Consider the following 56,146-nt stretch of genomic DNA (forward strand, 5'->3'; position numbering starts at 1 on the left):
CCGTCGGCTTCCTCGAAGCGTCCGGCGCGGGTGCGCGTCGCGCCGGTGAAGGCGCCCGCCTCGTGCCCGAACAACTCCGATTCGATCAGCGTCTCGGGCATCGCGGCGCAGTTCATGATCACATAGGGCTTGTCCCACCGCGTCGACAGCCGGTGGAGGCGTTCGGCGATCAGTTCCTTGCCGGTACCGCGCTCGCCGATCACCAGCACCGGGCGGTCGAGCGACGCGGCGAGGCTGGCGCGCTCGACCGAGTCCTGAAAGGCCGCCGACTGGCCGATGAATTGGCTTTCGCGTTCCATTCCCAATGATTGGCAAAATTTCCCGCTGATTGGCAAGTCAAATCGGCGCGAAAGGGCATTTCAGTGTGAAGTTGGGCTGTTTTGCGCCTTTCGCCGCAATTGGCACGCTCTCTGCATTACATCATACGAACCGGCGCAACTCGCACCGGTGCAGCGAAAAAGGGACTGACGATCATGAAGCCGATTTTTGCCCAAACCGCCACCTTCGCGCTCAGCGCGCTCGGCGCTCTGGCGATCCTCGTCGGCGTGATCGACCAGCCCCAAGTCGCTTTCGGCATCGCCGCTTCCCCGGGCGGGATGGCGATCGCGGCCGCTGCAGCAACCCCGGCGGTCAGCCAGATGGCTTGACCGGCACTGGTGCCGGGGCACTCTCCCCCCTTGCCCCGCCCCGGCACCAGCATTTTTAAACACGCAAGACGTTTCGATCAGGAGTTTAGTCACATGGGTATTTTTTCACGCACCCGCGACATCATCGCCGCCAACGTCACCGACCTGCTCGACCGCGCGGAGGATCCCGAAAAGATGATCCGCCAGATCATCTTCGAGATGAACGAGACGCTCGTCGAAGTCCGCGCTTCCGCCGCCCGCACCATCGCGGACCAAAAGGAAATGCGCCGCCACATCACCAAGCTCGAAAGCCTGCAGGACAGCTGGAAGGAAAAGGCCGAACTCGCGCTGTCGAAGGACCGCGAAGACCTCGCCACCGCCGCGCTCGTCGAAAAGCAGAAGGCCGGCGACATGGCCGAGCGGCTGAAGAGCGAAATTTCGGTGCTCGACGACGCGCTCAAGGGTTATGAGAACGACATCGCCAAGCTGCAGAAGAAGCTCAGCGAAGCGCGTGCGCGCCAGTCGAACGTCTCGACCCGCCTCGAAAGCGCCGAGAATCGCTACAAGCTGCGCGAGATGACCAACGGCGACCGGGTCGAAGACGCCTTCTCGCGCTTCGAGATCCTCGAACGCCGCGTCGACGAGGCCGAAGGCCGTGCCGATGCGCTGGGTCTGGGCTACAAGAAGTCGCTCGACGAAGAGATCGCCGAACTCCAGGCCGCCGACAAGGTCGCCGACGAGCTCGCCGCGCTCAAGGCGGCCCAGGCCAGCAAGAACTAAGGAGCCGGACCGATGGAAGAAGTGATTATCGTCCCGATCGTCATCGGCACTCTCTTCCTCGGTCTGCCCTGGCTGATCCTCCACTATGTGACCAAGTGGAAGCAGGCCAAGACGCTGACCGGAGAAGATGAGCAGCTGCTCGACGAACTCTACGACACCGCCCGCCGGCTCGAAAACCGGCTCCACACCGTCGAACGCATCATCAGCGCCGACCATCCCGATTTCCGCCCCGCGGTTCGCAGCGATGAAGATCTGGCGCAACTCGAAAACCCGACCAGGAGGAACTGAGATGTCTGCCAGCCGCACCAAATTCTACCTCGACAAGCAGAACGCCAAATGGAGCGGTGTGTGTTCGGGGATCGCCGATTACAGCGGGGTCGATGTGCTCTGGGTCCGCGTCGGTGCCGTCCTCCTCACCCTGATGGGCGGCTTCCCCTGGACGCTGATCGCCTACTGGATGGTCGCCTGGATGGGCACGCCGAAACCCTTCGCGCTCTATGGCTCGAACGAGGAAGCGAAGTTCTGGCAGGGCGTGCGCTCGAACCCGACCGCGTCGACCCGCGACATCCGCTCGCGCTTCCGCGACATCGATCGCCGGCTCGCCGACATCGAACTCTACTACACCAGCCACAACCGTCGGCTCGCCGACGAGATCGACAGCCTGCGCTGAGCGCGATTGTCGGCAACAGGGAGAAGACAGATGAATTTCGGTGGTACCGGTTTCGTCCTCGCCATCATCGCCTTGTCGATCGGCGGCTGGATGTTCACCACCTGGACCCGCGCCAAGCACGGCTATCCGGTTGAAAATGAATGGGGTGGCACGGTTCATCGAACCGACCCCGACGCTGATCGAAAAATCGCGCTGCTCGAAGGCGACAATGCCAAGCTCGCCGAGAAGATCGTCCGGCTCGAAGACCGGATCTCGGTCCTCGAACGGATCGCAACCGAAACCAATGGTCAGTCGGCGCAACTCGCCGATCAGATCGACCGGCTGCGCTGAGGGGAAAAATCATGAATCTCGATGTACTCAACGCCATCGCCCCCGTCGCCGCCATCATCGGCATCACGACGGTCGGCGGCTGGGTCTTCACCACCTGGCTCCGCGTCAAGAACGGTTATCCGCTCGAAAACAGCTGGGGCAAGGCGGTCTATCCCAGGACCGGCGACGAGGCGATGGAACGCATCAAACTGGTCAGCCAGGAAAATGCCCAGCTCCGCGCCGAACTGGGTTCGGTCAAGGACCGGCTCGCGGTGATCGAGCGCATCGTCACCGACGAGAGCGGCCGGCTGGCGAGCGAGATCGAGGCGCTGCGGCGCCCCGCGAATTGAGGAGTTGAACGATGAGCGGCGGATTTGTCCTCGGTTTCTTTTTCATAGTCGTCGGGCTGCCGGTGATCTTCGGGATCGGTTTTGCCGCCTATGAGCGCCACCTGAAGTTCAAGGAACGCCAGCTCCAGGCGATCACCAGCGAGACGGCCGAAAAGGCGGCACAATATGCCGCGCACACCGAACGGCTGGAACAGCGGGTTCGCGTCCTCGAACGCATCGTCACCGACAAGGGCGTCGATGTCTCGGACGAAATCGAAAAGCTACGCGACGCGCCGCTCAACTAAAAAATATTCGAAAGGATCCCCCCATGAACCCCTTTGAAATGGTTATCGGCATCGTCCTCATCGTGACGATCGGCAGCATCATTCGCGCCAAGCACGGCATTCGCCGCGACAACCGGGGCAATGAATATTTCGTTGGCGCCCCCGCCAAGGACGATGCCGAGACCAAGGCGCTGCAGGCCGAGATTCGCACCCTCAAGGACCGCATCCAGGTGCTCGAACGCATCGCCACCGATAACAATCGCGCCGCCACCCTCGACGAGGAAATCGAACGGCTGCGCGACCGCTCGCAAATCTGATCGCCAGAACACCGATCACCGATAAAGGAGCCAAGCTCATGGCCTTCATCACCCCCGACCTCACCGCTGCGGCGGTTGCGCTCACCGCCCTGACCATCGTCAGCATCGTGGCGCTGCGCGGCTGGCGCGACTGGATCCAGCTCAAGCGCGAGGAACTCGCCGCCGGCCACGCTCCTATGGCGCAGGACGCGCATGTCCCGCACGCCGGATCGCGGATCGAGATCGCCGACCTCAAGGAACGGCTGCGCAAGCTCGAAGCGATCGCGGCGGGCGTCGACCTCTAAGGCCCGTCGCCCCTGCGCGGGGCAGCGGCGCGGGGCTGGCGCTCCCCCTCTTTTCACCAGGCGCCAAATCTGTCAGGGCCGCCGCCATGCGCAGCCTCGACGATATTTTCGAAGAATATGACTTTCTCGACGGCGACGATCGCTATCGCCTGCTGATCGACCTCGGCCGCATGCTCGAGGCGATGCCCGATGCGCTCAAGGCCGACGCCACGCTGGTGCGCGGCTGCTCGGCAAGCGTCTGGGTCTACCCCGTGCCCTCCGACGACGGCCGCCTCCACTTCCTTGCCGACAGCAATGCCGCGATCACGAAGGGCATCGTCGCGCTTGTCCTTGCCGCGGTGCAGGACCGGCCGGCGAGCGAGGTCGCCGCGATGGACGTCACCGCCGCGCTCGCCCCCTTCGACCTGACGCGCCAGCTGTCGTCGAATCGTACCCAGGGCGTCCCCAACATGATCGCGCTCGTCCAGGACACCGCCCGGCGCCTCGCCGGCGCCTGAGCGAGCCGTAGCGGGCGAGGGTAGACCTATCCGACCCGTTCTCCGGCGAAGGCCGGGGTCCAGGGCGTGATAATGCAACGCCGCCTTTCCACCGCTCTGGGCCCCGGCCTTCGCCGGGGAACGGAAATGGCCGATCGGCCTCTCCCCACCGCAAAGCACCCAAAGAAAAGGGCGCGGGAGTTTCCTCCCGCGCCCCGATCTTTTCCCGTTGGTCGTACGATTAGAATTCGTACGACACGCCAACCTTCAGGCGCCACACCGACGACGACACGTTGATGCCGTTGTCGTTGTTGAAGTCGGCCAGCCCGTTGACGTTCGAGATCACGTAACGGCCCTGATTGTCGACCGCAGCAACAGCCGGGTTGGCAGCGCCGGCAGCTCCGCGCCCAGCAGTTGCGATGTCCTGAAGCCCCGCAAAGTTGCGGCGACGCTGGACGTTCCAGTCCTGGTCGAGGAAGTTCAGGAAATTGTCCATCGTGGCATAGAGCTTGATCTTGTCATTCTTCCCGAACAGGCGGCCGGGACCCGGGATTTCCTGCGAGAAGCTGAGGTCGATGTCGAAATACCAGTCGTTAAGGCAGGTGTTGCGATCGATCGTCCGGCCACGATATTTCTGCGCGCATCCGATGCTCGAGATCACGCTGTTATAATCGTCGCGGTTCTGCGCCGCGGTGCGGAGGATCGCACCGGCCGAGCTCAGCGTGTCGAGGAATACAACGTTCGGATCGTTCGGACCGGTCGGAATATAAGCCAGCGCGTTGTCGCTGCCCGAAGCGTCGTCGTTGAACTGGGCCGAACCCTGGAAGGTCAGGCTGTACGGACGACCCGAACGGGCGACGAAGGTGACCGCGAAGCGCGTCGACAGGTCCTCAAAGAACTCCTCGCGGAAGGCGAGGCGCGACGAGATATTGTGGCGGCTTTCATAAAAACCGCGCGTCGCGGCCGGATTGTTGCGGTCGAACGCGGCAACGAGGTCATAGTTGGACCCCGCCGTCGAGTTGTACATGCTCCGGCGATCCTGCGAGTCGGTGTAGGCGTAGCCGATGTTGAAATCGACGCTGCCATTTTCGGTGAACAGTCCGCCGTTGAAATTCTTCGACAGGATGATTGACGCGTTGTGGCTCCGGAAACCGGCGCTGTTGGTCAGCTGCAGTTCGTCGTCGCGGCTGGTGTTGAAGCAGACCGCGTTGACGTTCTGGTACACCGGACCCGGGTTCAGGCCGACCAGCTTCGCCGTACAGCCAACAACATTCGGATCGATCGAGCGATAGATCGGGCGACCGTCGACCGTATAGCCGTTGAGGCCGAGCGCCGGGTTCACCGTCTGCGACAGGTCGACGATCGTCAGCGGATTCTTATACTTGCTGTAGATATAGTCGAGGTTGAGGTTCCAGCCGCTGAAGAAGCCTGAGGGGGCGAAGTTAAGTTCCGAATTGAAACCAATATTGGCGCGCAGCACCGTCGGCATCTTGATGTTCGGGCTGATCGACTGGGTGTCGCCAAGACCGCGGGCCGCGTTGGCCGACGCCGACTGCTGGAAGCAGGCCGGGACGCCGGTGAACTGACCGTTGACGACAACGTCGATCTGGCCGCCGGGGCCGACGAGGCCGGCGCAGGCCGCGTCGCGAGACGTGCCGGTGGCAAAGCCGCGGCCGTCATTCTGGAAGGCGTTGCCGAACCACACGACCGGATCGCCGCCCGAGAAGATGCCGACGCCCGTCGTCAGCTTCGGCCGGCCGAACACGGCGAAATCGTCCATGTCATAGGTCAGCGCGAGGCGCGGCATGATCACCGGCGCCAGGTTGCTGAAGCTGGTGTTGTTGGGAATGCCGTAGCGCTGCTGGAACACGGAGTTCAGCGCCGGGCGACCGCCATCATACCAGTCGGCGCGCACACCGATTACCGCGTTTAGGCGATCGGTAACTTCCCAGTCGTCCTGCGCGAAGATCGAGTAGATGCTGCGCTTGAAGGCCGCTGCGGCGTCGTTAACGTCGCCGGTCGCCGAGAAGTTGCCGAACGCGCCGACGGTCGTGCCGTTGACGACGTTGTTCGGGGTGGTGCTCGTCGAGTTGGCGGTGGTGCCGGGCGACAACAGGCCGGCGCGAAGGTCGTCGATATTCTTGAATACCAGCGTGCCGGTGGCATTTTGGACGAACAGGTTGAACAGGTTGGCTTGGTTCAGTTCAAAACCGACCTTCAGTTCATGACGGCCCGCGACGAGCTTCGCGACGGCGCGATACTGGTCGATATCGGTGCGCAGGTCGTTCGCCGAGCGCGAGTTGCCCGGACCGGCGAGAACCGCGCCATTGGGCGTGCCCGACGCATTCTGGATGCCGACGATGATACGCGGGATCGGGTTCGCCGACTGGGCTTCACCGCCGCCGATCGGATCTTGGCGGTCACGCACTTCCGAGCGCGAATAGCGCAGTTCGGTCGAGAAATTGTCGGTCCACTGCGAATAGAGGCGTCCCGAATAATAGTCCGACTTTGTACCGCTGGTGTAGAAGGTATTGAGGCCGATCGCCTGCGGCGAGGTGCCGGTGAACAGGTCGTCCGGGCGGGTCGACCCTTCCTCGAGACGCTGATAGGTCAGCTCGAGACGATGGTCGTCGTTGACCTGCCAGTCGAGGCGACCGAAGTAGCGATCGTTCGAGAAGGGACGGCTCTTGACCAGCGGGCCGGTCTCGACGCCATAGACGCTGCTCAGCACGTCCGAGATTTCCTGGAACTGCGCCGCAGTGATGCCGCGCTGCTCGTTCGGATAACCGGCGCCGACCGGGCCGTCGTCCTGCGACTGACCGGCTTCCTGATGCTCATAGGCGCCGAAGATGAACAGGCGGTCCTTGATGAGCGGACCGCCGGCCCACACGCCCCAACGCTTTTCGGGCTGGATCGGAGCGACCGACAGGCCGCGGACGCTATCGCCGCGCATGCCGTTGTCGGCATATTCGAAGAAACCGCCGAACTTGTAGTCGTTGGTACCACCCTTGGTCACGACGTTGATGGCACAGCCGGTGAACTGGCCATAGTCGACGTCGAACGGCGCGAACTGGATCTGCGTTTCGCGGACGGCGTCATAGGGAATCGGGGTCGACGAACGCGACGAGAAGCCGGTGTCGTTCAGACCGTAGATGTCGCCTTGGCTGATGCCGTCGACGGTGAAGGCGTTGCCGCGGTCGTTACCGCCGAGGCACGAGATGCGGTCCTGGCCCGAGCCGCCGTCATCGCGGTCGAGGCTGACGCGCGGATCGAGGCGGATGATGTCGCGGATGTCGCGGTTGAACGACGGCGCGCTTGCCAGCACCTCGGCGGTGAAGCTGGTGCCCGGGCCGACTTCGAGCTGCGTGACGCGGACGCGGGTGCCGGTGACGACGATCTCGCCGCCGCCCGATGCCAGCTGGAACCGAAGGTCGGTGTTGCCCTGCAGGGTGGTATAGATTTCGCTCAGCGACTGGCCTTCAAAGCCATCGGCATTGGCCGAAACCGAGTAAGGTCCGCCGGTGACGAGGCCGCTTGCGGTGAAGCGGCCGTCCGAACCGGCGACGATGGTGCGCGCGGCGCCGGTGCGGGTGTCGGTGATGACGACCGTCGCGCCGCTGACCGGCGCGCCGTTGTCGTCGCTGACCTGGCCCTGGATGCCGGTCGTGATCTGCTGCGCCTGCGCAGGCGCGGCGACGACGGTCGCCACGCTGATAGCCATCAGGCTAGCGGCGATCGAATAACGAAGTTTCATGAAAGTCCCCTTTGGTGTGCATTCGGCAGGCGCACGATCTTGGGGCGCGCCTCAACCTGCGAGCGCCCCTGAAGCCCGCATGTGGCACGATTGTGACAGCAAATGTGACAGTGCAAGCCGCGCGCGGCGGGCCGCGGGGCGTGGCAACGAAAAAGCGCGAATTTGCGTCGCGCCCTCCGACTTATCCACAAGCCGCGGTGCGTTTTTCCGGGTGACTGTTGCTGCAATGCAACATCGTCGGCGCGCGCCGATCCGGCGCGCGCCGCGACTCAGGCGGCGTCGCCGGCCTCTTTCGCCTTGTCGGCATAGACGCGCACGGGGTCCTTGCGGCCCTCGACGACATCCTTGTCGACGACGATCTCGACCACGTCGGTCAGGTCGGGCAGGTCGAACATCGTGTCGAGCAGGATCGCCTCGACGATCGAGCGCAGCCCGCGCGCGCCGGTCTTGCGTTCGATCGCCTTTTTGGCGACCGCGACCAGCGCGTCGTCGGTGAAGGTCAGCACGACCTCTTCGAGGTCGAACAGCTTGCGATACTGCTTCACCAGCGCATTCTTGGGCTCGCCCAGAATCTTGACCAGCGCGTCGATGTCGAGATCCTCGAGCGTCGCGATGACGGGCAGGCGGCCGACGAACTCGGGGATTAGGCCGAATTTCAGCAGATCCTCGGGTTCGATATTCTTCAGCACTTCGCCCATGCGGCGCTCGTCGGGGCCGGCGACATGCGCGCCGAAACCGATCGACTTGCCCTGCAGGCGGTCGCCGATGATCTTTTCAAGCCCGCTGAACGCGCCGCCCGCGATGAACAAGATGTTCGTCGTGTCGACCTGCAGGAATTCCTGCTGCGGATGCTTGCGTCCGCCCTGCGGCGGCACGCTCGCGGTCGTGCCTTCCATCAGTTTGAGCAGCGCCTGCTGCACGCCTTCGCCCGACACGTCGCGGGTGATCGAGGGATTCTCGGCCTTGCGGCTGATCTTGTCGATCTCGTCGATATAGACGATGCCGCGCTGCGCCTTTTCGACATTATAGTCGGACGACTGGAGCAGCTTGAGGATGATGTTCTCGACATCCTCGCCGACATAGCCGGCCTCGGTCAACGTCGTCGCGTCGGCCATGGTGAAGGGCACGTCGAGGAAGCGCGCGAGCGTCTGCGCGAGCAGGGTCTTGCCGCTGCCGGTCGGACCGACGAGCAGGATATTCGACTTCGCCAGTTCGACCTCGTCGCCGCGGCCCGAATTGGCGAGGCGCTTGTAGTGATTGTGCACCGCGACCGACAGCACGCGCTTGGCGGTGTTCTGGCCGATGACATAATTGTCGAGATGCTGACAGATTTCGAGCGGGGTCGGCACCGCGCCGTCCTTGCGCGCGGCGACACCGCCCTTGATCTCCTCGCGGATGATGTCGTTGCACAGCTCGACGCATTCGTCGCAGATGAAGACGGTCGGCCCGGCGATCAGCTTGCGCACTTCATGCTGCGATTTGCCGCAGAAGGAGCAATAGAGGGTGCTCTTGCTGTCGGAGCCAGAGAGCTTGGTCATAAAATTCCTTTTGGGGCCGTGCGAACGCCGCAAAACCCATGCTGGCGCCGCCCCCGCTGGAGGCGCCGCCGATCATCCTAGCCCCCGCCAACCCAATTACAATATGGCAATTGGGTGACATTGGCACAATGTCCCGGCTAGCGACTGGCGGCGAACGGGGCGTCAAGAAACGCGGTTACCACGTCCTTGCCGCCCGTTCGCCTGTGTCATTTCAGGGCGTCGGCCCTTCGCTCACTTCCTTGGGCGCGTCGTCGCCCGGGGCGCCGGGACGGCGGTCGAACACCTGATCGACGAGGCCGAATTCCTTGGCCTCTTCGGCCTCGAGGAACGTGTCGCGGTCCATCGCCTTTTCAATGTCTTTCAAAGACTTGCCGGTGTACTTCACATACAGGTCGTTCATCCGCTTGCGGATGCGCAGGATCTCGCGGGCCTGAATCTCGATGTCCGACGCCATGCCGCGTGCCCCGCCCGAAGGCTGGTGGATCATGACGCGGGCGTTGGTCAGCGCGACGCGCATGCCGGGTTCGCCCGCGGCGAGCAGAAAGCTGCCCATCGATGCGGCCTGACCGACGCACACGGTGCCGACACGCGGCCGAATATATTGCATCGTGTCGTGAATCGCCATGCCCGCCGTGACCACGCCACCCGGCGAGTTGATGTACATATAGATGTCCTTCTTCGGATTTTCCGATTCGAGGAACAACAGCTGGGCGGTGATCAGCGAGGCCATCTGGTCCTCGACCTCGCCGGTGACGAAGATGATCCGTTCGCGCAGCAGGCGCGAGAAAATGTCGAAGCTGCGTTCGCCGCGGCTCGTCTGCTCGACGACGACGGGAACCAGGGCGGCGAGCGGGTCGATCATGGAAAATTCGTCCTTCGTTATTCGGGATGCCGCGTCAGGAATCGACGGGCTGGCCCCTCCGCTGCCTTACATCGGCGCCAAGCAGGACGGTTTCAAGGGGGCAAAAGGGGCGGACATCGTGCCGCCCCGGATCGCAATCAGTCGCCTTCGCCGGGTTCGGCGGAGAATAGCTTCTCGAACTTGCCTTCGACGCCCTTATACTCGTCGGCGTCGGCGGGGCTGTCCTTCTTGACCGTGATGTTCGGCCATTCGGCGCTGAACTTGGTGTTGATTTCCAGCCATTTTTCCAGCCCGCTCTCGGTGTCGGGCAGGATCGCTTCGGCGGGGCATTCGGGTTCGCACACGCCGCAGTCGATGCACTCGTTCGGGTTGATGACGAGCATATTCTCGCCTTCATAGAAGCAGTCGACGGGGCACACCTCGACGCAGTCCATATATTTGCACCGGATGCAGGCGTCGGTGACGACATAGGTCATGGGTTGGCTCCCTCGGTCGGCGGCATCGCGCCGCCTGTTTGTTGCGATTCCCCGCCTCCTATGCCGCGCGGCGGCGACGCGTCAACGCTTTCGGGTAGTTGCGAATCACTCTCACTCGATAGGCGCGCCGCCGCCGTTTGACGGCACAGCTTTTCTGGTCGCGTCGATAGATTAGTTGCCGATGGCCGACGTGTCGCTGCCCAGCCGCACATAGCAGGCTTGCGCCTCGGATGCGGGGCCGCGGCGGTCGGGGAGGGCGAGCAGGCGGACCACCTCGATCCGCTCGCCGACCGGCAGCACCAGGACCTGCCCCGCGTGGACCGGGCACGAGGCGCGCGTCACGCGCCGCCCGTCGAGCCGTATATGCCCCGCCGCGACGATCGCTTGCGCCAGACTGCGTGAACGCGCCAGGCGCAGATACCAGAGCAGCTTGTCGAGCCGGATGCTCCCCGTGGCGCTCGGGTGGGTCATTCAATCCTTCCGCGCATCCGCCAGCATCGCGGCGAGGCCCGCGAAGGGGCTGTGCGGTGACGGTCCGCGTCGTGCCGGGCGGTCGGGGCGATCCGGCCGTGGCGGCGGGGGCGGCGGCGCGCCGACCGGTTTGCCCGTCTTGTGCCGCTTGTCCTTGCGCGGCTTGGCGGGCGCCACGACGGGCTGGCCGGTCTTCGCCGCCGCGTCGGGCCGCGCCGGGTGCGGGCGCCGGCCTTGCTTGCGGCGCGGCTTCTTGTCGCGGCCGCGATGTCCCGACCAGCGCCAGCGGTCGAGTTCGGGCTCGCCGACACTGCGAAAGCCGAAGGCCTGGAGCAGCCCGCGCCGCGCGCCGGTGTCGAGTCCCAGCGAGGTCGCCAGCGCCGGGTCGATCGCGAAGCCGGCGGGCGGCGGGGCCGACGCGACCTCGTGTCCGCCATGATTCTCGTCATGCTCGTCGCCACCGGCGATCGGTGCCGGCGGCTTGGCCTCGGCCTGCAATCGCGCCGCGTGCGCCTGGCGCGCCAGCCGCTCGGCCATGTCGATGCGCAGCCAGCCTTCGCCGCAGCGGCGGAACCCCGCGATGCCGAGCCCGACGACGGGGCCGTCCTTCTGCCACACCGCGCCATGCGGCGGCAGCACGGGCAGGCGCCCACCCTGCTGCGCGGCGAGCAAGGCGGCGCGCCAGCGCACCGCCTCGGGTTTCAGCAGCAAGGGGTGGAACAGATCGAGCGAGCCGATCGTCAGCCCGATCTTGCGCAGCAACGGGCGTTCCTCGGTGCTCATCGCGGCGAGTTGCTCGTCGACGCCCGTGCGCGCAACAAAGCCGCCACCATCCACAAGCGCCGCCAACAGCGCGCGCGTGCGCGGCGGGGTGAACAGGTCGCCGGCGGCTTCGCCCATCGCCGCAAGCGGGCCGGCGTGGCGTGCGAGCTGCGCCGCGACGAAGCGCTGCAATCGCTCGACGATCGCCTGCACCTGCGGCACTTCGAGCCGGCGCAACGCCGGTTCGATCAGGATCGCCGGCTGGACCAAAGTCGGCCCCTTGGCGAGCGTCGCGACGACATCGCCGTGCCAGGCGATTCGCGGCGTCTCGCCCGCCACGCTGACCAGCGCCAGCGCCGCATCCTCGCCCTCGGCGAGCGCGGTCGCCCGCCGCGCCATCTCGGCGCGCAGATGCTTTTCCGCCGCCGCGAGCAGCAGCCGATGGTCGCTCGCACGCGCCTGCGCATCGACCTTGAACTGAAACCCTTTCAGTGTCCCGATCGCCTCGCCGTCGACCGCAACGGTGCCGTCGGCGCCGACCGCGACCGGCAGCGCGGCGTGGCGCTGCCCCGCGTCGCGGATCAACAGCGCCAACCGCCGGTCGACGAAGCGCTGCGCGAGCGCGGCGTGCAGCGCGTCGGACAGCCGCGTCTCGAGCACTTGCGTCTGCGCGGTCCAGCCCGCCGCATCGGCGATCCAGTCGCCGCGCTGGGCGATGAAACAGAGGGTGCGCACCGCCGCGATCCGGCTCGCGAGTTGATCGATGTCGCCCTCGACGATGTCGAGCCGTGCCAGCTTCTTCGCGAACCAGTCGGGGTCGATCATCCCGTCGCCGCTCGTCCGCCACTGCCACAGCTTGAACACGGTGCGGCTATGATGCTCGGCGCCCAATTGTTCGAAATCGGGCAGGCCGCAGGCGTCCCACAATCGCGCCACCGCATCGAAATCGCCGCCGCGCGCACGGACCTCCATGTCTCCCGCCAGATGCTTGAGCACCGCTAGGTCGACCGCCTCGGGCGCCGCGCGCAGGCGGGGGTGCGACGGCGGCTGCGCGAGGTCGGCGAGCAACTGGTCGAGCGTCGCATAGCCCGGGTTGGGCTCGCGCCAGTAGACGCTCTGCAGCGGCGGGAAATGATGCCCCTCGATCGCGTGGATCTCCTCGGGGGTGAAGCCGCCCTGCGGCAGGCCGACGGTCCCGAATGTCCCGTCCTGCTGGTGCCGCCCGGCGCGCCCGGCGATCTGCGCCATTTCCGACACCGTCAGCCGCCGCAGCCGCCGCCCGTCGAATTTCTGCAGGCTCGCAAAGGCGACATGCTGGACGTCGAGGTTCAGCCCCATGCCGATCGCGTCGGTCGCGACAAGGTAGTCGACCTCGCCGGCCTGGAACATTTCGACCTGCGCGTTGCGGGTGCGCGGGGACAGCGCCCCCATCACCACTGCGGCGCCGCCCGAAAAGCGGCGCAGCATCTCGGCGATCGCATAAACCTCCTCGGCCGAGAAGGCGACGACCGCCGAGCGTTTGGGCAGCCGCGACAGCTTGCACGTCCCGGCATAGCTCAAGGTCGAAAAACGCGGCCGGGTGATGATCTCGGCCTCGGGCACCAGGTCGCGGACGAGGCCATGGATGCTCGCCGACCCCAGGATCATCGTCTCCTCGCGGCCGCGCGCGCGCAGCATCCGGTCGGTGAAGACATGGCCGCGTTCGGGGTCGGCGCCAAGTTGCGCCTCGTCGATGCCGACGAAGGCGACGTCGCGCTCGATGGGCAGCGCTTCCATCGTGCCGAGCAGGTAGCGCGCGTCGGGCGGCATGATCCGCTCTTCGCCGGTGACCAGCGCGACCTGCTTCGGCCCCTTGATGTGGACGACGCGATCGTAAACCTCGCGCGCCAGCAGGCGAAGCGGAAAGCCGATCATGCCGCTCGAATGGGCGGTCAGGCGCTCGACCGCCAAATGGGTTTTGCCGGTGTTGGTGGGGCCAAGGACGGCCTTGACCGGGCTGGATGCGGGAGACGACATTTTCTTAATGGCCAAGCTGGCATGGCCCGCGTTGCGGTGCAACAGCGGATCGACGGATGGCGCCGTGAAAGGTCATTTTCTTTTGTTTCACGTCATATCCCACCTCGGCCACGGCTCGCCGCAAGCGCTTTCGTGCCCCGGCCCATTAAATTGACTTTAACGACCTTTCTTTACAGACGAGCAGTCGGAAACAACATCGGCGGCGTTCGCGCGGGAGGCGGGAGCGGCGATCCGAGTGGGGGTTGCAGTCTTGTTCCAGCGTCACGAACCCATCGCGGGCATGACCGGCAATGCCGCCGCGCTGTCGATGACGCAGGCGATATCGTTCGGACGCAGCGGCGTCGCCGACCCCGCCCCCGACCTCAAATGGCACGAAGGCTGGCGCGACCGGCTCGCCAATCTCGACCTCGCGCCCGACCTCGGCGACGATATCGGGTCGCGGACATGGTGGCGCGGGCTCGCGACGCTGACCGCGCTGTGTGCCGCCGCCATTTCGACCTTTCCCGGCATCCAGCCGCTGCAGGCCGGCGGCGCCCCGGCGCTCGCCGCCGCCGATTTCAACGAAGCCCGGGCGCAGATGATCGTACCGCTCGCGCTCGGCGGCGACACCGGGCGGCACATGGCGGCGACCGACGCCGTCCGCCCGCTCACCCAGACCCCCGAACGGCCGCAAATCGAACTCACCGCCACGCTGGGCAGCGGCGACAGCTTCGCGCGCCTGCTCGAACGCTCGGGCGTCGGCAGCGCCGATGCGCAGGCGCTCGCGAGCCAGGTGTCGGGCGCGGTGCCGCTCGCCGACATCGCACCGGGCACGCGCATCGACCTGATCCTCGGCCGCCGCGCCGCGCGCACCATGCCGCGCCCGGTCGACGCGCTCGCGATGCGCGCACGCTTCGACCTGCGTATCGAGATGGAGCGCGTCGACGGCCGCCTCGTCATGCGCCGCATTCCGATCGCGGTCGACGCGACGCCGCTGCGCATCCGCGGCCGCGTCGGTGACAGCCTCTATCGCTCGGCGCGCGCCGCCGGCGCCCCGCCCGAGGCGATCCAGGCCTATCTCCGCGTCATCGGCAAACAGATTTCGGTCGCCAGCGATGTCCGTGCCGGCGACGAATATGACATCATCGTCGACTATCGACGCGCCGAAACCGGCGAGAGCGAAGTCGGCAAATTGCTCTATGCCGGACTCGTGCGCGGCGGAAAGCAGAAGCTGTCGATGATCGAATGGAATGTCGACGGCCGGGTGCAATGGTTCGAGGCATCGGGCGCCGGCGAGACGCGCGGCGGCATGGTCCGCCCGACCAACGGCCGCCAGACCTCGGGCTTCGGCATGCGCCGTCACCCGATCCTCGGTTACAAGCGGATGCACAGCGGCGTCGATTTCGGCGGCGGCTATGGCGCGCCGATCTATGCGGTCAGCGACGGCGTGGTCTCGATCGCCGGACGCCATGGCGGCTTCGGCAATTTCGTCAAACTCAGCCATGGCGGCGGCGTCGGCACCGGCTACGGCCATATGAGCCGCATCGCGGTCCGCCCCGGCCAGCGCGTCAACCGCGGCCAGGTGATCGGCTATATCGGTTCGACCGGCCTCTCGACCGGCCCGCACCTCCATTTCGAAGTCTATCGCAACGGCGTCGCGGTGAACCCCGCGACCGCCAGCTTCGTCACCCGCGCGCAGCTCGAGGGCAAGGCGCTCGCCGACTTCCGCGCCCGTATCCGCCAACTCACCGCGGTGACTCCGGGCGCCGCGCTGACCCCGGTGGCAGCGAAGCAGGCCGAAGCGCCGAAGCTCGGGAGCCTGTCCGACGTTGCATCGAAACGCGTCGGCGGCGGCATCTGACCAGCTTACCCCTCCCCCCGAAGGGGAGGGGCCTTAATAGCCAATATCCATTGGCCCTGTGCCATCACCCCGCTATGCACGCGCCATGACTCGCGCCACCTTTCCCGACCTCCGCCTGCGCCGGACCCGCCGCACCGCATGGAGCCGCGCCATGGTGCGCGAAAATCACCTCACCCCCGCCAACCTCATCTGGCCGCTGTTCGTTTGCGCCGGCGAGGACGTCGAGGAACCGATCGCCAGCCTGCCCGGCGTGTCGCGCTGGTCGGTCGACCTGATCGTCGAACGCGCGGGCGATGCCATCGCCGCCGGTATCCCGTGCCTCGCGCTCTTTCCCTATACCGAGGCCGATCGGCGCAGCGAGGATGGCGCCGAGGCGCTCAATCCTGACAATCTCATGTGCCGCGCGGTGCGCGCGATCAAGGCGGCGCATGGCGACGCCATCGGCGTGCTCACCGACGTCGCGCTCGACCCCTATACCAGCCATGGGCAGGACGGGCTGGTCGACGACGATGGCCGCGTCCTCAACGACGAGACGGTCGAGGTGCTTGTCGGCCAGGCGCTGAACCAGGCGCGCGCCGGCGCCGACATCATCGCCCCTAGCGACATGATGGACGGCCGCATCGGCGCGATCCGGACCGCGCTCGAGGGCGCGGGTTTCGGCCATGTCCAGATCATGAGCTATGCCGCCAAATATGCCTCGGCCTTCTACGGCCCGTTCCGCGACGCGGTCGGCTCGCGCGGCCTCTTGAAGGGCGACAAAAAGGGCTATCAGATGGATCCCGCCAACGCCGAAGAGGCGCTGCGCGAGGTCGAAATGGACCTTGCCGAGGGCGCCGACAGCGTCATGGTCAAGCCCGGTCTGCCCTATCTCGATATCGTCCGCGCGGTGAAGCAGCGCTTCGAAGTGCCCGTCTTCGCCTATCAGGTGTCGGGCGAATATGCGATGATCGAGGCCGCGGCGGCGGCGGGCGCGGGCGACCGCGACGCGCTCGTCCTCGAAACCCTGCTCGCCTTTCGCCGCGCCGGCGCCTCGGGCATCCTCACCTATCATGCGCTCCACGCGGCGAGACTGCTTGGCGCATGATCCGCTCCGCCTGGGCCTTTCCGACTGAGCCTTTCCGTTTGAACAAGGGACCGACCCGATAATGACGGCAACACCGCGGCGCTGGCTTTTTGTGCTGACCATCCTGGTCGGCAGCTTCCTTCTCTTCCAGGTCCAGCCGATGGTCGCGCGCATGGTGCTGCCCAAATTGGGCGGCGCCCCGGCGGTGTGGAACAGCGCGATGCTGGTCTATCAGGCGCTGCTGCTCGGCGGCTATGCCTATGCGCATTGGCTCGGTCGCTTCCAGGTGCGACGCCAGGCGATGATCCATGTCGCGCTGCTGCTGCTCGCCGCGCTGTGGCTGCCGATCGGCATCGCCGCCATCGCGCCGCCGGCGCCGGGGCAAGAGGCGCTGTGGGTGCCGCTCTTGCTGCTCGCCTCGATCGGCCCGGTGTTTTTCGCGGTATCGGCGCAGGCACCGCTGATCCAGCGGTGGTTCGCCGCGGACACCCGTGCGGGCGATCCCTATTATCTCTACGCCGCCTCGAACCTCGGCAGCTTTGCGGGGCTGATCTCCTACCCCGCGCTCGTCGAACCCAATCTGCCGCTCGCAGCGCAAAGCTTGGGCTGGACCGCAGGCTATGCACTGCTTGTCGGGCTCGTCGCTGCCGCTGGGGCGGCGCGCTGGCGCAGCCATGCGGTCGCGGCCGCGGATACCGCGTCCGTCGCCGACGAACCGCGCCCGACGCTGCGGCGCCAGCTCCACTGGCTACTCATCGCCGCCGTACCGTCGGGGTTGATGCTGTCGACGACGACGCACCTCACCACCGACATCGTCGCTATGCCCTTGCTGTGGGTGCTGCCGCTCGGCCTCTATCTGCTCAGCTTCGTGGTCGCCTTTTCCAACGCCGATGCCCTCAAGCAGACCTTCCGCGTGCTCGCGCCCGCGGTGCTGCTGATCGCGGGCGGACAGGCGCTGCTCAGCACCGGCGGCGGGTCGATGCTCGTCGCGCTGATGAGCCTCGTCATGCTGTTCGTCGTCGCCACCGCGCTCCACGACTATCTCCACCATCTGCGCCCCGCGCCGCAGCATCTGACGCTCTTCTATCTCGTCATGTCGGCGGGCGGCGTGGTCGGCGGCCTCTTTGCGGCGCTGTTTGCGCCGTTGCTGTTCGACTGGGTCTATGAACATCCCTTGCTGGTGCTCGCGGCGGCCGCCTTGCTGCCGCTGCCCGCCTTCCTGCCGTGGAACGAGTGGCTGAAGGTCCGGAGGCCTTTGCCCTTCGTCATCGCCATGCTGCTCGTCGCCGCCTTCGCCTGCTGGAATCTGGCGCAGGGCTGGGATGGCACCTTCCAGGGCAGCAATGGCCTTTGGGCGGGGCTGATCCTGTTCATCGGCCTGCTCGTCATCGGCTGGCGCTGGGCCTATGTCACCGCGCTCGCGCTGTTGATGCTGGGGGTCGGCGGGGTCGATACGCTCGAAAAGGGCGAGCATGGCATGCGGACGCGCAGTTATTTCGGCGTCTATACGGTCACCGACGACCCGCAAAATCATCAGCGGCGCCTTGCGCACGGCACCACGCTGCACGGGCTTCAGCGAACCGAGCCCGGACGCGAGATCGAACCCACCACTTACTATGGCCATCAGTCGGGGGTCGGGCTGACGCTCGACAAGGCCAACGAACTTGCCGGCCCCGATGCCGCGGTCGGCATCGTCGGGCTGGGGGCGGGCACGCTGTCCTGCTATCGCAAGCCCGGCCAGCAATGGACGATCTTCGAGATCGACCCGGTGATGGTCGACATCGCGCGCGACCCGTCGAAATTTACCTTCCTTTCGAACTGCGCGGGCGACACGCCGATCGTCATCGGTGACGCGCGGCTGCAGATCGAAAAACGGCCCCCGGCGCAGTTCGATATCCTTGTGATCGACGCCTTCTCGTCCGATGCGATCCCCCTCCATCTGCTGACCGAGGAAGCGATCGGCATTTATGCCCGCGCGCTCAAGCCCGACGGGGTGCTGCTCATCCATATCTCGAACCGGTTCTTCGATCTGGAGCCCGTGCTCGCGGCTGAAGCCAAGGCGCGCGGGTGGACCGCCGCGATTCGCATGGATACCGCCGGGCAGGACGATCCGACGAGCGCGCTCACGGGGTCGAACTGGGTCGCCTTTACCGCGACGCCGCAGCGGATGGTGCAGTTGACCGGGGGCATCCGTCCGCGCGAAAAAGCGTTCGACAACGGCGTCTGGGTACCGCTCGAGGCACGCGAGGGATTTGCGCGATGGACCGATGATTATGCCTCGACTCTGCCGATCCTGATCTGGAAGAATATCATCGGAGGCCGCAGCGAATGACTCGAACCGACATCAGCATCATCACGGTCAACGGCAAGACGCCGCGGATCGACCCCAGCGCCTTCATCGCGCCCGGTTGCCGGATCATCGGCGACGTGACGATCGGTCCCGACGTCAGCATCTGGTATAATTGCGTGCTGCGTGCCGATGTCAGCCATATCCTCGTCGGCGCGCGCTCGAACATCCAGGACGGGACCGTCGTCCATTGCGACGGCCCGATGCCGCACCGCCCGGAAGGCTATCCGACGATCATCGGCGAGGATGTTCTGATCGGCCATCTCGCGATGGTCCATGGCTGCGTGCTGGCAGACCGGGCGTTCGTCGGGCTGAAAGCGACGGTGATGAATGGTTGCCGGATCGGCAGCGATGCGATGCTTGCCGCGGGGGCGCTACTCACCGAGAATAAGGAAATCCCCGGCCGCGAACTGTGGGCGGGTTCGCCCGCGCGCCGCGTGCGCGAGATCGGCGACGAACAGGCCGCGGGCATGCAGGCCGGCGTCGCGCATTATGTGCTCAACGGTCGCATGCACAAGGCGGCGGTCGAGGGCTGAGTTTGCTTTTTGGTCCGCTGTGACGGTCCGCACAATGTTTCGGCAGGCAAGGCCTAAGCTGGGTCCTTGGCGAGCGAATCGAGGCTCGCCATCCCGCGATCCTTTTCTGACGAGGAGCATTGAGATGACCAAGAAAGTCGATCCCAAGACCAAGCAGCCGAAGCCCGTCGAACTGAACGACGATCAGCTTTCGGAAGTCGCCGGCGGCAGAGCGCGGAAGGCCGCGCCGGCTGCACCGGCCGCGCCCGCGCCGATGATGTAATCCATTCGCCGACGCGGCCCGGATTTTGCCTCGGGACGCGTCGGCGATTTGGAGACCGCGTCGATTAGCTGAAGTTCACCATCGCATACAGCATCGGGATCGACAGCAGGGTGTTGGTCCGCGAAAAGATCATCGCGGTCTTCGCCGAGGCCGCCTTGGTCGCATCGTCGGCCGCGACGATGCCCAGCGCCTTCTTCTGGTTCGGCCAGATCAGGAACCAGACGTTGAACGCCATGATCAGGCCGAGCCACATGCCGACGCCGATCAGCTTGTACGGATCCTGCAGCGTCAGCGCGGGAACGAGATATTTGGCGTGACCCGCGATCGCGAGGCCCAGCACCACCGTCGCGGCGGCTGCCCAGCGGAACCAGAACAGTGCGGCGGGCGCGATATGCTTCGACACGCCGGGCTTCAGTTCGGCCGGAATCTTGGGCATCGTCGGCATCTGGACGAAGTTGAAATAATAGAGCAGCCCGATCCACAGCACGCCGAAGAAGGTGTGAAGCCAGCGCATGATCGCGTTGCCCGCGGCGATGCCGTCCTCGAAATTCTGGCCGTTGAGGCCGAGCATCAGGATGATCGCTAGCACCAGGCCCGCGCCCAGCACGGCGTGCAGATTACCGAAAAATTTGTCCATGAAAGTCCCCCTCGCTTGTTATGAGGCGCGGCGCGACCCGGTGCCCGGGCAAGGCTATGCCAGCGACGGGGGCAAGGCTCAAGCTTGCTGCATAGGATCCTCCCTGTCGCGAAGCGATGGGGAGGGGGGGCGGGCAACCTTGCGCCATAGCCCCTCCGTCAGCGGCTACGCCGCTGCCACCTCCCCATGGCTGCGCCACAGGGAGGATTGGCTGGTCAGTCCTTGTCCGTCGCCGCTTCCTCGGGCAGCGCGAGGCCGTTCTTGATCATCACTGGCAACTGGGTCAGCGTGAACAGGAAGGAGAGGGCGGTGATCCCCCACACCTTGATCGTCAGCCATGTGTCGAAGCTGAACTGGCCCCGCTGGATCAGCACATACATGATGTGATTGGCGAGGCCGAGCGCGAGGAAGAACAGCCCCCAGTTTCGCGACAGCAGCATCCAGCCGCGCTCGGTGATCCCGTCGAGCGCCGACTGGAGCAGATATTTGAGCATCGGCTTGCCCACGAAATAACCGCCGAGCAGCAGCGCGGCGAAGGCGCCATAGATGATCGTCGGCTTCATCACGATGAAGCTTTCGTCGTGGAAATAGACGGTCAGCGCGCCGAAACCGATGACGAGGATGCTCGACAGCCACAGCATCGGCGAAATCTTGCCCAGCTTCCACTTCGATATGATCATCGCGGCGATGATCGCGATCATGAAGGCGACGGTGCCCTTGATCGCCGCCGTGGTCGCGGCAAAGGCGCCGGTGCCGCCCGAACTCAGCTTGTAGACCGCGAAGAAGATCAGCAGCGGGGCAAAGTCGATCACGAAATTGAGCCAGCCATGCTTGGCGGGTGGCGGCGCGGGAATGGCCTCGGGGCCGGTCGGCAGTTGCTCGAGCGTGTCGCTCATCTGATATTTCCTGCAATGATGCCCGCGATCTCGTCGGCATCGAACGGACGAAGATCGTCGATGGTTTCGCCGATGCCGATCGCGTGAATGGGAAGCCCGTGGCGCTCGGCCGCGGCGACGAGCACGCCGCCGCGCGCGGTGCCGTCGAGCTTGGTCATGACGAGGCCGGTGACCCCCGCGACCTCGCGGAACACGTCGATCTGCGCCAGCGCATTCTGCCCCGTCGTCGCATCGAGTACCAGCACGACATCGTGCGGCGCCGCGGGGTTCAGCCGGCCGAGCACGCGCTTGATCTTCTCGAGTTCGTCCATCAGCTCGCGTTTGTTCTGTAATCGCCCGGCGGTGTCGACGATCAAAACGTCGATACCCGTCGCGGTTGCCTGCTTCACCGCGTCGAACACGATCCCCGCGGCGTCGCCGCCCTCGGGACCCGCCATGATCGGCACGCCCAAGCGTTCGGCCCAGACCTTCAATTGGCCGATCGCGGCGGCGCGGAAGGTGTCGCCGGCGACCAGCATCACGCCATAATCCTGTTCCTGGAACAGATGCGCCAGCTTGGCGATGGTGGTGGTCTTGCCCGATCCGTTGACCCCGATCACCAAAATGACCTGCGGGCGCGGAAAGGCGTCGATCTCCAGCGGTTCGGCGACCGGGCGCAGCACCGCCGCGATTTCTTCGGCGACGATCTTGCGCAATTCCTCGGTCCCGCTCGCGACCGCGTCACGCCGCGCCGCCAGCCGCTCACGGATGCGTCCCGCCATCGCGGGGCCAAGGTCGGCGGTGATCAGCGCCTCTTCGATGCGGTCGAGATCGTCCTCGTCGAGCCGCGCCTTGCCGGTCAGCCCCGCCAGATTTTCGCCCAGTTTCTCCGACGTGCGCTTCAGTCCGCCGAACAGCCGCTCGCTCCAACTCGCGCCGCTCATGCTGCCAGCTCCGCCGTCAGCCGGTCGCCGTCGCGCGCGCCGATCCGCACCGGCACGATGCTCCCCGGCGCCGCGTCAGCGTCCAGCATCAGCCCCGCAAAATTCTCGCCATGGCCGCTCCGCCCGTCGCGTTCGACCAGCATATTCGTCCTCATTCCTGTCAGTCCGTCCATCCAGTCATGCCGCCGCCGCGCATTGGCTTCGCGCAGTATCGCCGCCCGTTCGCGTGCCACGGTCCGTCCAACCTGCGGCATCCGCGCGGCGGGGGTCCCGGCGCGCGCGCTATAGGGAAAGATATGGCCAAAGACGATGTCGCATTCGTCGATCAGCGCCAGGCTGTTCGCGAACATCGCGTCATCCTCGGTCGGGAAGCCCGCGATCAGGTCGGCGCCGATCGCGATCTCCGGCCGCGCCGCCTTGAGCCGCGCGACGAGGTCGACGACCTCGGCCCGCCGATGCCGCCGCTTCATCCGCGTCAGCACCATATCGTCGCCCGCCTGCAACGACAGGTGGACATGCGGCATAACCCGCGTTTCGCCGGCCAGCAGCGCGAACAGCGCATCGTCGATCCGGTTCGGGTCGAGCGACGATAGCCGCAGCCGTTCGATCGGCAGCGCCAGCAACGCCTCGATCAGCGCGGCAAGCCTCGTCCCGCTGTCGTCGCCATAGCTCGCCAGGTCGACCCCGGTCAGCACGATCTCGCGTTGCCCGCGCGCCAGCGCGAGGCTCGCGCTTTCGACCACGGCATCGACGCTCGCCGACCGCGCGGTTCCGCGCGCGATCACCGTCGCGCAAAAGGTGCAGCTGTGCGAACAGCCCGTCTGCACGCCGAGAAAGGCGCGGGCATGGTCGGCGCCCGACAGGGCAGGGGAATAGCTCTTGCTGCGCGCGACCGGCTCCCCGGCGCCATAGCTCTCGGTTAACCCCTTGGCGTCGTTGCGCACCACCCGCGCACCCAGTGCCGCAAAGCGTTCGCCTTCCAGCTCCGCCGCGCAACCGGTCACCACCACATTCGCCTCGGGCCGCTCGCGCAGCGCGCGCCGCACAGCCTGGCGCGCCTGCCGCACCGCTTCGTCGGTCACCGCGCAGCTGTTGAAGATGATCGTATCGCGCGCGCCCGCCGCCGTCGCCGCCGCGCGCACCGCCTCGCCTTCGGCGATGTTCAGCCGGCACCCGAAATTGACGACGTCAAGCCCGCCGTCCAACACCGCAACGCTCATCCGAACTGCGCCCAGTCGGTTTCGCCCTCGAACACGCGCGTCGCGGCGCCGCTCATCACGATCGGCTCGCCGGGGCCCCAGCGGATGATCAGGTCGCCGCCGGGCAGCGACACCGTTACCGGCGACTGGACCTTGCCGGCACGGACCGCCGCGACCGCCGTTGCGCACGCGCCCGTCCCGCACGCCTGCGTCAGCCCGACGCCGCGCTCCCACACGCGCAGTTGCAGCCGGTCGGGACCGTCGAGGCTCGCGACATTGACGTTGACGCGTTCGGGGAACAGCGGATCGGTCTCGATCCGCGGCCCCAGCTCGCCCAGGTCCACCGCATCGGCCTCGGGCACGAAAAAGACGATGTGCGGGTTGCCGACATTGACCGCCGCGCCATGCTCCAGCTCGTCCCACGCCACCGGCATGTCGCGCGTGTCCATCGGCATCGCCAGCGGGATATGCTCCCAGTCGAATTCGGGTTCGCCCAGCACCACCTCGGCGCCGCCGTCGGCGGGCGTCACGCGCAGCATGCCGCCCAGGGTCTCGATCACCGCGGGTTGGCCGATCAGCGTCGCGACACAGCGCGTCGCATTGCCGCACGCCTCGACCTCGCCGCCGTCGGCGTTGAAGATGCGCATCTTCACATCGGCGTGCGTCGACGGTTCGAGCAGGATCAGCTGGTCGCACCCGATGCCATGCCGCCGGTCGGCGATCGCATGCGCGCGCGCCGGGGTCATCGCGACGGGCGCCGCCCGCGCATCGATCACGACAAAGTCGTTGCCCAGTCCGTGCATCTTGGTGAAGCGATCCGCCATATCCCGCGCATGTAAGGCGGCAGGGGCGTGAAGTCTAGCGAGGCGGGACTATTCCAAAGCCTCGTCATTGCGAGCGGAGCGAAGCAATCCACGGCGCCCTTGCGCAACTCGGGATTGCCGCGTCGCCTCCGGCTCTTCGCAATGACGATTGGAGTGATGGAGGCGTTACGCCGACTTCCGCCGCTCGTCTTCGCTCGCGCCATCCTGTTCGGGCACGAGCGGCGAACGCAGCAGGCCGCGGTCGGCGAGCAGCTTCGCCGTTTCCGCTGCCGACACCGGCTTGCCATAATGCCAGCCCTGCGCCTTGGCGCAGCCGAGCCGGGTCAGTTCGATCGCGGTCGCTTCGTCCTCGACCCCCTCGGCGGTGATCGGCATCGCCAGGCTTTCGCCCAGCCGGACGATCGCGACGACGATCGCCTGCGCATCGGGGCTGCCCTGCATCGCGGCGATGAAGCTGCGGTCGATCTTGATCCGGTCGAACGGCAGCGCGCGCAGGTGCGACAGCGAGCTGTAGCCGGTCCCGAAATCGTCGAGGCTCAGCGACACGCCCTGGTTTTTCAGGCTGGTGACGATCGAGCGCACCAGCGGCAGATTCTCGAACAGCGAACTTTCGGTGATCTCGACCTCGAGCTGGCTCGCGGGGAATCCCGTCTCGACCAGCAGCTTGGTCAGCTTCTGGCTGAACCAGGGATCCTTCAATTGCTGCGGCGAGATATTGACCGCCAGCGTGATCGACGGGTCCCACCCCTTGGCAATCTCCATCGCGTGGCGCACGACCCGCAGCGACAGCTCGCCGATCAGCCCGCTGTCCTCGGCGACCGGGATGAAGCGGTCGGGCTCGATCATGCCATGTTCGGGTGAATCCCAGCGCATCAGCATCTCGAAACCGACCAGGCGGCCCGTCGCGATGTCGACCTGCGGCTCGAAAAAGGGCACGAATTCGTCGCGCGGCATGCCGCTGCGGATGCCGGTCTCGATCTGGTTGCGGACCTGTACCGCCATTTCCATGCCGGCCTCGAACCAGCAGAAGCGGTTCCGCCCTTCGTCCTTGCAATGATACATGGCGATGTCGGCCTGACGGACCAGCGTGTCCATCGTCGCGCTCGCCTCGGTCGCGAGCGCGAGCCCGATCGACGCGCCGATGCGGATCTGCTGCGCATCGTGGATTACCGGTTCTTCGAGCACGGTGACGAGCTGCGCCGCCAGCGCCTCGATATGCGCCTTGCCCGCCGGATCGAACATCAGCATCGCGACGAACTCGTCACCGCCCAGCCGCGCCATCAGCGCGCTCGGCGGCAGCACGCTGGCGATGCGCTCGGCGGCGACCTGCAACAGGCGGTCGCCCGCGGCGTGGCCATGGATGTCGTTGACCGTCTTGAAATGGTCGAGGTCGAGCAGGAACAGCGCCACATGGCGCTGCTCGCCTGCGGCCTCGACGACCAGCGCCTGCCCCTGTTCGAGCATCGCGCGGCGGTTGAGGAAATTGGTCAGCGGGTCGGTGTCTGCCAGATAGCGGGCGCGCTGTTCGGCCTCGGTGCGTTCGCGGATTTCGCGGTGCAGGTCGTTGTAGCGGCGCCAGCCGAACAGGATCAGCGCGATGTTGAGGATCAAGGTCGCGGCGAGCACCTGGTCGGCGCCGCCGCCGATGCCCGACAGCGCGCGAACGACCGATTGCATGACGCTGCTGCCGGTGCCTACGAACAGGATGATCGCGGCGACGACGATGCCGCCCGCGACGACATCGCGCTTCGCGCCGTCGGCGCGGTCGGGTTGTTTGGGCGCAGCGGCCGTCGCCATATTCGCATTTCCCCACAGACAGCCGGTCTTTTGCGCCCCAAGCGGTGAAATTTGCGTTAAGTGTGGGTCATTCCAATCCTCGGTATGGCTTCGCCACAGGGAGGAGCTGGCTTGCCTTTCTCCGCCCTTTCCCGTAAGGGCGCCCCGTTCCACCGCATTTTGCGGCGGGGCATACACGACATCCGCGACGGAAAACCTGTCCACGGATACCGCTGGTTGGCGAGGTTTCGCTCACCGGCGTGTTTTGCGTTGCGGGCGTCGTAGCAAGGATTTTGGCTGTGTTCGATAGTCTGAGCAACCGGCTTGGCGATGTGTTCGGAAAGCTCCGCGGTCGCGGTGCGCTGACCGAGGCCGACGTGCGCGCCGCGATGCGCGAAGTGCGAATCGCCCTGCTCGAGGCCGATGTCGCGCTGCCCGTCGTGCGCAGCTTCGTTGATCAGGTCACCGACCTCGCGATCGGTCACAATGTCCTGCGTTCGGTCACTCCGGGCCAGCAGGTGGTCAAGATCGTCAGCGACGCGCTGACCGAAATGCTCGGCTCCGAAACCGCCGAGCTCGACCTTGCCGTCACGCCGCCCGCGGTCATCATGATGGTCGGCCTCCAGGGTTCGGGTAAGACGACAACCACCGCGAAGATCGCGAAGCGCCTCAAGGAAAAAGAGCGCAAGAAGGTGCTGATGGCGTCGCTCGACGTCAATCGCCCTGCCGCGCAGGAACAGCTCGCCGTCCTCGGCGCCCAGATCGACGTCGCAACGCTGCCGATCGTCGCGGGTCAGCAGCCGGTCGAGATCGCGCAACGCGCGCTGCAGGCCGCGAAGCTGCAGGGTTTCGATGTGCTGATGCTCGATACGGCGGGGCGCCTCCATGTCGATCAGCAGCTGATGGACGAGATGCAGGCGGTGTCGCGCACCGCCAATCCGGCTGAAACCCTGCTCGTTGTCGACAGCCTGACCGGGCAGGATGCGGTGCAGGTCGCGCAGCGCTTCACCGATCAGGTGCCGCTCACCGGCGTCGTCTTGACCCGTATGGACGGCGACGCGCGCGGCGGTGCCGCGCTCTCGATGCGCGCGGTCACCGGCAAGCCGATCAAATTCGCGGGTACGGGTGAGAAACTCGACGGACTCGAACTCTTCCAGCCCTCGCGCATCGCCGGCCGCATCCTCGGCATGGGCGACGTCGTCAGCCTCGTCGAGCGCGCCGCCGAAACGATCCAGGCCGAAGAGGCTGAGGCGATGGCGGCGAAGATGGCCAAGGGCGTCTTCGACCTCAACGACCTGCGGACCCAGCTCAATCAGATGCGCCGCATGGGCGGCCTCGGCGCGCTCGCCGGGATGATCCCGGGGATCAAGAAGGCGCAGGTCGCGATGGCGCAGGGCGGCGCCGACGACAAGATGCTCATCCACTTCGACGCGATCATGGGCTCGATGACCCCCAAGGAGCGCGCGAAGCCCGAAATCCTGACCGCGAAGCGCAAGATCCGCATCGCCAACGGCTCGGGCACCAATGTCCAGATGGTCAACAAGGTGCTCAAGATGCACCAGGAAATGGCGACCGCGATGAAGAAGATCCGCAAGATGGGCGGGCTGAAAGGCCTCGGCGCGCTGTTCGGCAAGGGCGGCATCCCGGGCATGGGCGGTGGCGGCATGGGGGGCGGAGGCGGTGGCCTCGGCGGCCTGCCCGGCCTCGGCGGCGGGGCGATCCCGCCCGAACTCGCCAATCTCATGAACAAGAAGAAGTGATTTTAACCGACAACCGAATTTGAATCAGAAAGAAGGAATTACATCATGGCTACCTCCATTCGCCTGTCGCGCGGCGGCTCCAAGAAGCGCCCTTATTACAAGATCGTCGTCGCCGATTCGCGCGCCCCGCGCGACGGCCGCTTCATCGAGCGCATCGGCAGCTACAACCCGCTGCTCGCCAAGGACAATCCCGAGCGCGTCAAGCTTGACGCCGAGCGCGCCAAGCATTGGCTGAGCGTCGGCGCCCAGCCGAGCGACCGCGTCGCCCGCTTCCTCGACGCCGCGGGTGTCCAGGAACGCGCCGCGCGCAACAACCCGAACAAGGCGGTCCCGGGCGAAAAGGCCAAGGAACGCGCCGAGGAAAAGGCTCAGAAGATCGCTGACGCCGAGGAAGCCGCCGCCGCCGCTGCTGCTGCTCCGGCTCCCGAGCCCGAAGTCGTCGAAGAAGCCGCTCCGGCTGCTGAAGAAGCGCCCGCCGCTGAAGAAGCCGCCGCTCCCGAGGCTGCTGAATCGGACGCGACCGGTTCGGTGAAGAGCGAAGCGACCGCCGAAGCCGTCGCCGACGCGGTGGCCGAAGATGTCCCCGCCGACGCGACCGCCGACGATGCCGCCGCGATGGCCGAACAGGCCGCCGAAGGCGGACCGGCCGAAGAAGCTCCGGCTGCTCCGGTCGCTGAGGAAGCGCCCGCAGAAGAAGCCGGCGAAGAAGAAGCCAAGGCCTGATCTTGGCTGACGCGAACCGCCCCGTCACCCTCGCCGCCATTGCCGGCGCGCATGGGGTGCGGGGCGAGGTGCGGCTCAAACTGTTCGGCGAAGGCGCGGAGACCCTCCGCGCCTTTTCCGCCTTCAGCGCGGGCGAGCGCATCCTGACCCTGAAATCGATCCGTCCTGCCAATCAGGGCGCGGTCGCGATGTTTGCCGAGGTCACCGACCGCAGCGGCGCCGAAGCGCTGCGTGGCACGTTGCTGACGGTCGCGCGTTCGGCGCTGCCGCCGCTGGGTGAGGGCGAATATTACCATCATGACCTTATCGGCCTGCCGTGCGTCTCGACCGACGGCGCCGCGATCGGCACCGTCGTCGCGGTCGATAATTTCGGTGCCGGCGACATTCTCGAGATCGAGAAGCCCGCTGAGGCAGGCAAGAAGCCGCAGCGCTTCATGGTCCCGATGAACGCGCGGGCGGTGCCCGCATGGGATGCCGATAACGTGACCGTCGACGCCGCCTTCGTCGAATAGGCCCGGCGGCGCATTTTGCGCTTTCCTACATTATCGCGCTGTGCGAGCGTCGTTTTCGGTGCTTTTGCCGTGTCGGAACGCGGTTCGCGGCAACCTTCGGCACCGCCCGCTTAAGGGCACAAAGGGCACAAAATCATGCGCTGCATGCGGGGCTTTTGTGACTTTAAGCGAGATTGAAGCAAGCTTGGCGCGACAAACGGGGGAGACTGCCATGCGTTCGAGATCGCGAATCGCCCTTGCCGCCCTGTTCGCGGTGGCGTCGCCCGCCGCCGCGCAGGACCCCGCCCCAAAGACCCTCGAGCAACTCGCTCCCGACATCGACGCGCGCTTTGCAACGTTTCAGACCGACGCCCACATTCCCGGGCTCGTCTATGGCGTCGTCCAGAACGGCAAGCTCGTCTATGTGAAGGGCCTCGGCGTGCAGGATCTCGACGCGCGGCGCCCGGTCACCCCCGACAGCCTGTTTCGCATCGCCTCGATGACCAAGGCGTTCACCGCGCTGTCGATCCTCAGCTTGCGTGATCAGGGGAAGCTCCGCCTCGACGACCTCGCCGAGCAGTATATTCCCGAGATGAAGGGCTGGACCTATCCGACGAAGGACAGCCCGCGCATCCGGATCCGCGACCTGCTCCAGCATGTCGGTGGGTTCGTCACCGACGATCCCTGGGGCGACCGTCAGCAGGTGCTGCCGCAGGCCGAATTCACCAAGATGATCGCTGCGGGCGTGCCCTTCAGCCGCGCGCCGCAGAGCCAACATGAATATTCGAACTTCGGCTATGCGCTGCTCGGCCGCATCGTGACCAAGGCCTCGGGCATGGCCTATACCGACTATGTCCGCAAAACGATCCTGACCCCGCTCGGCATGACCGCGAGCGGTTTCGACGCGCCCGCCGCGCCGAAGGACAAATATGCTCTTGGCTATCGCTGGGAGAATGATGCCTGGGCGCCCGAACCCGAAATGGTCGACGGCGCCTTCAACGCCATGGGCGGCCTGCAGGTCAGCGCCAACGACTATGCCAAATGGGTCGCCTTCCTGCTCTCGGCCTGGCCCGCGCGCGACGATCCCGACACCGGCCCGGTCCGGCGGTCGACGGTGCGCGAAATCGCGCAGGGGTCGAACTTCACTTCGGTCGTCAATCGCATCGGATCGAGCGGCGCCGACGCGTGTAAGCAAAGCCTCGCCTATGGCATGGGCTGGCGCGTCGCGCAGGACTGCGAGCTCGGGCTGACGCTCGCGCATGGCGGCGGTTATCCCGGCTATGGCAGCCATGTGATGCTGATGCCCGACACCGGCACCGGCATCTTCGCCCTCGCCAACCGCACCTATGCCGGCCCGTCGGGTCCGGCGTGGGACACGGCCGTGGCGATGGACAAGGCGGGACTGCTCGTCCGCCGCGACACGCCGGTGTCGCCTGCAATCGCGGAGATGTTCGCCGCGACGCAAGCGGCTTATGCCGCGGGCGACCTGAGGCCGCTCGACGGCAAGCTCGCGATGAATTTCCTGCTCGACCGTTCGGCCGACAACTGGACCGCCGAACTGGCGAAGTTGAAGGATCAGGTCGGCGCTTGTCCGACCGCTGAGCCACTCGCGCCGCTGGGGGCGTTGTCTACGGCCTTTCGCCTCAATTGCGAAAAGGGCAAAATCGACGGCACCTTGCTGCTCGCTCCGACCAGCCCGGTCATGATCCAGGCGTGGCGTCTGCGGGTCGTGCCCGGCGACCACCCATGATCTTCATCCTGACCTTTGTCGTGTTGGTCCCGATCGCCGGGGCGGTCGTGAGTTGGTGGCTGCTGCGCCGGCTGTCGCCGCCGCTGGTCTGGCTGGCCGGCATGCTGACGGGCGTTGCCCCTGCCATCTTCTTCACAAATGCTCTCCTTGGCAGCGCGGGCGCAAACGACGATCCCGATCCGTTGCTGTTCCAGAAGATCGCGATTGGCGCGGCGGCGCTGGTCGTCTTGCTGACTCTCGCGGCGCTCCAATTCGCGGCCCGGCGTTCGGAATGACGTCCGGTTAGGCCGCCTCGATGAACACGACCCGGTCGCGCCCGCTTTCCTTGGCGGCGTACAGGTTGATGTCGGCCGACTTCATCGCCGCGCCGAAACTCGTCTCGCGCGCGATATGGACAAGGCCCATCGATGCGGTCACCGGCCGTTTAAGCGTCGGCACCATCTGCGCGATATAGGCGCCGACGCGCTGGCGCAGCCGTTCGGCCTCGCCCGCGACCGCGCTCGCCTCGCAGCGGAATAGCAGCGCGAATTCCTCGCCGCCGATCCGCGCCGCCATCGCGCTACCCGATCCCAGTGCGACCCCGGCGGCAAAGATCACCCGGTCGCCGACGTCATGGCCGTGGCGGTCGTTGATCGCCTTGAAATGGTCGAGGTCGACGATCGCGATCGCGACCGGCGTCTCCTGTCCGTAACTTTCTTCGATCGCGCGGCGGTTGGGCAGGCCGGTCAGCGGGTCGGTGTGCGCGATGACGCGCATCGCTTCGGCCTGGGCCTGCGCTTCGGTTCGTTCGCGGCGCAGACGGATCAGCCGGTCGAGAATGCCGAGCGCGGTGAGCATCACTTCCAATCCCAAAGCGGGAAACAGCAGGAACAGGAAGGATTCGAACGGTGTCTGCAGCACGATGTCGTGGAACAGGCTGACGCCATAGACGCCGCCGATGCCGCTCCACGCCGCCGCTTGATACCGCGCGGTGCGGCTGCCGCGCAGCAGCGCGATCGCCACCGTCGTGACGCCGATCGTCAGCATCGTCACCAGCAACAGGCTGCGCAGCGTGAAATACAGCCCCGGCGGATCGGCCATCACCGTCGCCGGCGTCGTCAGCAGGATCAGGAAGGGCGGCCATCCCAGCAGCCGATAGAGCCGCTTCGGGATCGTCCCCGGCTCCAGATAGGCGCGCAGGAACGGCCCCGATACCGCGACGCCCAGATCGAAGAATAAAGTGATCCACACCTGCCGCGCAAAGCTGTCGGGGGTGAAAAAGCCTCCCATCGCCAGCGGTGACAGCCCGATCGCTAGCGCGAAATAGGCAAAGGCGCGAACGCTCTGCCAGATCAGGAACCGCTCGCGCAGCAACGCATAGAAAGCGGCATTATAGGCGAGTGAAAACAGCAGCAGCCCGAGGAAGATGCCGGTCAGCACCCCGTCCCATGTCATCACCGTCGCGTCGGCGAACGAGGATTGCGCGTGCGCGGGCACCGCGATGCCAAGCAGCACCGCGCCCATCGTCAACGCCCGCGCCCATCGCGCCATCTTGTCCCCCTGGTCCGAGTGGGAGGAAATTAGGCGTCAAGCCGCTGATTTTTGGTTAACGGAGGGTTGGATTTTGGTGATTTGCGGAGGGAGGGGACGGGGTTGCGAGCGCTACGACGGCAGCCGCCCGCTACCATCCATGCCCATGAACGCGCCCGGCGAGGGACCACCGGGCGCGTTCATGGGCATGGCCTGGTGAACAGGATCGTCAGCCGATCCCGATCCGGGCGCGAAGGTTCGCAGTGCGGTCGTCGCGGCGCCGGCGCAGCCGCGCGATCGCGCCTGCCAGCGACGCAAGGCCGCGATCGATATCGGCGCTGAAACGCGGCTGCGCGTCGCTCCAGTTCCGCATCCAGAGTTCGTCCTGCATCGTTCGTCTCCTGTGTTTCGATGTTCTCCAGATGCGCCTTTGGCCGCTCCGTCGCCAACAAAAGCTTTGCATCATCTCATAAGGACACCTTATGTGACGCGATGCCCAAGCTGCCGCCCCTCGCCGCCGTCCGCACCTTCGAAGCCGCCGGCCGTCTGCAGAACTTCTCGCGCGCTGCAGAGGAATTGGGAATGACGCAGGCCGCGGTCAGCTATCAGGTCCGCCAATTGGAGGACCGGCTCGGCCGCGCGCTGTTCGTGCGTGAAAAGGGGCGGGTGCGGCTGTCCGAAACCGGGCAGCGGCTGCTCCCCGCTGTCTCGGGCGCCTTCGCCGCGATGGGCGACGCCTTCGCCGCTTTGGATGACGACGAGGCCGAGGTCCTGACGATCAGCGCCGCGACGACCTTCGGCGGCACTTGGCTCAGCGCGCGCATCGGCCGCTTCCAGCTTCGCCACCCCGATCTCGCGGTCCGCATGTCGATGACCAACGAAATGGTCGATTTCGACGCTTCGAACGTCGATGTCGCGATCCGCGTCGGCGGCGGCGCCTGGCCGGGGCTACGCGCCGACTTTCTGTTCCGAAGCCATGTGACGCCGATCTGCTCGCCGGCGTTTCGCGACGCCAACGCGATCGCGGCGCCCGAAGACCTGCTCCGCGTCGATCGCCTCGCCCCCAACGATCCGTGGTGGGCGGGCTGGCTCGCCGCCGCCGGGGTCGGCACCCCGCCGCAGGAACGCCGCGGTATCGAACTCGACAGCCAGTTGCAGGAGGCGAGCGCGGTGCAGGGCGGCTATGGCATCGCGCTGATGACCCCGCTGCTGTGGCAACTCGAACTCGCCAGCGGCCGCATGGTCGCGCCGTTCGACACGCTCTACCAGCCCGGCGGCGCTAACTTCCTCGTCCACCGCGACAACCGCGTCGGGGTGCGCAAGATCGAACGTTTCCGCGAATGGCTGCACGAAGAGATGGAGATGGATCGCCACCTGCTGCCCGAGGCGCTATGGCAACCGTTGTCATGACCTTCGCTGCCGTCCCTCTGACCCTCTATCCCGACATGTTCCCCGGCCCGCTCGGGCACAGCATGGCGGGTCGCGCGCTTGAGGCCGGGGTGTGGTCGTGTGCGCCCGTCCAGATCCGCGACTTCGCGACCGACAGGCACCGCACCGTCGACGATACGCCGTCGGGTGGCGGCGCCGGCATGGTGCTGAAGGCCGACATATTGGCCGCCGCGCTCGACCATGCGGTGGCGGTGAACCCAGGTCTGCCGATCCTTGCGATGACCCCGCGCGGCGCACCGGTCACCCAGGCGCGGGTGCGCAGCCTCGCGGCGGGTCCCGGCGCGATCATCCTGTGCGGGCGGTTCGAGGGATTCGACGAGCGCATCTTCGACGCGCGCCCGATCGAACAGGTGTCGATGGGGGACATCATATTGTCGGGCGGCGAGATGGGGGCGCTGCTTTTGCTCGACGCTTGCATTCGCCTGATTCCCGGCGTAATGGGCGCGACTTCCAGTGGGGACGACGAATCGTTCGAGAATGGTTTGCTCGAATATCCCCACTATACCCGACCTGTCGAATGGGAAGGGCGCTCGATCCCCGAAGTGCTGCGATCGGGGGATCATGCGAAGATCGCCGCCTGGCGGAAACAACAGGCGGAGGATCATACACGGTTACGCAGGCCGGACCTTTGGGAGCGTCATGTCGATGCTCGGGCCCGACCTGCCTCTGGCGCGCGGCAGAAGAAGAAGGAATAGAGGCATGAACCTCATCCAGACGATCGAAGCCGAAGAAATTGCCAAGGCGGCAAAGACCATTCCGACCTTCCGTCCCGGCGACACGCTGAAAGTCGGCGTCAAGGTGGTCGAAGGCGAACGCACCCGCGTCCAGAATTTCGAAGGCGTGTGCATCGCACGCTCGAACAAGGGCATGGGCTCCAACTTCACCGTGCGCAAAATGTCGTTCGGCGAGGGTGTCGAGCGCGTGTTCCCGCTCTATTCGCCCAACATCGACAGCATTACCGTCATCCGCAAGGGTGCCGTGCGTCGTGCGAAGCTTTACTATCTTCGTGGCCGCACCGGCAAATCGGCGCGTATTGCGGAGCGCCGCGATTACCGGCCGGAAGCCAGCGAGGGCTAAGGGAGACTTTCCCAACCCCAAGCGAAAACAGCTTTCCAAAACGACCGGTTCCGCCAAAGCGCAGAGCCGGTCGTTTTTCATTTGGGCAACGCAAATTCATGCAGCAGTCCGCGTCCTTTCAGCCTTCACGGCGCGCTCTTATCGGCGCGGGGCTGTGCTTTGGCGCGTTCGGACTGTCGGGCGGGGCGCTGGCGGCGACCACCGCCGAGCGGCTGGTTGCTGCCGCCCGCAAGCAGGTTGGCGTGACGCTCGCCTATGACCCCGCTTACACCGTGCTGCCCTTCCCGAACGGCGACGTGGCGCGCGCCAAGGGCGTGTGCACCGACGTCCTGATCCGCGCCTATCGCGACGCGCTGGGGGTCGATCTGCAGGCCCTTGTAAACGCCGACATGAAGGCCGACTTCGGGGCCTATCCGAAAAACTGGGGGCTGCGCCGTCCCGACCGCAACATCGACCACCGCCGCGTGCCAAACCTCGCGACCTTTTGGACGCGCCAGCGCGCGCGGCTGCCCGTCTCGACCGATCCTGCCGACTGGCGGCCGGGCGATATCTTTACCGCGATGACCGGCGGGCGCTTTCCGCACACCGGCATCGTTTCCGACCGAACTAGCGCAGCGGGCCGCCCGCTGATCATCCACAATATCGGACGCGGCGCCCGCGAAGAGGATGCCTTGTTCGACCACCCGCTGACCGGCCATTTCCGCTGGAAAGTCTGACCATATTTCGAGTTTTACGCTGAGGAGTGTTTGAATGGGTTATCGTATCGTTGTCGCCGGCGCGACGGGCAATGTCGGGCGCGAAGTGCTCGCCATCCTGTTCGAACGCGAATTCCCCATCGACGAACTGGCGCTGGTCGCCTCGTCGCGCAGCCAGGGCCTCGACATCGAACTTGGCGATACCGGCAAGACCGCCAAATGCCAGAATATCGACAATTTCGACTGGACCGGCTGGGACATGGCGATCTTCGCGATCGGCAGCGACGCGACCAAGATCCACGCGCCGAAGGCGGCGGCGGCGGGCTGCGTCGTGATCGACAACTCGTCGCTCTATCGCATGGACCCCGACGTGCCGCTGATCGTCCCCGAGGTGAACCCCGATGCGATCGATGGCTATACCAAGCGCAACATCATCGCGAACCCGAACTGCTCGACTGCGCAGATGGTCGTCGCGCTCAAGCCGCTCCACGATGCCGCCACCATCAAGCGCGTCGTCGTCTCGACCTATCAATCGGTATCGGGCGCAGGCAAGGCGGGCATGGACGAGCTGTGGAACCAGACGCGCCAGATCTTCGTCGGCGATGAAAAGGACATCCAGAAGTTCACCAAGCAGATTGCCTTCAATGTCATCCCGCACATCGACAGCTTCCTCGACGACGGCCAGACCAAGGAAGAGTGGAAGATGGTCGTCGAGACCAAGAAGATTCTCGATCCCAAGGTCAAGGTGACGGCGACCTGCGTCCGCGTGCCGGTGTTCGTCGGCCACAGCGAGGCGATCAACATCGAGATGGAGAATGAACTGTCGGCCGAGGATGCCCAGCGCATCCTGCGCGAAGCCCCCGGCGTCGTCCTCCACGACAAGCGCGAGGACGGCGGCTATATCACCCCCGTCGAATGCGTCGGCGACTTCGCGACTTTCGTCAGCCGCGTCCGCGATGATCCGACGGTGGATAACGGCCTGAATCTCTGGTGCGTCAGCGATAATTTGCGCAAGGGCGCCGCGCTGAACGCGGTGCAGATCGCCGAACTGCTCGGGCGCCGGCACCTCAAAAAGGGGTAAGGACAATCCTCCCTGTCGCGAAGCGATGGGGAGGGGGACCATGCGAAGCATGGTGGAGGGGCTGCGACGTCACGTTAAAGCCCCTCCGTCAGCGCTTCGCGCTGCCACCTCCCCATGGCTTCGCCACAGGGAGGATCGCATTGCCGACCGCAAAGCGTTCGGGCTATGCCGCTGCCATGACCACCCCTTATCGCTTCACCCACGCCATTGTCCGCACCCCCGCCCCCTCGGCGATCCACGGCATCCGTGCCGACGGCGGCCCCGACCCGGACCTTCCGGCGCTCGCCGCGGAGCATGACGCCTATGTCGCGACGCTCCGGGATCTCGGCCTCGCCGTCACCATCCTGCCCGCGCTCGACGCCTTCCCCGACGCCCTGTTCGTCGAGGATGTCGCGCTGACCTTCCCCGAGGGCGCGATCCTGCTCCGCCCCGGTGCGGCCACCCGCGCGGGCGAGGTCGCGTTTATTGGCGACGCGCTCGCCGCGCATCATCCCCGACGCCTCTCCATGACCGCCGGTCATGTCGATGGCGGCGACGTGCTCCGCCTCGCCGACCGCGTCGTCATCGGCCTCTCGGCGCGCACCGACCGCGCGGGCGCCGAGGAACTGGCGACGCTTCTCGTCGACCTCGGCTACAGCGCCGAAATCGCCGACACCCCGCCCGGCGTCCTGCATTTCAAGACCGGTTGCTCGCTGATCGACGCGGGTACCATCCTCGCCGTCCCCGCGCTCGCCGACTGCCCGCAATTCGCGGGACTGGAGGTCGTTATGACCCCGCCGGGCGAGGAGGAGGCGGCAAACCTTCTCCGCGTCAACGACACCATTCTCGTCGGCGATCGCTGGACCGCCACCCACGCGCTGCTCGCCGTGCGCGGTCACGCGATCCGTCCGCTTCCGACGACCCAGATCGCACGCATCGACGCGGGGCTCAGCTGCATGTCGCTGCGCTGGTGAACGCGGTCCCAAATCCAAATTCCGTTTGTGTCGAGCGAAGTCGAAACACGTCGGCGCCCGGCTTCACGTCCCTCGACTTCGCTCGGGACGAATGGGGAGGGGCGTGTTCGTGATCCAGGCCATCGCCGCCCTCCCGCGCGCCCAGAAACAGCTCCTGGCCCTTCTTGCCGCGCTGCTCCTCCTTGCCCAGATCGCGCAGCCCTATCCCGAGGTCGCGCTGCTCCAGCATATCCCGACGCTGGTCTTCCTGCTCGCGTCGCCCTGGCTGCTCCGCCGCTGGCCGCTTTCGACCGCGGCGCTCGCCTGCATCATCGCCTTCCTCGCGCTTCACACGCTCGGCGGCCGCTATGCCTACAGCAACGTTCCCTATGACGACTGGGTCCGCGCGCTCACCGGCACCACCCTGTCGGACGCCTTCGGCTGGACCCGCAACCATTATGATCGCCTCGTCCATTTCGCCTTCGGCGCGCTGTCGGTCGTCCCCGTCGCCGAGATCGTCCGCCGCTGGGGCGGACTGACCCCGCGCGGCGCCACTCTCGCCGTGCTCGCGTGGGTGCTCGCCATCTCGTGCCTCTACGAAATGTTCGAATGGCTGCTCACCATCGTCGCGGCGGGCGCGACCGCCGACCGCTATAACGGGCAGCAAGGCGACATCTGGGACGCGCAAAAGGATATGGCGCTCGCCACCCTCGGTGCGATACTGGTTCTCGTCATCCCCTCCCGCGGCAGGAATTGAGCGATGCGCAACGTCACCACCCTCGTCATGATCGGCCTGCTCGCCGCGTGCAAACCCGCCGCCGACAAGGCGCCGGTGGATGCCGACCCCGTCGCGCCGGTGGTCCCCGAGGCAAAGGCCGATGGGCCGAGCGCTGCGACCACCGCGATCAGCCTCGATGGAGAGGGCCTGCGCTTCATCGACAAAAACAATGGCAAGGCCAGCCTGCTCGCCTTCGGCGTGCCGCGCGCGCAGGCCGAGGAAGCGCTGGCGCGCGTCGCGGGCACGCTCGACGACCGCAGCACCAACGAGGAATGCGGCGCCGGCACGATGGAATTCACCCGCTTCGACGCGATGACGCTCAATTTCCAGGACGGCAAATTCACCGGCTGGTTCCTCGGCAACGAACCCGGCGCCGACCTATATTCGACGATGAGCGGCATCGCCATCGGCACCACCCGCGCCAAGGCGGCGGAATCGGTCAAGCTCGTCGCGATCGAGGACAGCACGCTCGGCGAGGAATTCACCCTTGGCGCGGGTGAGAACAGCGTTGGCGGCATGTTCGCCGCACCCGGCGACGCGGCGAAGGTCGATGCGCTGTTCGCGGGGATGAACTGCTTCTTCCGCTAACCCGCCTTCTGGAGCAAGCTGTGCCATTCTCTCCCCTGACGGGCCGAGGGCAAGGTCCGCTTCCTACATCAAAGGCAAACGGTCACGCATTGCGTGCCATCAGCCCGCCGTCGACCGGGATCACCGCGCCGGTGATGTAGCTGGCGGCGGGGAGGACGAGGCTGAGCGTCATATGCGCGACTTCCTCGGGGTCGCCATATCGGCGCAGCGCGGTGCGGCGTTTGGCGAAGACCAGCTTGTCGGCCTCGGCCACCGTGTCGGTCATGCCGGTGTGGATCGGGCCGGGGCAGATGCAGTTGACCGTGATGCCCTCCTTGCCGAGGTCGACCGCGAGGCCGCGCGTCAGCCCGGTGACACCCGTCTTGGCGGCCACATAGGGCGTGTCGCCCGGCGTCGCGCCGAGCCCCTCGGTCGAGGCGATGTTGACGATGCGCGCGGCGTCGCTCTGGCGAAGGAAGGGCAGCGCGGCGCGAACCATGCGCTGGTGCGCGGTGAGCAGGATCGCCACGGCGCGGTGCCAGATACCGTCATAATCGTCGGCATCGAGCGGGCAGAAGGCCGAGATGCCGGCATTGTTGATGAGAATGTCGATGCCGCCGAAATGCGCGGCGATGTCGGCGACGACGGTCCTGATCGCGTCGCCATTGGACACGTCGAGCGCGAAGGCTTTGGCGTTCCCGCCCGCCTCGGCCGCCACCGCCTCGCACGCGGCGAGATCGAGGTCGGTGACCGCGACCTTGGCGCCTTCGCTCGCGAGCAGCAGCGCGGTAGCGCGGCCCATACCGCTCGCGGCGCCGGTGACGATCGCGACGCGGCCGGCGACCGAGCGTGAGCGGTTCGGAGCCGCGCTCACCGGAAGGGCGGTTCGTTGAAGGCGCGGAGTTTGCGGCTGTGGAGCTTGGCGCCCTCGTCGCGCATCGTCTCGCAGGCGCGGATACCGATCTGGAGATGCGCGGCGATCGCTTCTTCATAGAAGCGGTTCGCCTGGCCGGGCAGCTTGAGCTCGCCGTGGAGCGGCTTGTCGCTGACGCAGAGCAGGGTGCCATAGGGGACGCGGAAGCGGTAGCCCTGCGCGGCGATCGTCGCGCTTTCCATGTCGATACCAATCGCGCGCGACTGCGAGAAGCGCAGCGCGCTGTCGGTGTAGCGCAGCTCCCAGTTGCGGTCGTCGGTGGTGACGACTGTGCCGGTGCGCATGCGTTTTTTCAGGTCGGCGCCGCTGGTGCCGGATACGGCTTCGGCGGCGCTGGCGAGCGCTTGCTGTACTTCGGCGATCGGCGGAATCGGGATTTCGGGGGGCAGGACCGCGTCGAGGATATGATCGTCGCGCAGATAGGCGTGGGCGAGGACATAGTCGCCGATGCGCTGGCTGGGGCGCAGCCCGCCGCAATGGCCGATCATCAGCCAGGCCTCGGGGCGCAGCACCGCGAGATGGTCGCAGATCGTCTTGGCGTTCGACGGGCCGACGCCGATGTTGACGAGGGTGATGCCGCCGCCGTCGGGCGCGATCAAATGATACGCGGGCATCTGGTGCCGGCGCCAGGCGCTGTCGGCGACGAGCGCGCTCGCGTTGACCCCGGGCTGGTCGACATAGAGGCCCGCGGCGCCGGCGAGCGCGGTGTAGCGGCCCTGGCCGACCTGCGCGCCGGCCCAGGACACGAACTCGTCGACATAGCGGTGGTAGTTGGTGAACAGGATATAACGCTGGAAATGCTCGGGCGCGGTGCCGGTGTAGTGGCGGAGGCGCGCGAGGCTGAAGTCGGTGCGCAGCGCGTCGAACAGCGCGAGCGCCTGCGGCGCCGCGGGGTCGCTGCCGAACAGCCCGTCGGCAAGCTCGTCGCCGATGTCGGCGAGCTCGGTGGTCGGGAAGTGACGTGCGAGTTCGAGCGGGGTGACGCGCCCCATGTCCGACCCGTCGCTGGCGTCGAGCACATAGGGAAAGGGGATTTGCTGCCCGGTGCGCGTCACCGACAACTCTACGTCATAATGGCGGACGAGCAGGTTGAGCTGGTCGCGCAGATAATCGGCGAACAGGTCGGGGCGGGTGACCGTGGTGACGAACTCGCCCGCGCGCTCGAACTGGCCGAAGGCCAGATTATGGGCGGTCTGCCCCTCGCGCTGTTCGCCGGTCGTGACGAGGCGGAGCGCCGGATAGTCGAACAGCCCGGTCGCGGCGGCATCGGCCGGCGGCAGCGTGCCGTCGCGCACATAGGCGGCGATCGCCGATTTGAGATTGGAGACCGAGGTGCGGAACTTGTCCTGGAGCTCGGCGATGATCCCTTCGACGAGGGCGGCGGGATCGGCGATGTTCTGGTTTTGCGATGAGGATGTCATCGCGACGCTGTTGCACGAAAATGTGACAAAAGGGAAGGGGCGGCCCGCGAACAGGCCGCCCTCCCGTATTTTCTCAGAGCTGCTCGAGCATATGGTCGGCGCTCGACACCTTGAATTCGCCGGGGGCTTCGACGTTGAGCTGTTCGACGACGCCGTCGTTGACGATCATCGAGAAGCGCTGGCCGCGCTTGCCCATGCCAAAGGCCTGGCCGTCCATGGTGAGGCCGACCGCTTCGGCGAAATCGCCATTGCCGTCGGCGAGCATGGTGACCGAGCCGCCGGCGTCGCCATTCTTGCCCCAGGCGCCCATGACGAAGGCGTCGTTGACCGCGGTGCAGACGATCTCGTCGATGCCCTTGGCCTTCAGTTCCTCGGCCTTTTCGACGAAGCCCGGGAGGTGCTTGGCCGAACAGGTCGGGGTGAAGGCGCCGGGTACCGAGAAGAGCGCGACCTTGCGGCCCTTGAAATAATCGGCGGTGCTGACCCGTTCGGGTCCGCCTTCGGTCACCTTGACCAGCGTCGTTTCGGGCAGCTTGTCTCCGGTCTGGATCGTCATGTTTTCGTCCTCTCAGCGGGGGGAATCGGGAGCGCAGACATTGGGTGGCGGCCGGCCCGAGTCAAGCGCGGCGGATAAATTCACGCGCGCGCTGGACCGGGCCGACGCGGGCGGGCATGGTGCGGTCATGGAAACGGCTCCCCCCTGGTTCACCGGCCAGCTGCTCCTCGCGCTGCCCGGCATCGGCGACCCCCGCTTCGAGCATATGGTGATCGCGATGATCAGCCATGACGAAGAGGGCGCGATGGGTATCGGCATATCGGACCCGATCGCGGGCATGACGGTGGGCGCGGTGCTCGACCAGCTCGAGATCGCGCACGATGGCGACCCGCTCGACCAGCCGGTGTTCCTCGGCGGCCCGGTGGAACAGTCGCGCGGTTTCGTTCTGCACAGCAAGGACTGGGGCGGCGAGGGCGCCATCGAGGTCGCGGGGCGCTGGACGATATCGAGCTCGCACGACATTTTGCGCGCGATCGGCGAAGGCCGCGGCCCGTCGCGCTGGCTGGTCGCGCTGGGCTATGCCGGATGGGCGGGCGGCCAGCTCGAGGACGAGATGGTGCGCCACGGCTGGCATGTGACGCCGGGCAGCGACGCCTTGCTGTTCGACACGCCGCCCGAAAAGCGCTGGCAGGCGGCCTTTGCGGAGGCCGGGATCGATGCGCGCCTGCTGACGACCGAGGGCGGCGAGGCGTAAGCGAGACGTTCCCAAAACGCGTCGCCCCCGCCTTCGCGGGGGCGGCGGATTTGTTTCAGCGTGCCAGCGCGAGCAGCGGGCGCCCTTCGTTGAGATTGGCGAGCGCGGTGCGGGCGGCCCAGCGCGAATCGACATAGCGGCCGTTGGCGAGTTCCAGATCGTAACGGATCGGGCTGTCGATCGCCGCGCTATAGGCGGTCGAGGCGTCTGCGGTGCGACCCAGACGAGCATAAGCGGTGCCGAGATTGATCAGGNCGCCGGCCTTGAGTTCGGCATAGGCCACCGGCAGGACTTGCGAATCGGCCTGCGGGCCGGTGACGACGATGATCGACTGGGCGGTGGCAGGGGTCGCGAAAGCAAGCGCGACGAGCGGCAGCAGAATTTTTTTCATCTTTGTATCTCCCCGTAACTTGGGGTGATTTTCTGCCTGCTTCGCACAAAAGTCAATATTTTCAGCCATTTGTAACATAGCTGTCACAAAGTCAGTTTATGCTAACCGCAAGGCGCGTTATAAGTCAGGATTTTCAGAATCTTGGGCTTTGCGGCGTGCTGTCACATGGGCGGCGGGGCGATTGTCATAATTGCGCCGTTCGGAATTTTTTTCGCGAGGCTGTGCGATTCCGCGCGTACTGATTCGTGTCCGCACGTCGCCGGTGGATGGCCCCGGACTTGCGATATAAAGAAAAGTTTATATTTGATCCGGGCGGCGCTTTGGGCTAGGGCGCGCAACATAATTACGCGGTCGTTTGCGAGCGGGCGCACCCCATCTGACAGGAGAAATACCCATGGCCACTCTCGCCGCCGACACCCGTGACTATGTGGTCGCCGACATCGAACTTGCCGATTTCGGGCGCAAGGAAATCAACATCGCCGAAACCGAAATGCCGGGCCTGATGGCGCTGCGCAGCGAATTCGGTGCGTCGCAGCCGCTGAAGGGTGCGAAAATCGTCGGGTCGCTGCACATGACGATCCAGACCGCAGTGCTGATCGAGACGCTGACCGCGCTCGGCGCCGAGGTCCGCTGGGCGACGTGCAACATCTTCTCGACCCAGGACCATGCCGCCGCCGCGATCGCCGCGTCGGGCGTGCCGGTGTTCGCGATCAAGGGCGAAAGCCTCGCCGATTATTGGGACTATGTCGGCCGCATCTTCGACTGGGGCGTCGAGGACGGCACCACCTGCAACCTCATCCTCGACGATGGCGGCGACGCCACGATGTTCGCGCTGTGGGGCGCGAAGCTCGAAGCCGGCCAGACGATGCCGGCGCCCGAGAATGAAGAAGAGATCGAGATGCAGCGCGCGCTGAAGGCGTTCGTCGCGGCGAACCCCGGCTATCTGACCAAGACGGTCAAGGCGATCAAGGGCGTGTCCGAAGAAACGACGACCGGCGTCCACCGCCTGTACCATATCGCCAAGAAGGGCGAACTGCCCTTCCCCGCGATCAACGTCAACGACAGCGTCACCAAGTCGAAGTTCGACAACCTCTATGGCTGTAAAGAGTCGCTCGTCGACGCGATCCGCCGCGGCACCGACGTGATGCTCGCGGGCAAGGTCGCGACCGTCGCCGGCTTCGGCGACGTCGGCAAGGGCAGCGCCCAGTCGCTCCGCAACGGCGGCGCGCGCGTTCTCGTCACCGAAATCGACCCGATCTGCGCGCTGCAGGCGGCGATGGAAGGCTTCGAGGTCGTGACGATGGACGAAGCCGTCAAGCGCTCGGACATCTTCGTCACCGCGACCGGCAACGCCGACGTGATCACCGCCGAACATATGGCGGCGATGAAGAATATGGCGATCGTCTGTAACATCGGTCACTTCGACAGCGAGATCCAGATCGCGGCGCTCGCCAACTACAAGTGGACCGAAGTGAAGCCGCAGGTCGACCTGGTCGAATTCCCCGACGGCAAGCAGATCATCATCCTGTCGAAGGGCCGCCTCGTGAACCTCGGCAACGCCACCGGCCACCCGAGCTTCGTGATGTCGGCGAGCTTCACCAACCAGACGCTGGCGCAGATCGAACTGTGGACGCGCAGCGAGCAGTACGGCAACGACGTTTATGTCCTGCCCAAGCATCTCGACGAAAAGGTCGCGGCGCTGCACCTCGAAAAGCTGGGCGTGAAGCTCAGCCAGCTGAGCCAGAAGCAGGCCGACTATATCGGCGTGCCGGTCGAAGGTCCGTTCAAGCCCGATCATTATCGCTATTGATCGAAGACGGGGCGTGCGCCCTGCCGTTCGGGCAATCCTCGTCATTGCGAGGAGCCGGAGGCGACGCGGCAATCCAGAGTGGGCGGTAAGCGCCCTGGATTGCTTCGCTCCGCTCGCAATGACGACGTGATGAGACGAAAACTGTGGACGGCGCGCCCATCGGAAGGTGGGACGCGCCGTTCCGCTGTGACATGCGATTGAAACATGCACCCATCGCCTTTAGGGCTGGCTATCATGGCAAGGGCGTCGGTGGCGGAAAAGCGGGAGCGTGACGGAGGATGAGCGGCGCGCTGTCCCCGACCCTGACGTTCGCGCTCGGCGGCTTCGCGGCGCTGTGGCTGTTGCTCGGCATCTGGGCGGCGGGGCGCGGGCTGGCGATGCAGCGACGCTCGGCCTTTGCCGCGGCGCAGACCGAACGGCTGGCGAGCCTGATCGAAGCCTCGCCCTATTTGCCCGTCGTCGTGCGCGGCGACTGGCGCATCGAGGCGAGCGAGCGGCTCGGCCGCTGGCTGGGGCTCGAACGCGGCCCCCGCAATTTCGACGAATTGTGCGGGCTGGGCGCGGGCCTCGAAACCCCCGACCATGACGCGCTGCGGCAGGCGATCCTCGGCGCGCAGCGCGGCGCCAAACCCTTCACGATGAGCCTGCGCCCGCAAGGCGGCTCGCGCACGATTCTGGTCCATGGCGGTCCGGCTCCGGCGGCGATCGGCGGGTCGGGCAGCGTGCTGTTGTGGCTCGATGATGCGACCGAAAGCCTGTCGTCGCAGATCGCGCTCAAGTCCGAACGCGACGAGGCGATGGCGGCGTTCGAGGCGCTGTCGGGGCTGATCGAGGTCGCGCCCTTTCCGATGTGGTTCCGCGACCCGCGGCTCGAACTGGCGCTGGTCAACCAGGCCTATGTGAATGCGGTCGAGGCGAAGAGCGCCGATGTCGTGATCGACCAGGGGATCGAACTGCTCGAACCCGTCGCCGGGGTCAGCGCGGGCGAAGCGGCGCAGGCGGCGCGCACCGCCGGGGCGGCGCAAATGCGCACCGTGCCGGTGACGATCGCGGGCGAGCGGCGGATCATGCGCGTCGTCGACGTGCCGCTGACCCCGGCGGGCGGCAAGCCGATCGGGGTCGCGGGCTATGCGATCGACGTGCAGGAGCTGGAGAGCGAGCGCGGCGCGCACCGCCGCTTTGCCGAGACGCAGCGCGAATTGCTCGACCGGTTGTCGGCGGCGGTCGCGCAGTTCGGCCCCGACCAGGGCCTGATCTTCGCGAACCAGCCGTTCCGCCGCATGTTCGACCTCGACGCCGACGCGATCGCCGAAACGCCGGCTCTCGCGCGGCTGCTCGACGCCTGGCGCGACGCCGGGCGGACCCCCGAGGTGCGCGATTATCCCGAATGGCGGCAGGCGCATGTCGACTGGTTCGCGCAGGCGGAGGCGAGTGAGGAGGAGTGGCTGCTGCGCGACGGGACGCATCTGCGCGTCGTCGCCCAGCCGACCCCCGACGGCGGGTTGTTGCTGATCGCCGAGGACCGCACCGAGCAGGTCCAACTCGCCGGGGCGCGTGACACCTTGCTGCGCGTGCGAACCGCGACCTTCGACAATCTGTTCGAGGCGGTGGCGGTGTTCGCCCCCGACGGGCGGCTGCACCTGTGGAACCAACGATTCCGCCGCCTGTGGGGGGTCGACGAGCCGACGCTGGCGGCGCATCCGCGCGTCGATACGCTGATGGGTGGACTGGCCGACCGGCTGGCCAAGCCGAACCAGATCAGCATCGTGCAGGAGGTGATCCGTGCCGCGACGCTGGAGCGGACGCAGCGCGTCGGTGAGATCCGGTTCAAGGACGGGCGCCATTTCGACTTCGCCGCGATCCCGCTGCCCGACGGCAATGCCTTGCTGATCATGCTCGACGTCAGCGACAACCGGAAGATGGAATCTGCGCTGCGCGAACGCAATGAAGCGCTCGAGGCCGCCGACAAGGTCAAGACCGCCTTCCTGTCGCGGATGAGTTACGAGCTGCGCACGCCGCTGACCTCGATCGGCGGCTTTGGCGAGATGTTGCAGGCGGGTTATGCCGGCAAGCTCGCCGAAGGGCAGCAGGCCTATGTCGATGCGATCATGGAATCGGTTGGCGTTCTCGGGCGCCAGATCGACAATGTGCTCGACCTTGCGCAGGGCGAGGCGGGGACGCTCGCGGTCGAGCGCGCGCCGGTCGACGTCGCGGCGCTGCTCGGTGGGGCGCTGGCGGAGGCCAAACCCTTTGCCGCGGCCGAAGGGGTCGAACTGGTCGGCAATATCTCGGCGGCGCTCGGCAGCATCGAAGGCGACGCCGCGCGGCTGTCGCGGCTCGTCGCAGGGCTGCTCGACAACGCGGTCCGCTATACCGCGCCGAGCCGCAAGAAGGGCGGACGCGTGCTGCTCCACGCCGACGGCGATGCCAGGGGCGTCGATATCATCGTCTCCGACAATGGCCCCGGCATGCCCGATGCGGTCGCGGCGGTGACCAAGGGCCAGCAGGCGGGGACCCAGAGCGGCGGCATCGGCCTAGCGCTCGCCCGCCAACTCGTCGCTGCGCACGGCGGCACGATGGAGGTGGTGAGCGAAAAGGGCCAGGGGACGCTGGTCCGCGTAAGTCTGCCGCGCGGCGCATGAGCTTCCGTACCGACTACAGCCTCGCCGAAGCCGAGCGGATTGGCGCGGCGATCGGATTGGCGCTGATCCCCGGCGACGTCGTGCTGTTGTCGGGCGATCTCGGCGCGGGCAAGACGACGCTGGCGCGCGCGATGCTGAAGGCGCGCGGGCTGGCTGGCGAGGCGCCGAGCCCGACCTTCGCGATCGTCCAGCCCTATGCGCCGCCCGAGGTCGACCTGCCGATCGCGCATGTCGATCTCTACCGGATCGAGGACGAGGACGAACTGATCGAACTCGGCCTCGACGACTATGTTCATGACGGCGCGTTGCTGATCGAGTGGCCCGACCGGCTGGGCCAAACGGGCTGGGCCGGTGCGCTGGCACTGACGATTTCGGGAAGCGGCGACGCGCGCGTCTTGACAGCCGCGGTGCCGACGTCTTGGGGGAGCCGATGGCCGCTCCGATGATTCCGCCCCCCCATGCGCCCGCTTTCCTCGCCGCGCATGGCTGGGGCGACGCGCAGATATTGCCGCTCGCGGGCGATGCGTCGTTCCGCCGCTATTTCCGCGTCGTCGGTGACGGCCGGCAGGCGGTGCTGATGGATGCGCCGCCACAACAGGAAGACTCGCGCCCGTTCATCGCGATCGCCGAATATCTGTGTGAGCAGGGGTTGAATGCGCCGACGATCATCGCGCGCGACCTGGAGCAGGGATTGCTGCTGATCGAGGATTTCGGCGACGTCCGGCTGCGCGAGATGATCGACGCAGCGCCGCAGGACGAGATGGCGCATTATGCCGGGGTGACCGATTTGCTCGTCCATTTGCACGCGCGGCCGTCGATGACGGGCCTGCCGGTCCATGGGCTGGAACAATGGATCGACGAGGTGATGTTGTTCAGCGACTGGTATTGCCCGGCGTTGGAGATCGAGGTCGACCGCGACGCGTTCCGCGCGGCGTGGGAGGCGGCGCTGCTGCCGGTCGAGAAGGACGGGCTGCCGCGCGTCACCGTACTGCGCGATTTCCATGCCGAGAATATCATGCTGGTCGGCGGCAAGACGGGGGTCGAACATTATGGCCTGCTCGATTTCCAGGACGCGCTGATCGGTCATCCCGCCTATGATCTGGCGTCGGTGCTGGAGGATGCGCGGCGCGACGTGAGCCCCGCGGTCGAGGCGGCGATGCTCGCGCGCTACCAGGGAGCCACCGGGACCGGCATCGAAAGCGCCTATTGGGCGCTCGCGGCGCAGCGCAACACGCGCATCCTGGGGGTGTTCGTGCGGCTGTGGAAACGCGACGGCAAGCCGGGGTATCGCCAGTTCCAGCCGCGCATGTGGGGGCTGCTCGAACGTGACCTCGCGCACCCGGCGCTCGCCCCGGTGCGGGCATGGTTCGACGAGAATATCCCCGCCGACAAGCGCGCGGCGGCGTGGGAAGAATTCGAGGCATGACCGCGAAAATCGAGAGCGCGATGGTGATGGCGGCGGGGCTGGGCAAACGCATGCGTCCCCTCACCGCCACCCGGCCCAAGCCGCTGGTGCGCGTCGCCGGCAAGCCGCTGATCGACCACAGCCTCGACCGGATCGAGGCCGCCGGGATTCCCCACGTAGTGGTCAACGTCCACTATCTAGCCGACGCCCTCGAAGCGCATCTCGCGGCGCAGAAGCGCAATTTCACCATCGCGATTTCGGATGAACGCGACCAGTTGCTCGAAACCGGCGGCGGCATGATGAAGGCGCTGCCGCAACTGACCGGCGACCCGATCCTGATCGTCAACAGCGACAATATCTGGACAGACGGGCCGCAGGACAGCATCGCGCAGCTCGCGCGCCACTGGGATGGCGAACGCATGGACGCGCTGCTGCTGGTGATCCGGCAGGCGAGCGCGACCGGGCATGGCGGGCGCGGTGATTTCCATATGGACCCCAATGGCATGCTGTCGCGGCGCAGGCCGGCGCGGATTGCGCCCTTCGTCTATACCGGCATCCAACTGGTGTCGCGGCGGCTGCTCGTCGATGCCCCTGTGGGGCCGTTTTCGACCAACATTTTCTGGGACCGCGCAATCGCGGCGGGGCGCCTGTTCGGCCTGTCGCACATGGGCCGATGGTTCGACGTCGGCACCCCGGCGAGCATCGGACCGACCGAAGCCGCGCTGACGGAGGTTTGACCACCGTCCGTTCCCGCTTTCGTCATAGCGCGCACGGCGAAGCAATCCAGAGTTGCATAAACCGCTCTGGATTGCTTCGCTGCGCGCGCAATGACGGGTTTTGACTCTGATGGCTGATGCCAAGCCCACCATCTTCTCGATCCCGGTCCACCGGGCGTTCGCCGATGCGCTCGCCGCCGGGCTGATCGCGCGTTTCGCCGATGGAGCGCTGGGTCTCGCCGAGGGGTTGGTCCTGCTGCCGAGCAATCGCGCGCGCAGCGCGGTGCAGGCGGCGTTCGTGCGCGCGGGCGGCAACGGGCTGCTGATGCCGCGGCTTGTCGTGATCGGCGATGCCGACCTCGACGAAGAGGTTGCGCTGGCGCTCGACCCGATCGACGAGAGCGGGATCCTGCCGCCCGCGATCGACCCGCTGCGACGGCGACTGATGCTCGCGGCGCTTATCGAGAAGCACCAGCCGGCGGGCGAGGAGGCGATCACCGGCGCGGCGGCGTTCCAGCTCGCCGAAGGGCTGGGGCGGGTGATCGACCAGCTCCATTATGAGGAGGTCGCGCCTGCGCGGCTGGGCGAGATCGAAGCGGTGCTGGGTGACCTCGCGCAGCATTGGCAGGCGTCGTGGGCGCGGCTGCGCCTGCTCGTCGAGCATTGGCCCGCCGAGCTTAAGCGCGCGGGGATGATCGACCGCGCCGAGCGGCGCAACCGCTTGCTCGACCGGGTGAGCCAAGGCTGGCGCGTGGTGCCGCCGGCGCGCTTCGTCGTCGCGGCGGGGGTCACCACCGCCGCGCCCGCAATCGCGCGGCTGCTACGCACGGTCGCCGACATGGAGCGCGGCATGGTCGTGCTGCCGGGGCTCGACCTCGGCATGGCGGAGGAAGAATGGGAAGCGTTGGGGCCGGTCGCCGCCGACCCCGACAATCCGGCGCGGCCGCTCGAGACGCATCCGCAATATCATCTGAAACTGCTGCTCGGGCGCATGGGCGTTGCGCGCGGCGAGGTGCGGACGTGGGAGGGCGTGTCGGCGTTCGACGGACCCGAGGCGCGCGCCGGTTTCGTGTCCTTGCTCTTCGCGCCCGCCGCCTACACCGCGCGCTGGCAGGACAAGACCGACCTTGGCGCCGAGATCGCCGGGCTGTCGGGCGCGGTGTTCGCCGACGACGGGCAGGAGGCGCAGGGCATCGCGCTGATGATGCGCGCCGCGGTCGAGACGCCGGGGCGCACCGCGGCGCTGGTCACCCCCGACCGCGCGCTGGCCGAACGCGTCGCGAGCGCGCTGGCGCGCTGGGACATTGCGGTCGACGACAGCGCGGGGCGGCCGCTGGCGAAGCTGCCGCCGGGAACCTTGCTGCTCGGGCTCGCCGAGCTGGCGGCGCGCTTCGACCCCGTGCGGCTGCTCACGGTGCTCGGCCACCCGCTGGTGCGCAAGGGCGAGGCGCGGCTGGCGTGGCTCGACCAGGTCCGGCGACTCGACCTGCTGCTGCGCGAGCCGGGGCTGACCCCGGGCTGGGACGGCGTGTCGCTACGCCTCGCGCTGCTCGCCGCCGACAGCAAGGCGCGCGCCCATGGCGCGGCGGCGGCGTTGCACGACTGGTGGGGCGAGCTGGTCGCGGGGCTGGGCACGCATCTTGCGCCGCTGAGCGCGGGAACGGCGGTGCCGCCGACAACCCTGCTGACGGCCCTGCAGGCGGCGCTCGGCTGGCTGACCGGCGACGCGGTGTGGGCGGGTCCGGCGGGGCGTCAGCTCGCCGACCTGTTCGACCGGTGGGTGCTGGCAAAAGGAGCGGGGCCGGCGCTCGTCGCGCCGAGCGATTTTCCCGCGATGCTCGCGGACCTGCTCGGCGGCGAGAGCGTAAGGCCGCCCTATGGGGGGCATCCGCGGCTGTTTATCTGGGGGCTGCTCGAGGCGCGGCTGCAGCGCGCCGATGTGATGATATTGGGCGGGCTCGACGAAGGGCGCTGGCCGCCGGCGGTCACCCCCGACCCCTGGCTCGCGCCGGGCATCCGCCGCCTGCTCGGCCTCGCGGCGCCCGAGCGGCAGCAGGGCATGGCGGCGCACGATTTCGCCGGGGCGCTCGCCGCGGCCAAGGTGGTGGTGACGCGCGCTTTGCGCAGCGGCGGCGACCCCGCGGTCGCGTCGCGTTTCTGGCTGCGGTTGAGTGCACTCGCGGGCGACCTGCCCGAAGCGCAAATCGGCGGGCAAGTGGTCGCAGGGCTGGCCGCATTGCTCGATGTGCCCCCGGGCGATCCCGAACCCGCGCCGCGCCCCGAATTTTCGCCGCCTGCCGACGCGCGGCCCGATGCGATCAGCGTCACCGGGGTCGACCAGCTCGCGCGCGATCCCTTTGCCTTTTACGCGGCGAAGATCTTGCGGCTGAGCGCGCTCGATGCGCTGAGCCAGGGCCCCGACGCCAAATGGTTCGGGACGCGCGTGCATGCCCTGCTCGAGGATTGGCAGCGCGCCGGAATGACCGAAGCGGCGCTGGAGACCGAACTGGCGGCGCTCGCCGCCGACCCCGCACTCGACGCGCTGGCGCGAGCCTTCTGGCTGCCGCGCATCGTTCCGTCGCTGCGCTGGGCGGCGGAGCGGGTGTGGGCCGAACGCGACACCCGCTGGCCGGTCGCCACCGAGGTCAAGGGCGCGATGGTCGTCGACGGCATCCGGCTGCACGGCAAGGCCGACCGCATCGACCAGCTGTCGGACGGAAGCCTCGCGATCGTCGATTACAAGAGCGGCGCGGCGCCATCGGGCACCGCGGCGGCGGCGGGGCTTGACAACCAGCTCGGGTTGCTCGGGCTGATCGCCGCGGCGGGGCAGGCCGACGGGCTCGACGCGGCAGCGGTCGGTGCACTCGAATATTGGAGCCTGAAGCGCGACCGCGCCAAGGGCGAGGAGGGCAAGGTGTCGCCGACGCATGGCGGGCGGCGTGCACTGAAGACGGCCGAGGAAGCCGTCGAGCGCGCGGCGGAAGCGCTCGCCGATCTCAGCGCGCGCTTCCTGCTCGGGCAGGAGCCGTTTGTGCCCGGCGAGGCGGGGCGGCGCTATACCGACTTCGACCAGCTGATGCGGCGCGACGAATGGTTCGGGCGGGGCGATGGCGGCGCTAACGACGATGGCGGCACAGGATGACGCGGCTTTTCAATCTCGACCCCGGGCAGAGTGCGGCGGCCAATCCCGACGACCATGTCTGGCTCGGCGCGTCGGCGGGCACCGGCAAGACGCAGGTGCTGTCGGCGCGGGTGCTGCGGCTGATGCTTGGCGGCGTGTCGCCCGAGGCGATCCTTTGCATCACCTTCACCAAGGCGGGCGCGGCTGAAATGGCGCACCGCATCCACGAGCGCCTCGCCCTGTGGGTGCGGATGGACGACGGCGACCTGCGGCTCGACCTGCGTGCTTTGGGCGCCGACTGGGACACCCCCGGCATCATCGACCGCGCCCGGTCGCTGTTCGCCACCGTGATCGACAGCCCGGGCGGCGCGATCCGCGTCCAGACGATCCACAGCTTCTGCCAGACCCTGCTCGCGAGCTTTCCGCTCGAAGCCAAGATATTGCCGGGCTTCCGTCCGCTGGAGGACAGCGAAGCAAGCGCGTTGCAGCGCGAGGTGCTGGGCAAATTGCTCGGGCAGAAGGATGCCGACGGCGACGCCATGCGCAGAGTCGCGGCGATGCTGTCGCGGCGGATGGGGCAGGATGCGGCGATCGCCTTCCTCGTCCGCTGCGCGGGGCGCTTCGGCGGCGCCGACCAGCCGCGGATATCGCCCAAGCCGGGCGACGTGCGCGACGCGTTGGGTCTGCCGCAGGGTGATCCTGATGCTTGGTTGGCTAGCGCACTCTCGGATGGGATAATCGATCATCGAGATGTGGTGGCGATTAGAGATTCTGCGGCGGGTTGGATCACGAAAAAGGGGACGTTGCACAGCCGCGCGGAGCCAATATTGGCGGCGATGAATGCCTGGCTGGGTAGTGATCTGGCAAACCCCAGTCAGATGTTGAGTGAGCTGTGGGCGAGTATTGCCACGAAAAATAAGTCGGCGTGGCTTCTTCGAGCCTGTTTCTCCAATGAGAAGGAAATCGGCGGCGCGCAGGCTAGCGCCGAACGGTTATTTGACACGATCAGTCGGCTGAGCGCTACAAAGCTCGCCATGGAGGTCGCCGACGACCTCACCGCCGCCTGGGATTTGGGGAGCCGCTTTGCCGAGGCCTATGCGCTCGCCAAGCGCGCAGCGGGGCTCGCCGATTTCGACGATCTGATCGGCATCGCGCTGCACCTGCTCGGGCGCGGCGATTTCGGCGACTGGGTGCGGTTCAAGCTCGACCAGCGTACCGACCATATTTTGGTCGACGAGGCGCAGGACACCAATGCGCGGCAGTGGGCGATCATCCTGTCATTGGCCGAGGAATTTTTTGCCGGGCAGGGCGCGAAGGACGAACGAGTCCGCACGATGTTCACCGTCGGCGACCGCAAGCAGGCGATTTTTGGTTTCCAGGGCACCGAGCCCGCGGCGTTCGAGGCGGCGCGGCTGCGCTTCAGTCAGCGCGCGGCTGAGGGCGAGCGGCCCTTCAAGGGTGTTGATCTGGTCACCAATTACCGATCGAGTCCCGCCGTGCTCGACGTGGTGGACCAATGGATCGCAGCAGGCGCGACCGAATTGATGGGGCTCGACAGCGGTGAAAAACAGCCGCTGCCTTTCAAGAGTGCGCATCCGGGGCGGGTCGAGCTGTGGCAGCCGCTGCCGGTGGGCAAGGCGCTCGATATCGCCGACGAGGAGGAGGCGGTCGAGGCCGAGAGTGAGGACGGCGAAGGCGCGCCGAGCGCCGACAGCCTCGCCGCAGCGAGCGATCCCGCGAGCCTGCGGCTGTCGCGCGCGATCGCCGACGAGGTGCAGGACTGGATCGCCAACGGCAAGGACGGGCGCAGCGTCGCGCCGGGCGATGTGCTGATCCTCGTGCGGCGGCGCCGCGACCTTGCGGCGCGGATCGTCGCGCGGCTCCAGTCGCGCCATGTGCCGGTCGCGGGCGTCGACCGCTTCGCGCTGACCCAGCCGCTCGCCGTGCAGGACCTGCTCGCGGCGATGCGCTTTGCGGTACAGCCGCTCGACGACCTCAACCTTTCGGCTTTGCTCGTCTCGCCTTTGTTTGGCTGGTCGCAGGAGGCCTTGTTCGGTTTTGCCCATGGGCGGACGTCGTCTTTATGGGCGGCCTTGCGGGACCGCCGCGACGAGGTTCCGGCAGAAACGATGACGGCGCTTGGCGAGCTGCTCGGCATGGCCGATTTCACCACGCCCTTCCGCTTCCTCGATCGGGTCCTGTCGGGGCCGATCGACGGGCGGCGCAAACTCTATGCGCGGCTGGGGCGCGAGGCGCGCGACCCGATCGACGAACTGCTCGCGCAGGCGCTGGCCTTCGAGCGGCTCGAGGTGCCGTCGCTGCTCGGCTTCCTGACGCGGATCGACGCGAGCACCGCCGACATCAAGCGCCAGACCGAGGCGCGCAGCGACGTCGTGCGTGTGATGACCGTCCACGGGTCGAAGGGGTTGCAGGCGCCGATCGTCATCCTTGCCGATGCGACCGACGATCCGGCGTCGAAACGGCTGAGCTTCGACCTGTCGCTGAACGGCTGGGACAAATTGCCGGCCTTCGCGCTCGGCAAGGAGGAGCGTTACGGCAAGGTCGCGGAGGCGCATGATGCGAAGGCGCGTGCCGAGCTGCAGGAGCATTGGCGGCTGCTCTATGTCGCGATGACGCGCGCCGAAGAATTGCTGGTCGTCACGGGCATCACCAAGACCGCCGATCGGACGCTGCCTGATAACAATTGGCACGGCGCGGTCGATGCGGTGATGGAGGGCATGGGGCTCGGCTGGGAGGATGCCGGGCCGCGCTGGGGGCAGAAGCGCGTCCATGCGGTGCAGGCGAAGAAATGGGCGCGCCCGGCGAAGGCGAAGGGGCCGGTCGTCGCGCCGGTGGTCGTTCCCGACTGGGCGCAGCGACCCGCCCCCGATGAGGCGCGGCCGCCGCGACCGCTGGCGCCGTCGGCGCTGGGCGACGACGATGTCGCGGTGCCGCCGCAGGGGACGCTACGCGCCGATGCGGTGTCGCGCGGATTGCTCCTCCATTCGCTCTTCGAGCGGTTGCCGCCGGTCGCCCCGGCGCGGCGGCGCGCGGCGGCGCTGCACTGGCTGGGGGTGCAGGCGCCCGACCTCGATGCGGCAGCGCATGGCGCGCTGGTAGACGAGGTGCTGGCGGTGATTGAGGATCCGGAGCATGCCGCGATCTTCGGAACCGGATCGCTCGCCGAAGTGCCGCTGTCGGCGGTGGTCGAGGGCGCAGTGGTCGCGGGGATCGTCGACCGGCTGCTGGTGACGGGCGATCTGGTGACGGTTGTCGATTACAAGACCGGGCGGCATGTGCCGGCGTCGGCGGGCGAGGTCGCGCCGGCGTACCTTCGGCAGATGGCGGCCTATCGCGATGCGCTCGCGGTGATCTTCCCTGGGCGGC

At 66.8% G+C, this 56,146-nt stretch carries 53 protein-coding genes and 1 pseudogene (2 of these 54 running past the window's edge); 36 read left to right on the top strand and 18 right to left on the bottom strand.

Annotated elements, in window-relative coordinates:
- On the bottom strand, window positions 1-299 hold the 5' portion of the coding sequence (pspF, locus tag ASD67_RS07290) for a phage shock protein operon transcriptional activator (RefSeq protein ID WP_056345394.1). It extends 730 nt beyond the left edge of the window; the window shows 299 of its 1,029 coding nt (coding positions 1-299); it begins with the start codon at window positions 297-299; the stop codon falls past the left edge of the window.
- 174 nt (window positions 300-473) lie between these two features.
- Here pspF and ASD67_RS22970 point away from each other — a divergent pair, with 174 nt between their 5' ends.
- The 10 genes from ASD67_RS22970 (at window position 474) to ASD67_RS07335 (ending at window position 4,096) form a co-directional block, all read left to right on the top strand.
- Window positions 474-647: a hypothetical protein gene (locus ASD67_RS22970; protein WP_156377605.1), complete on the top strand. Its 174-nt coding sequence runs from the start codon at window positions 474-476 to the stop codon at window positions 645-647.
- Window positions 648-740: 93 nt separating this feature from the next.
- Window positions 741-1,406 (top strand): phage shock protein PspA, encoded by a 666-nt coding sequence (gene pspA / locus ASD67_RS07295; RefSeq protein ID WP_056345397.1) that lies wholly within the window; start codon window positions 741-743, stop codon window positions 1,404-1,406.
- A gap of 12 nt (window positions 1,407-1,418) precedes the next feature.
- Window positions 1,419-1,694, top strand: a complete 276-nt coding sequence (pspB, locus tag ASD67_RS07300) for an envelope stress response membrane protein PspB (RefSeq protein ID WP_056345400.1) — start codon at window positions 1,419-1,421, stop codon at window positions 1,692-1,694.
- Between the two features lies 1 nt (window position 1,695).
- Window positions 1,696-2,076: an envelope stress response membrane protein PspC gene (pspC, locus tag ASD67_RS07305; RefSeq protein WP_056345403.1), complete on the top strand. Its 381-nt coding sequence runs from the start codon at window positions 1,696-1,698 to the stop codon at window positions 2,074-2,076.
- A gap of 30 nt (window positions 2,077-2,106) precedes the next feature.
- Window positions 2,107-2,406 carry a hypothetical protein gene (locus tag ASD67_RS07310; protein WP_056345406.1) on the top strand — a complete coding sequence of 100 codons (300 nt, stop codon included), beginning with the start codon at window positions 2,107-2,109 and terminating at the stop codon, window positions 2,404-2,406.
- 11 nt (window positions 2,407-2,417) lie between these two features.
- The gene (locus tag ASD67_RS07315) at window positions 2,418-2,735 is read left to right on the top strand and encodes a hypothetical protein (protein WP_056345408.1); all 318 of its coding nucleotides are present in this window, start codon (window positions 2,418-2,420) and stop codon (window positions 2,733-2,735) included.
- Between the two features lie 11 nt (window positions 2,736-2,746).
- Entirely contained in the window at window positions 2,747-3,019 is a 273-nt protein-coding gene (locus ASD67_RS07320; protein ID WP_056345411.1) for a hypothetical protein, read from the top strand.
- Between the two features lie 23 nt (window positions 3,020-3,042).
- Window positions 3,043-3,315: a hypothetical protein gene (locus ASD67_RS07325; RefSeq protein WP_056345414.1), complete on the top strand. Its 273-nt coding sequence runs from the start codon at window positions 3,043-3,045 to the stop codon at window positions 3,313-3,315.
- A 38-nt stretch (window positions 3,316-3,353) separates the two neighbouring features.
- Window positions 3,354-3,599 carry a hypothetical protein gene (locus tag ASD67_RS07330; RefSeq protein ID WP_056345417.1) on the top strand — a complete coding sequence of 82 codons (246 nt, stop codon included), beginning with the start codon at window positions 3,354-3,356 and terminating at the stop codon, window positions 3,597-3,599.
- An 86-nt stretch (window positions 3,600-3,685) separates the two neighbouring features.
- Entirely contained in the window at window positions 3,686-4,096 is a 411-nt protein-coding gene (locus tag ASD67_RS07335) for a SufE family protein (protein ID WP_056345420.1), read from the top strand.
- 220 nt (window positions 4,097-4,316) lie between these two features.
- On the opposite strand, the gene ASD67_RS07340 is transcribed toward ASD67_RS07335, so the two are convergent.
- The 6 genes from ASD67_RS07340 to ASD67_RS07365 form a co-directional block, all read right to left on the bottom strand.
- A complete protein-coding gene (locus ASD67_RS07340) occupies window positions 4,317-7,829 on the bottom strand; it encodes a TonB-dependent receptor (protein ID WP_056345423.1) in 3,513 nt (1,170 codons plus the stop codon).
- 269 nt (window positions 7,830-8,098) lie between these two features.
- Entirely contained in the window at window positions 8,099-9,367 is a 1,269-nt protein-coding gene (gene clpX / locus ASD67_RS07345) for an ATP-dependent Clp protease ATP-binding subunit ClpX (protein WP_056345428.1), read from the bottom strand.
- A 211-nt stretch (window positions 9,368-9,578) separates the two neighbouring features.
- Window positions 9,579-10,229, bottom strand: a complete 651-nt coding sequence (gene clpP, locus ASD67_RS07350; protein WP_056345431.1) for an ATP-dependent Clp endopeptidase proteolytic subunit ClpP — start codon at window positions 10,227-10,229, stop codon at window positions 9,579-9,581.
- Between the two features lie 137 nt (window positions 10,230-10,366).
- The gene (fdxA, locus tag ASD67_RS07355; protein ID WP_056345433.1) at window positions 10,367-10,705 is read right to left on the bottom strand and encodes a ferredoxin FdxA; all 339 of its coding nucleotides are present in this window, start codon (window positions 10,703-10,705) and stop codon (window positions 10,367-10,369) included.
- Window positions 10,706-10,876: 171 nt separating this feature from the next.
- Complete coding sequence (locus tag ASD67_RS07360; RefSeq protein ID WP_056345436.1) at window positions 10,877-11,176, bottom strand: RNA-binding S4 domain-containing protein; 300 nt, start codon at window positions 11,174-11,176, stop codon at window positions 10,877-10,879.
- Window positions 11,177-13,954, bottom strand: a complete 2,778-nt coding sequence (locus tag ASD67_RS07365) for a helicase-related protein (RefSeq protein WP_056347136.1) — start codon at window positions 13,952-13,954, stop codon at window positions 11,177-11,179.
- Window positions 13,955-14,234: 280 nt separating this feature from the next.
- Here ASD67_RS07365 and ASD67_RS07370 point away from each other — a divergent pair, with 280 nt between their 5' ends.
- From ASD67_RS07370 to ASD67_RS22975, 5 genes are all read left to right on the top strand, one after another.
- Window positions 14,235-15,794, top strand: a complete 1,560-nt coding sequence (locus ASD67_RS07370; RefSeq protein WP_082544994.1) for a M23 family metallopeptidase — start codon at window positions 14,235-14,237, stop codon at window positions 15,792-15,794.
- Window positions 15,795-15,879: 85 nt separating this feature from the next.
- Window positions 15,880-16,878, top strand: coding sequence for a porphobilinogen synthase (hemB, locus tag ASD67_RS07375; RefSeq protein WP_056345442.1), 999 nt, complete (start codon window positions 15,880-15,882; stop codon window positions 16,876-16,878).
- A gap of 61 nt (window positions 16,879-16,939) precedes the next feature.
- Window positions 16,940-19,189: a spermidine synthase gene (locus ASD67_RS07380; RefSeq protein ID WP_056345445.1), complete on the top strand. Its 2,250-nt coding sequence runs from the start codon at window positions 16,940-16,942 to the stop codon at window positions 19,187-19,189.
- Window positions 19,186-19,740, top strand: coding sequence for a gamma carbonic anhydrase family protein (locus ASD67_RS07385; RefSeq protein WP_056345448.1), 555 nt, complete (start codon window positions 19,186-19,188; stop codon window positions 19,738-19,740). Before ASD67_RS07380 ends, ASD67_RS07385 begins: the two co-directional genes overlap by 4 nt.
- 124 nt (window positions 19,741-19,864) lie before the next feature.
- On the top strand, window positions 19,865-20,002 hold the full coding sequence (locus tag ASD67_RS22975) for a hypothetical protein (RefSeq protein WP_156377606.1): 138 nt from the start codon (window positions 19,865-19,867) through the stop codon (window positions 20,000-20,002).
- A gap of 64 nt (window positions 20,003-20,066) precedes the next feature.
- On the opposite strand, the gene ASD67_RS07390 is transcribed toward ASD67_RS22975, so the two are convergent.
- From ASD67_RS07390 to ASD67_RS07415, 6 genes are all read right to left on the bottom strand, one after another.
- Window positions 20,067-20,639: a urate hydroxylase PuuD gene (locus ASD67_RS07390; protein WP_056345451.1), complete on the bottom strand. Its 573-nt coding sequence runs from the start codon at window positions 20,637-20,639 to the stop codon at window positions 20,067-20,069.
- A 215-nt stretch (window positions 20,640-20,854) separates the two neighbouring features.
- Window positions 20,855-21,535 carry an inner membrane-spanning protein YciB gene (locus ASD67_RS07395; RefSeq protein WP_082544894.1) on the bottom strand — a complete coding sequence of 227 codons (681 nt, stop codon included), beginning with the start codon at window positions 21,533-21,535 and terminating at the stop codon, window positions 20,855-20,857.
- Window positions 21,532-22,458: a signal recognition particle-docking protein FtsY gene (gene ftsY / locus ASD67_RS07400; RefSeq protein WP_056345454.1), complete on the bottom strand. Its 927-nt coding sequence runs from the start codon at window positions 22,456-22,458 to the stop codon at window positions 21,532-21,534. The genes ASD67_RS07395 and ftsY overlap by 4 nt, the downstream gene beginning before the upstream one ends.
- A complete protein-coding gene (locus ASD67_RS07405) occupies window positions 22,455-23,678 on the bottom strand; it encodes a MiaB/RimO family radical SAM methylthiotransferase (RefSeq protein WP_056345455.1) in 1,224 nt (407 codons plus the stop codon). The genes ftsY and ASD67_RS07405 overlap by 4 nt, the downstream gene beginning before the upstream one ends.
- Window positions 23,675-24,481, bottom strand: coding sequence for a diaminopimelate epimerase (dapF, locus tag ASD67_RS07410; protein ID WP_056345458.1), 807 nt, complete (start codon window positions 24,479-24,481; stop codon window positions 23,675-23,677). The genes ASD67_RS07405 and dapF overlap by 4 nt, the downstream gene beginning before the upstream one ends.
- A 165-nt stretch (window positions 24,482-24,646) precedes the next feature.
- Complete coding sequence (locus tag ASD67_RS07415) at window positions 24,647-26,278, bottom strand: putative bifunctional diguanylate cyclase/phosphodiesterase (protein WP_056345462.1); 1,632 nt, start codon at window positions 26,276-26,278, stop codon at window positions 24,647-24,649.
- Window positions 26,279-26,556: 278 nt separating this feature from the next.
- Here ASD67_RS07415 and ffh point away from each other — a divergent pair, with 278 nt between their 5' ends.
- From ffh to ASD67_RS07440, 5 genes and pseudogenes are all read left to right on the top strand, one after another.
- Window positions 26,557-28,017 (top strand): signal recognition particle protein, encoded by a 1,461-nt coding sequence (gene ffh / locus ASD67_RS07420; protein ID WP_187140966.1) that lies wholly within the window; start codon window positions 26,557-26,559, stop codon window positions 28,015-28,017.
- A 45-nt stretch (window positions 28,018-28,062) separates the two neighbouring features.
- Window positions 28,063-28,530: pseudogene (gene rpsP / locus ASD67_RS07425) on the top strand (30S ribosomal protein S16); the annotation flags it as partial.
- A gap of 212 nt (window positions 28,531-28,742) precedes the next feature.
- Window positions 28,743-29,252 carry a ribosome maturation factor RimM gene (rimM, locus tag ASD67_RS07430; protein ID WP_056345471.1) on the top strand — a complete coding sequence of 170 codons (510 nt, stop codon included), beginning with the start codon at window positions 28,743-28,745 and terminating at the stop codon, window positions 29,250-29,252.
- Between the two features lie 211 nt (window positions 29,253-29,463).
- On the top strand, window positions 29,464-30,981 hold the full coding sequence (locus ASD67_RS07435) for a serine hydrolase domain-containing protein (RefSeq protein WP_056345474.1): 1,518 nt from the start codon (window positions 29,464-29,466) through the stop codon (window positions 30,979-30,981).
- A complete protein-coding gene (locus ASD67_RS07440) occupies window positions 30,978-31,256 on the top strand; it encodes a hypothetical protein (protein ID WP_056345477.1) in 279 nt (92 codons plus the stop codon). Before ASD67_RS07435 ends, ASD67_RS07440 begins: the two co-directional genes overlap by 4 nt.
- A 7-nt stretch (window positions 31,257-31,263) precedes the next feature.
- Here ASD67_RS07440 and ASD67_RS07445 read toward each other — a convergent pair whose 3' ends face one another.
- Entirely contained in the window at window positions 31,264-32,511 is a 1,248-nt protein-coding gene (locus ASD67_RS07445; RefSeq protein ID WP_082544895.1) for a sensor domain-containing diguanylate cyclase, read from the bottom strand.
- 208 nt (window positions 32,512-32,719) lie between these two features.
- Window positions 32,720-32,881 carry a hypothetical protein gene (locus ASD67_RS22980; RefSeq protein WP_156377607.1) on the bottom strand — a complete coding sequence of 54 codons (162 nt, stop codon included), beginning with the start codon at window positions 32,879-32,881 and terminating at the stop codon, window positions 32,720-32,722.
- Window positions 32,882-32,982: 101 nt separating this feature from the next.
- On the opposite strand from ASD67_RS22980, the gene ASD67_RS07450 reads away from it, so the two are divergent.
- The 8 genes from ASD67_RS07450 to ASD67_RS07485 all read left to right on the top strand — a co-directional run bounded on the left by ASD67_RS07450 (window position 32,983) and on the right by ASD67_RS07485 (window position 39,090).
- On the top strand, window positions 32,983-33,900 hold the full coding sequence (locus tag ASD67_RS07450) for a LysR substrate-binding domain-containing protein (protein ID WP_056345483.1): 918 nt from the start codon (window positions 32,983-32,985) through the stop codon (window positions 33,898-33,900).
- Window positions 33,897-34,634, top strand: coding sequence for a tRNA (guanosine(37)-N1)-methyltransferase TrmD (gene trmD, locus ASD67_RS07455; protein WP_056347139.1), 738 nt, complete (start codon window positions 33,897-33,899; stop codon window positions 34,632-34,634). Before ASD67_RS07450 ends, trmD begins: the two co-directional genes overlap by 4 nt.
- 4 nt (window positions 34,635-34,638) lie before the next feature.
- Window positions 34,639-35,016 carry a 50S ribosomal protein L19 gene (rplS, locus tag ASD67_RS07460; protein ID WP_056345487.1) on the top strand — a complete coding sequence of 126 codons (378 nt, stop codon included), beginning with the start codon at window positions 34,639-34,641 and terminating at the stop codon, window positions 35,014-35,016.
- A gap of 98 nt (window positions 35,017-35,114) precedes the next feature.
- Window positions 35,115-35,732 (top strand): DUF1287 domain-containing protein, encoded by a 618-nt coding sequence (locus ASD67_RS07465; protein ID WP_082544896.1) that lies wholly within the window; start codon window positions 35,115-35,117, stop codon window positions 35,730-35,732.
- Between the two features lie 34 nt (window positions 35,733-35,766).
- Window positions 35,767-36,792 (top strand): aspartate-semialdehyde dehydrogenase, encoded by a 1,026-nt coding sequence (locus ASD67_RS07470; protein WP_056345491.1) that lies wholly within the window; start codon window positions 35,767-35,769, stop codon window positions 36,790-36,792.
- A 176-nt stretch (window positions 36,793-36,968) separates the two neighbouring features.
- Complete coding sequence (locus ASD67_RS07475) at window positions 36,969-37,745, top strand: arginine deiminase family protein (protein WP_056347143.1); 777 nt, start codon at window positions 36,969-36,971, stop codon at window positions 37,743-37,745.
- A 109-nt stretch (window positions 37,746-37,854) separates the two neighbouring features.
- Window positions 37,855-38,481: a DUF2238 domain-containing protein gene (locus ASD67_RS07480; protein ID WP_327197007.1), complete on the top strand. Its 627-nt coding sequence runs from the start codon at window positions 37,855-37,857 to the stop codon at window positions 38,479-38,481.
- Between the two features lie 3 nt (window positions 38,482-38,484).
- Entirely contained in the window at window positions 38,485-39,090 is a 606-nt protein-coding gene (locus tag ASD67_RS07485; RefSeq protein ID WP_056345497.1) for a hypothetical protein, read from the top strand.
- Between the two features lie 82 nt (window positions 39,091-39,172).
- Here the strand turns inward: ASD67_RS07485 and ASD67_RS07490 are convergent, their stop codons facing one another.
- The 3 genes from ASD67_RS07490 to ASD67_RS07500 form a co-directional block, all read right to left on the bottom strand.
- Window positions 39,173-39,943 carry an SDR family NAD(P)-dependent oxidoreductase gene (locus ASD67_RS07490; protein WP_056345500.1) on the bottom strand — a complete coding sequence of 257 codons (771 nt, stop codon included), beginning with the start codon at window positions 39,941-39,943 and terminating at the stop codon, window positions 39,173-39,175.
- Complete coding sequence (locus ASD67_RS07495) at window positions 39,940-41,424, bottom strand: AMP nucleosidase (RefSeq protein ID WP_056345504.1); 1,485 nt, start codon at window positions 41,422-41,424, stop codon at window positions 39,940-39,942. The genes ASD67_RS07490 and ASD67_RS07495 overlap by 4 nt, the downstream gene beginning before the upstream one ends.
- 73 nt (window positions 41,425-41,497) lie before the next feature.
- A complete protein-coding gene (locus ASD67_RS07500; RefSeq protein ID WP_056345507.1) occupies window positions 41,498-41,980 on the bottom strand; it encodes a peroxiredoxin in 483 nt (160 codons plus the stop codon).
- Between the two features lie 127 nt (window positions 41,981-42,107).
- On the opposite strand from ASD67_RS07500, the gene ASD67_RS07505 reads away from it, so the two are divergent.
- The 8 genes from ASD67_RS07505 to addA all read left to right on the top strand — a co-directional run.
- A complete protein-coding gene (locus ASD67_RS07505; protein WP_056347145.1) occupies window positions 42,108-42,674 on the top strand; it encodes a YqgE/AlgH family protein in 567 nt (188 codons plus the stop codon).
- 785 nt (window positions 42,675-43,459) lie between these two features.
- Window positions 43,460-44,875 carry an adenosylhomocysteinase gene (gene ahcY, locus ASD67_RS07515; RefSeq protein WP_056345512.1) on the top strand — a complete coding sequence of 472 codons (1,416 nt, stop codon included), beginning with the start codon at window positions 43,460-43,462 and terminating at the stop codon, window positions 44,873-44,875.
- 278 nt (window positions 44,876-45,153) lie between these two features.
- Complete coding sequence (locus tag ASD67_RS07520) at window positions 45,154-47,517, top strand: PAS domain-containing sensor histidine kinase (RefSeq protein WP_056345515.1); 2,364 nt, start codon at window positions 45,154-45,156, stop codon at window positions 47,515-47,517.
- Window positions 47,514-47,963: a tRNA (adenosine(37)-N6)-threonylcarbamoyltransferase complex ATPase subunit type 1 TsaE gene (tsaE, locus tag ASD67_RS07525; RefSeq protein ID WP_056345519.1), complete on the top strand. Its 450-nt coding sequence runs from the start codon at window positions 47,514-47,516 to the stop codon at window positions 47,961-47,963. The genes ASD67_RS07520 and tsaE overlap by 4 nt, the downstream gene beginning before the upstream one ends.
- The gene (locus tag ASD67_RS07530) at window positions 47,948-48,943 is read left to right on the top strand and encodes an aminoglycoside phosphotransferase family protein (protein WP_235535603.1); all 996 of its coding nucleotides are present in this window, start codon (window positions 47,948-47,950) and stop codon (window positions 48,941-48,943) included. Before tsaE ends, ASD67_RS07530 begins: the two co-directional genes overlap by 16 nt.
- Window positions 48,940-49,659, top strand: coding sequence for a nucleotidyltransferase family protein (locus tag ASD67_RS07535; RefSeq protein WP_056345522.1), 720 nt, complete (start codon window positions 48,940-48,942; stop codon window positions 49,657-49,659). Before ASD67_RS07530 ends, ASD67_RS07535 begins: the two co-directional genes overlap by 4 nt.
- 109 nt (window positions 49,660-49,768) lie before the next feature.
- A complete protein-coding gene (addB, locus tag ASD67_RS07540; RefSeq protein WP_056345526.1) occupies window positions 49,769-52,780 on the top strand; it encodes a double-strand break repair protein AddB in 3,012 nt (1,003 codons plus the stop codon).
- Window positions 52,777-56,146, top strand: the 5' portion of a protein-coding gene (gene addA, locus ASD67_RS07545; protein WP_056345528.1) for a double-strand break repair helicase AddA. The gene runs 116 nt beyond the window's last position; 3,370 of the gene's 3,486 nt are visible here — the first part of the coding sequence; the start codon lies at window positions 52,777-52,779; its stop codon lies off the right edge, out of view. Before addB ends, addA begins: the two co-directional genes overlap by 4 nt.

Source organism: Sphingopyxis sp. Root1497, assembly GCF_001427085.1.
In the GTDB taxonomy this organism is placed as follows: Bacteria; Pseudomonadota; Alphaproteobacteria; order Sphingomonadales; family Sphingomonadaceae; genus Sphingopyxis.

What these genes read in the sequence shown, in the direction of transcription:
- ASD67_RS07335 (WP_056345420.1), top strand. Translation starts at nt 3,686, where the DNA reads ATGCGCAGCCTCGACGATATTTTCGAAGAATATGACTTTCTCGACGGC.
- pspC (WP_056345403.1), top strand. Translation starts at nt 1,696, where the DNA reads ATGTCTGCCAGCCGCACCAAATTCTACCTCGACAAGCAGAACGCCAAA.
- ASD67_RS22980 (WP_156377607.1), bottom strand. Translation starts at nt 32,881, where the DNA reads ATGCAGGACGAACTCTGGATGCGGAACTGGAGCGACGCGCAGCCGCGT.
- ASD67_RS07365 (WP_056347136.1), bottom strand. Translation starts at nt 13,954, where the DNA reads ATGTCGTCTCCCGCATCCAGCCCGGTCAAGGCCGTCCTTGGCCCCACC.
- pspB (WP_056345400.1), top strand. Translation starts at nt 1,419, where the DNA reads ATGGAAGAAGTGATTATCGTCCCGATCGTCATCGGCACTCTCTTCCTC.
- ASD67_RS07520 (WP_056345515.1), top strand. Translation starts at nt 45,154, where the DNA reads ATGAGCGGCGCGCTGTCCCCGACCCTGACGTTCGCGCTCGGCGGCTTC.
- ASD67_RS07340 (WP_056345423.1), bottom strand. Translation starts at nt 7,829, where the DNA reads ATGAAACTTCGTTATTCGATCGCCGCTAGCCTGATGGCTATCAGCGTG.
- ASD67_RS07530 (WP_235535603.1), top strand. Translation starts at nt 47,948, where the DNA reads ATGGCCGCTCCGATGATTCCGCCCCCCCATGCGCCCGCTTTCCTCGCC.
- fdxA (WP_056345433.1), bottom strand. Translation starts at nt 10,705, where the DNA reads ATGACCTATGTCGTCACCGACGCCTGCATCCGGTGCAAATATATGGAC.
- ASD67_RS07405 (WP_056345455.1), bottom strand. Translation starts at nt 23,678, where the DNA reads ATGAGCGTTGCGGTGTTGGACGGCGGGCTTGACGTCGTCAATTTCGGG.
- hemB (WP_056345442.1), top strand. Translation starts at nt 15,880, where the DNA reads ATGACTCGCGCCACCTTTCCCGACCTCCGCCTGCGCCGGACCCGCCGC.
- ASD67_RS22970 (WP_156377605.1), top strand. Translation starts at nt 474, where the DNA reads ATGAAGCCGATTTTTGCCCAAACCGCCACCTTCGCGCTCAGCGCGCTC.
- ASD67_RS07385 (WP_056345448.1), top strand. Translation starts at nt 19,186, where the DNA reads ATGACTCGAACCGACATCAGCATCATCACGGTCAACGGCAAGACGCCG.
- ASD67_RS07370 (WP_082544994.1), top strand. Translation starts at nt 14,235, where the DNA reads ATGACCGGCAATGCCGCCGCGCTGTCGATGACGCAGGCGATATCGTTC.
- pspA (WP_056345397.1), top strand. Translation starts at nt 741, where the DNA reads ATGGGTATTTTTTCACGCACCCGCGACATCATCGCCGCCAACGTCACC.
- ASD67_RS07465 (WP_082544896.1), top strand. Translation starts at nt 35,115, where the DNA reads ATGCAGCAGTCCGCGTCCTTTCAGCCTTCACGGCGCGCTCTTATCGGC.
- ASD67_RS07435 (WP_056345474.1), top strand. Translation starts at nt 29,464, where the DNA reads ATGCGTTCGAGATCGCGAATCGCCCTTGCCGCCCTGTTCGCGGTGGCG.
- ASD67_RS07445 (WP_082544895.1), bottom strand. Translation starts at nt 32,511, where the DNA reads ATGGCGCGATGGGCGCGGGCGTTGACGATGGGCGCGGTGCTGCTTGGC.
- tsaE (WP_056345519.1), top strand. Translation starts at nt 47,514, where the DNA reads ATGAGCTTCCGTACCGACTACAGCCTCGCCGAAGCCGAGCGGATTGGC.
- ASD67_RS07320 (WP_056345411.1), top strand. Translation starts at nt 2,747, where the DNA reads ATGAGCGGCGGATTTGTCCTCGGTTTCTTTTTCATAGTCGTCGGGCTG.
- ASD67_RS07315 (WP_056345408.1), top strand. Translation starts at nt 2,418, where the DNA reads ATGAATCTCGATGTACTCAACGCCATCGCCCCCGTCGCCGCCATCATC.
- ASD67_RS22975 (WP_156377606.1), top strand. Translation starts at nt 19,865, where the DNA reads ATGACCAAGAAAGTCGATCCCAAGACCAAGCAGCCGAAGCCCGTCGAA.
- clpP (WP_056345431.1), bottom strand. Translation starts at nt 10,229, where the DNA reads ATGATCGACCCGCTCGCCGCCCTGGTTCCCGTCGTCGTCGAGCAGACG.
- ASD67_RS07485 (WP_056345497.1), top strand. Translation starts at nt 38,485, where the DNA reads ATGCGCAACGTCACCACCCTCGTCATGATCGGCCTGCTCGCCGCGTGC.
- ASD67_RS07330 (WP_056345417.1), top strand. Translation starts at nt 3,354, where the DNA reads ATGGCCTTCATCACCCCCGACCTCACCGCTGCGGCGGTTGCGCTCACC.
- ahcY (WP_056345512.1), top strand. Translation starts at nt 43,460, where the DNA reads ATGGCCACTCTCGCCGCCGACACCCGTGACTATGTGGTCGCCGACATC.
- ASD67_RS07450 (WP_056345483.1), top strand. Translation starts at nt 32,983, where the DNA reads ATGCCCAAGCTGCCGCCCCTCGCCGCCGTCCGCACCTTCGAAGCCGCC.
- rplS (WP_056345487.1), top strand. Translation starts at nt 34,639, where the DNA reads ATGAACCTCATCCAGACGATCGAAGCCGAAGAAATTGCCAAGGCGGCA.
- ASD67_RS07475 (WP_056347143.1), top strand. Translation starts at nt 36,969, where the DNA reads ATGACCACCCCTTATCGCTTCACCCACGCCATTGTCCGCACCCCCGCC.
- ASD67_RS07415 (WP_056345462.1), bottom strand. Translation starts at nt 26,278, where the DNA reads ATGGCGACGGCCGCTGCGCCCAAACAACCCGACCGCGCCGACGGCGCG.
- ftsY (WP_056345454.1), bottom strand. Translation starts at nt 22,458, where the DNA reads ATGAGCGGCGCGAGTTGGAGCGAGCGGCTGTTCGGCGGACTGAAGCGC.
- ASD67_RS07505 (WP_056347145.1), top strand. Translation starts at nt 42,108, where the DNA reads ATGGAAACGGCTCCCCCCTGGTTCACCGGCCAGCTGCTCCTCGCGCTG.
- addB (WP_056345526.1), top strand. Translation starts at nt 49,769, where the DNA reads ATGGCTGATGCCAAGCCCACCATCTTCTCGATCCCGGTCCACCGGGCG.
- ASD67_RS07535 (WP_056345522.1), top strand. Translation starts at nt 48,940, where the DNA reads ATGACCGCGAAAATCGAGAGCGCGATGGTGATGGCGGCGGGGCTGGGC.
- ASD67_RS07390 (WP_056345451.1), bottom strand. Translation starts at nt 20,639, where the DNA reads ATGGACAAATTTTTCGGTAATCTGCACGCCGTGCTGGGCGCGGGCCTG.
- trmD (WP_056347139.1), top strand. Translation starts at nt 33,897, where the DNA reads ATGACCTTCGCTGCCGTCCCTCTGACCCTCTATCCCGACATGTTCCCC.
- ASD67_RS07380 (WP_056345445.1), top strand. Translation starts at nt 16,940, where the DNA reads ATGACGGCAACACCGCGGCGCTGGCTTTTTGTGCTGACCATCCTGGTC.
- ASD67_RS07500 (WP_056345507.1), bottom strand. Translation starts at nt 41,980, where the DNA reads ATGACGATCCAGACCGGAGACAAGCTGCCCGAAACGACGCTGGTCAAG.
- ASD67_RS07325 (WP_056345414.1), top strand. Translation starts at nt 3,043, where the DNA reads ATGAACCCCTTTGAAATGGTTATCGGCATCGTCCTCATCGTGACGATC.
- ASD67_RS07395 (WP_082544894.1), bottom strand. Translation starts at nt 21,535, where the DNA reads ATGAGCGACACGCTCGAGCAACTGCCGACCGGCCCCGAGGCCATTCCC.
- ASD67_RS07440 (WP_056345477.1), top strand. Translation starts at nt 30,978, where the DNA reads ATGATCTTCATCCTGACCTTTGTCGTGTTGGTCCCGATCGCCGGGGCG.
- ASD67_RS07470 (WP_056345491.1), top strand. Translation starts at nt 35,767, where the DNA reads ATGGGTTATCGTATCGTTGTCGCCGGCGCGACGGGCAATGTCGGGCGC.
- ASD67_RS07495 (WP_056345504.1), bottom strand. Translation starts at nt 41,424, where the DNA reads ATGACATCCTCATCGCAAAACCAGAACATCGCCGATCCCGCCGCCCTC.
- clpX (WP_056345428.1), bottom strand. Translation starts at nt 9,367, where the DNA reads ATGACCAAGCTCTCTGGCTCCGACAGCAAGAGCACCCTCTATTGCTCC.
- dapF (WP_056345458.1), bottom strand. Translation starts at nt 24,481, where the DNA reads ATGGCGGATCGCTTCACCAAGATGCACGGACTGGGCAACGACTTTGTC.
- ASD67_RS07310 (WP_056345406.1), top strand. Translation starts at nt 2,107, where the DNA reads ATGAATTTCGGTGGTACCGGTTTCGTCCTCGCCATCATCGCCTTGTCG.
- ASD67_RS07360 (WP_056345436.1), bottom strand. Translation starts at nt 11,176, where the DNA reads ATGACCCACCCGAGCGCCACGGGGAGCATCCGGCTCGACAAGCTGCTC.